Here is a 56,674-nt window from a genome sequence, read left to right as displayed (position 1 = left end):
CTTCGAAAACGCGATGGCTTCCGACGACGTGTTGCCGCCCACATGCGAGAGATCGACCATGATGCCCACGCGGTTCATTTCGGTGATTACTTCGCGGCCGAAGTCCGAGAGGCCGCCGTCGCGCTCGTAGCAGCCGGTTCCGACGAGGTTCTGCGTGTTGTAGCAGAGCTGCACGACGCGCACGCCCATGTCGGCGAACGCTTCGATATAGCCCAGGTTGTCCTCGAACGCGTGGGCGTTCTGGAAGCCGAGAATGATGCCCGTGCGGTTTTCCCGCTTCGCGCGGGCGATGTCATCGGTAGTGCGAACAAGCGTGATCAATTCGCTATTGTCGCGAATCATCTGCTTCATCGCGGCGATGTTGTCCACCGTCTTCGCGAAGCTCTCCCACACGGAAACCGTGCAGTTCGCCGCGGTCACCCCGCCCTTTCTCATGTCTTCGAACACGGGCCGTTCGAACTTGGAGATGTTCAGGCCGTCGATAACGATACTGCTCTCATGCAGGTTGCTCATGCTTGACTCCGTCTTCATTCGTGTTGTCGTTCGCGCGGTTTCGACGCGCGATCAGTAGATCGGGAAACGCTCGCAGAGCGCGAAGATCTCGCGGCGCACGCGCTGTTCGGTCGCCGCGTCGCCTTCCGGTTGCGCGCGCAACGCTTCGAACACCTCCAGAATCAGGCGGCCGATCTCGCGGAACTCCGTCACGCCGAAGCCGCGCGTCGTACCCGCCGGCGTGCCGAGGCGTATGCCGGAAGTCACGGTCGGCTTCTCGGGGTCGAACGGAATGCCGTTCTTGTTGCAGGTGATGCCCGCGCGCTCGAGCGCCTGCTCGACCTGATTGCCCTTGAGCCCCTTCGGGCGCAGGTCGACAAGCAGCAGATGATTGTCGGTGCCGCCCGTCACGAGATCCACGCCGCCTGCCGTCAGCACCTCGCCCAGCGCTTTCGCATTGGCGAGCACGGCATCGATATAGGTCTTGAAGCTGTCCTGCAGCGCCTCGCCGAACGCCACGGCCTTGCCGGCAATCACGTGCATGAGCGGGCCGCCCTGCAGGCCGGGGAACACCGCCGAGTTGATCTTCTTCGCGATTTCTTCGTCGTTGGTCAGCACGAAGCCGCCGCGTGGGCCGCGCAGCGTCTTGTGCGTGGTCGAGGTGACGACGTGTGCGTGCGCAACCGGATTCGCGTGGCGGCCGGCCGCGATCACGCCCGCGATATGCGCCATGTCGACCATAAGCCGCGCGCCCACGCTGTCTGCGATGGCGCGAAAGCGCGCGAAGTCCAGCTCGCGCGGATAGGCCGAGAAGCCCGCGATGATGAGCGACGGCTTGTGGTCGTGCGCGAGGCGCTCCACCTGCTCGTAGTCGATGCGCTGCGTTTCGCGGTCCACGCCGTACTGCACGGCGTTGAACCATTTGCCCGAGAGCGCGGCCTTCGCGCCGTGCGTGAGGTGTCCGCCCGCGTCGAGCGACATGCCGAGCACCGTGTCGCCCGGCTTCGCGAGCGCCAGCATCACGGCGCCGTTGGCCTGCGCACCCGAATGCGGCTGCACGTTGGCGAACCCCGCGCCGAACAACTGCTTGATGCGCGAGAGCGCGAGCGCCTCGATCTCGTCGGCGAATTCGCAGCCGCCGTAGTAACGCTTGCCCGGATAGCCCTCAGCATACTTGTTCGTCAGCACGCTGCCCTGCGCCTCCAGCACCGCGCGCGACACGATGTTTTCCGAAGCGATCATCTCTACCTGGGATTGCTGACGTTCCAGCTCCTTGAGGAGGGAGTGGCGCACCGCGCCGTCGCGCTCGGCAAGGGACTGCGCGAAGAAGGGATTGGCGTTCGACATGGGGGGTTCCGTTGGCGTCCGTTAGTAATGGGAAGCAGTGCTGCCGTGGCTGTGCCGGATGCGCGCTTCGCCAGACTGGCCTCGTGTTTCACCACCTCACCGACGGCTCTATTCTTGTCTTTCGCCGCAGCGGTCAATTTACGAATTCAGACGCGTTCTTTTCCATTTCCGCCATGCGCGTCCAATTTCGACAAGTGGACGCGGCTACGCACGGTTTGCGGGCAATCGGCGCACGACCGTGCGCAGTTGCACGGCCGCAGTGCATCAATTCCGCATAAGGGGCCGGGAGCGGCGAGCCCGTCTGGGTTGAGCCAGGGTTTGGCCGTATGGCACGCTTGTTGCACCCACGCGCAGAATTTGAGACTGCAGTCGTGCATGCCCATGCTCGTACTGCCTCCCCCACATCGAGCAGAAGGACCTCCCGCATCATGTCGCCGGCTCGCGCGTCCTCGTTGGCGCACTTTGCGTTCATGCCGTTGCCGAACTTCACGATGATCGCGTTCACGAACGCCATCGAAGTGCTGCGCATGGCCAACTATCTGAGCGGCGAAACGCTCTACCGCTGGTCGGTCGTGAGCCCCACCGGCGGGCCCGTCGTCGCGAGCAACGGGCTTTCGGTGGACACGGGCCCCGTGGAATGCGTGGGGCGGCCCGATATCGTGTTCGTATGCGGCGGCATCAACGTGCAGCGCGAAACGCAGCCGGCACACCTCGCCGCATTGCGCCAGTTCGCGCGCACCGACATACCGCTCGGCAGCCTCTGCACGGGCACCTATGCGCTGGCGAAGGCGGGCTTGCTGGCCGGCTATGCCTGTGCGATCCACTGGGAAAACATGTCGGCGCTGAAGGAGGAGTTCCCCGATACGCGCTTTCTGAAAGAGCTCTTCGTCGTCGACCGGGACCGCGTCACCTGCACGGGCGGCGTCGCGCCGCTCGACATGATGCTGCACCTCATCGTGCCGCGCGTGGGCACGGCGCGCGTCACGCAGATCGCCGAGCAGTTCATCATCGAGCACGTGCGCGACACGAGCGCCCAGCAGCGCATGCCGCTCGTCGCGCGCCTGGGCTCCGCGAACAAGTCGCTGTTCGAAGTGATCTCGCTGATGGAAAACAATATCGAGGAGCCGCTTTCGCGCGAAGAGCTCGCGCGGCTCGCGAACATGTCGCAACGCCAGTTGCAGCGGCTCTTTCGCGAACACCTGGGCATGACCCCGACGCACTACTACCTGACCTTGCGCCTGCGCCGCGCGCGCGAACTGCTGCTGCAAACCGACATGTCGATCATGCACATCACGATGGCATGCGGCTTTCAATCGGCCTGCCATTTCAGCAAGAGCTATCGCGACGCGTTCGGCACCGCTCCCACGCAGGAGCGGCGCATGCAGGTGGCGCCCATGGCGCATGCGGTCAAGCCCGTTGCTGTCAGCAACCTTACATTGCACTCCTGATCGAGAGGTTCGAGGGGCGCGACGCCCCTCGCTTCATACGCGCTTCAGACCTGCGTCATGCCGCCTTCAGGAGTCCGTGCGGATCGATGACGAATTTGCGCGGCGCGCCGCCGTCGAACTTGCGGTAGCCTTCCGGCGCCTCGTCCAGCGACACGACGGTCACGTTGACGATGTCGGCAATCGGCAGCCGGTCCCACAGGATCGCCTGCATGAGGTTGCGGTTGTACTTCATCACCGGCGTCTGGCCTGTGTGCAGCGAGTGCGACTTCGCCCAGCCCAGCCCGAAGCGGATGCTCAGGCTGCCCTTGCGGGCGGCCGCGTCGACCGAGCCGGGATCGTCGGTCACATACAGGCCCGGAATGCCGATCGCGCCGGCCACGCGCGTAATGTCCATGAGCGAGTTGAGCACGGTGGCAGGCGCTTCTTCATGATGGCCGTGGCTGCCGTGGCCGTGCGCCTCGAAGCCCACGCAGTCCACCGCGCAATCCACCTCGGGCTTGCCGAGGATCGCGGCGATCTGCTCGCCGAGCGTCGCATCGCGCGAAAGATCGACGGTCTCGAAGCCCACGGCACGCGCATGCGCCAGCCGTTCGGCGTTCATGTCGCCGACGATCGTGCAGGCAGCGCCGAGCAGGCGTGCCGAGGCCGCTGCCGCCATGCCCACAGGGCCGGCGCCCGCAATATAGACCGTGGCGCCGGGCTTCACGCCCGCCATCACGGCGCCGTGATAGCCCGTAGGCAAAATGTCGGAAAGACACGTGAGATCGCGGATCTTTTCCATCGCGCGGTCACGGTCGGGAAACTTCAGCAGATTGAAATCGGCGTACGGCACCATCACGTACTCCGCCTGCCCGCCTATCCAGCCGCCCATGTCGACGTAGCCGTATGCGCCGCCCGCGCGCGCGGGATTGACGTTCAGGCACACCCCCGTATGCTGCTCCTTGCACGTCGGGCAGCGGCCGCAGGCGACATTGAACGGCACCGAAACCAGGTCGCCGACACTCAGCGTTTCCACGTCGCGCCCCACTTCGATCACTTCGCCCGTGATCTCGTGGCCCAGCACGAGCCCGACCTCGGCGGTCGTGCGCCCGCGCACCATGTGCTGATCCGAGCCGCAGATGTTGGTCGACACCACCTTCAGGATCACGCCGTGGCCGATAGGCCGGCCGCGCGGATCGACCATCTTCGGATAGTCGATCGGCCGCACTTCCACCTTGCCCTGCCCCACATATACGACACCGCGATTGCTGCTCATCGTTTCGTCTCCATGTCCATTGACGTTGCATTCGACACGCCTTGCCACCCTGCGTCCCGTCGCGGCCTGCCCTGCGGCAAACGCATTCAGGCCGACATGGCGAGGGTAGCCCGCCGCCCGCCCAGCCGAATGTGCAAAACGCGACGCCGGTTTGCCCGTATGCGACACGACCGGGTTTCCCTCTTCGAAAGCGATTTTTTGTTGATTGAACGTTCAATAAAAAACCGCTAATCTGGCCGCTCTCACCCAGGGGACACACCATGCCGAAAGTCGGGATGCGCGAGTTGCGCCGCGCCCAGCTGATCGACGCGACGCTGCTGACCATCGACGAAGCGGGCCTTTCCGGCACGACGCTCGCCCTCGTGGCGCAGCGCGCCAATATTTCGACCGGCATCGTGAGCCACTACTTCGGCGACAAGGACGGCCTTCTCGAAGCGACCATGCGGCACATCCTGCGCGACCTGTGGGCCGCCACCACGCGGCGGCGCCGGGCCGCGAAGGCGGAACCGCGCGCGCGGCTGCGCGCGGTCGTCGCCGCGAACTTCGACGTCTCGCAGGTCAGCGGGCCCGTGATGAAAACCTGGCTCGCGTTCTGGTCGCAGAGCATGCACGAGCCCACACTAAGCCGCCTGCAGCGCCTCAACCGCCGGCGGCTCTACTCGAATCTCTGCGCGGAATTCGCCAAGGCGCTGCCGCGCGCCCGCGCACGCCGCGCGGCAAGCGGCCTTGCCGCGATGATCGACGGCCTGTGGCTGCGCGGCGCACTGACCGGCGGCCCGTTCGACACGCGAGCCGCCCTGCGCCTCGCCAACGAATACATCGACCTGCTGCTTGGCGGCAGGGACTGATACCCGCGACACCAGACATAAGGATTCCTGACGATGACCTCCTACGGCCTGCAACGGCTCTACATTGGCGGAAACTACGTCGACGCCACCAGCGGCGAGACCTTCAAGACGATCGATCCCGCCACGGGCGAGACGCTCGCGGTTTGCCAGCAGGCGGGCGAAGCCGACGTCGACCGCGCCGTGCGCGCCGCGCGCGAGGGCCAGCGAGTCTGGGCCGCGCTCGACGCGATGGAGCGCTCGCGCATTCTGCGCCGCGCCGTCGAACTGCTGCGCGCGCGTAACGACGAACTGGCCTGGCTCGAAACCCTCGACACGGGCAAGCCGCTCGCCGAAACGCGCACGGTGGATGTCGTCACGGGCGCCGATGTGATCGAGTACTACGCGGGCCTCGCTCCCGCCATTGAAGGCCAGCAGATCCCGCTGCGCGCCGACTCGTTCGTCTACACGCGCCGCGAACCGCTGGGCGTGACGGCAGGCATCGGCGCCTGGAACTATCCGCTGCAGATTGCCTGCTGGAAGTCCGCGCCCGCGCTCGCCGCGGGCAACGCCATGGTCTTCAAGCCGAGCGAGGTCACGCCGCTCACCGCTACGAAGCTCGCGGAGATCTATCGGGAAGCGGGCGTACCGCCCGGCGTCTTCAACGTCGTGCACGGCGACGGGCGCGTGGGCGCGATGCTCGGCGCGCATCCGGGCATCGCCAAGCTCTCCTTCACAGGCAGCGTGGAAACGGGCCGCAAGGTCATGGCGCTCGCGGGCGGCTCCTCGCTCAAGGACGTGACGATGGAATTGGGCGGCAAGTCGCCGCTCATCGTGTTCGACGACGCCGACCTCGATCGCGCCGCCGACATCGCCGTGACCGCCAACTTCTTCAGCTCGGGCCAGGTCTGCACGAACGGCACGCGCGTATTCGTGCAGCGCCCGGTTCAGGCGGCGTTCGAAGCCCGCGTTATCGAGCGCGTCAAGCGCATACGCGTGGGCCAGCCCACCGATCCCGCCACGAACTTCGGCCCGCTGGCGAGCGCCGCGCAACTCGACAAGGTGCTCGGCTACATCGAAAGCGGCCTGCACGAAGGCGCGCGGCTCGTCACGGGCGGCGAGCGCCTTGCCGGCGACTTCGCGCGCGGCCTCTATGTGCAGCCAACCGTGTTCGCCGACTGTCGCGACGACATGAAGATCGTGCGCGACGAAATTTTCGGGCCGGTCATGAGCCTCCTGACGTTCGACGACGAAGACGAGGTCATCGCGCGCGCGAACGACACGCACTACGGGCTCGCCGCAGGCGTCGTCACGGAACGGCTCGCACGCGCGCATCGCGTGATCCATCGGCTCGAGGCAGGCATCTGCTGGATCAATACATGGGGCGAGTCCCCCGCGCAAATGCCCGTGGGCGGCTACAAGCAATCGGGTATCGGCCGCGAGAACGGCATTGCCACCCTGCTGCACTACACGCAGCTCAAGTCGGTTCAGGTGGAGCTGGGGCCGTACCGGCCGGCGTTCTGAGCGCCCACGTGCGGACGGTGCCGGCGCCGTGAAGGAGCAAGGCATGGCAAGCGAAGACTACAACACCATCATCATCGGCGCGGCGGGCCGCACGGGCCCGGGCGCCGCCGATGTCCTGAAGGAGCGCGGCATGGTCGCCAAAGAGTACGACTACATCATCATCGGCGCGGGTTCGGCCGGCAACGTGCTGGCGACGCGGCTCACCGAAGACCCCGATGTCTCGGTGCTGCTGCTCGAAGCGGGCGGCCCCGACTATCGCTTCGACTTTCGCACGCAAATGCCCGCCGCACTCGCCTACCCGCTGCAGGGCCGGCGCTACAACTGGGCCTACGAGACCGAACCCGAGCCGCACATGAACAACCGCCGCATGGAATGCGGGCGCGGCAAGGGGCTGGGCGGCTCGTCGCTCATCAACGGCATGTGCTATATCCGCGGCAATGCGCTCGATTACGATCACTGGGCGCAGCGTTCCGGCCTCGAAAACTGGGCCTATCGCGATTGCCTGCCCTACTTCCGCAAGGCCGAAACGCGCGATGCAGGGCCGAACGACTATCACGGCGGCGACGGCCCGGTGCATGTCACCACCAGCAAACCCGGCGTGAATCCGCTTTTCGAGGCCATGGTCGAAGCCGGCGTGCAGGCGGGCTACGCGCGCACGGACGACCTGAACGGCTATCGCCAGGAAGGCTTCGGCCCGATGGATCGCACCGTCACCGCCAGGGGGCGGCGCGCCAGCACCGCGCGCGGCTACCTGGACCAGGCGCGCAGCCGGCCCGGCCTCACCATCGTCACGCACGCGCTAACCGAGCGCATCCTCTTCAGCGGCAAGCGCGCGAACGGCGTAGCGTATCTACACGGCGACTCGAACACCACGGTCACGGCTCACGCACGCCGCGAAGTGCTGCTCTGCGGCGGCGCCATCGCTTCGCCGCAGATCCTCCAGCGCTCGGGCGTCGGGCCCGGCGCCTGGCTGCGCGAGCTCGGCATCCCGGTCGTGCTCGATCTGCCGGGTGTCGGGCAAAATCTTCAGGACCACCTGGAGATGTACATGCAGTATGCGTGCAAAGAGCCCGTTTCGCTGTATCCCGCATTGCTGCTGCACAATCAGCCGGCCATCGGCCTCGAATGGCTGCTCAGGGGCACAGGCATCGGCGCGAGCAATCATTTCGAAGCCGGCGGCTTCATCCGCACGCGCGACGACGACCTGTGGCCCAACATCCAGTATCACTTCCTGCCGGTTGCCATCAATTACAACGGCACCAACGCGATCCGCATGCACGGCTTTCAGGCGCACGTCGGGTCCATGCGCTCGCCTAGCCGCGGCCGCGTGAAGGTGCGCTCGCGCGATCCGCGCCAGCATCCGTCGATTCTCTTCAACTACATGGCCGAAGCGCTCGACTGGCGCGAGTTCCGCGACGCGATCCGCCTCACGCGCGAAATCATGCGCCAGCCCGCGCTGGACCGCTTCCGCGGCGAGGAGCTGAACCCCGGCGCGCAGTGCAGGACCGACGCCGAACTGGACGCGTTCGTGCGAGGCCGGGCCGAAACGGCCTACCATCCTTCGTGCTCCTGTGCGATGGGATACGACGACATGGCCGTGGTCGACGCCGAAGGGCGCGTGCACGGCATCGAGGGACTGCGGGTGGTCGACGCGTCCATCATGCCGCAGATCACGACAGGCAACCTCAATGCGCCGACCATCATGATCGCCGAGAAGATCGCCGACCGCATTCGCAACCGCCCGGCGCTCGCGCGCTCCCATGCCGCGTATTACGTGGCGAACGGCGCGCCGGCCCGCGGCGGCGCGGCGCGAGAAACGGCTAATGCCGATGCCGGCCGAGCCGTGAGCGCCGAAGCCGTTCCGGCCCGCTAGAGTGCTCCGTGGACCCGCGTGGCGGCGTTGCACGCGTCGAACAGCCAGCGGCGAAACGGCGGTACGGCGGGCGCCTCGGGCCGGGCCAGCGGCCGGACGAGGAAGTAGCCGCGCGCCGTCCTGATCGGCGTATCGATCAGTTGTACCAACTGCCTGGTTGCGATCAGACCGTCGACAAGCGGTGTCCAGCCTAACGCCACGCCCTGGCCCATGACGGCTGCCTCGATCACCAGCGAGTAGCTGTTGAACGTGATCCCATGCCCGTCGGCGGGCGCCGGCAGATCGTGCGCGACGAACCAGTCGCGCCATGACATCCAGCGCGCCGGCTCGGTGGGCTGAACGTGCAGCAGCGGCAGCTTCACCAGATCGGCCGCCCCGCTCTCCCCACTCGCCGGCCAATAGCGCTCGGCAAAGCCCGGCGAACACACCGGCGTCACCTGCTCCTGGAACAGACGCGAAGACGTGCAGGGAGCCCAGTCACCGTCGCCAAACGCAATCGCAACGTCGGCACGATCGCGGCGCGGGTCGAAGCCCTGTTGCGACGTGACGATCCTGACATCGACATCGGGCATGAGACGCCGCAGATCGGCGAGGCGCGGCATGAGCCAATAGGTCGCGAAGCCCGCGTCGGTGAGGATCGTCAGTGCGCCACAGGCGCGCCGCGCGCGGATTTCGACGGTGGCCTCGCGAATCGTCGCCAGGCCCTCGCGCACGGCCTCATAGAGCCGCTCCCCATGCGGCGTCAGCACGACGCCGCGATGCCCGCGCTCAAAGAGCGGAACGCCCAGATCGGCCTCCAGTTGTACGATGCGCTGGCTGACCGCCGGCTGCGTCGACCCGAGCTCGCGGGCCGCAGCGGAAAAACTTGCATGCCGTGCCGCCGACTCGAACACGGCCAAAGCTTGCATGGGAGGCAAACGATCCTCTCCGGACATAACACACCCTTATACGGATATAAGCTGCCGAGGTCTTCACGTGCGCATTATGACCCGACATATTGGCGTCGTACACGCCTCGCCTGTCGAGCCGCCAGTCAACATGAATCCCGCTCTCTCCATGAACCGTCCGAACAAACCGAATCTCCTTGTTCTCATGGCCGACCAGATGACGCCGTCGTCGCTGCGCGCTTACGGCAACCCGGTCTCGAAGACGCCTCGCATCGACGCGCTCGCGCGCGAAGGCGTGGTTTTCGACTCCGCCTATTGCCCGAGCCCGCTTTGCGCGCCGTCCCGCTTCTCGCTGATGGCGGGCAAGCTGCCGTCGAAGATCGGCGCCTACGATAACGCCGCCGAATTTCCGGCGCAAACGCTGACTTTCGCCCACTATCTGCGCGCCGCCGGCTATCGCACCGTCCTCTCCGGCAAGATGCACTTTTGCGGCCCGGACCAGCTGCATGGCTTCGAAGAGCGCCTCACGACCGACATTTATCCGGCCGACTTCGGCTGGGTGCCGGATTGGGATCGGCCCGAGGTTCGGCCAAGCTGGTATCACAACATGAGCTCGGTGCTCGACGCCGGAACCTGCGTGCGCACCAACCAGCTCGACTTCGACGACGAAGTGACGTTCACGACACGCCAGAAGCTGTTCGACATCGCGCGCGAACGCCAGGCAGGCAACGACGTCCGGCCCTTCTGCGTGGTCGCGTCGCTGACGCATCCTCACGACCCGTACGCCATTCCAGAGGAGTACTGGAATCTGTACCGCGACGAAGACATTGACTTACCGCGCACCACGCTGAGCTACGAGGAGAGCGATCCGCATTCGCAGCGCCTGCGCCGCGTCTGCGAAAACGACCGTACGCCGCCGACGGTGCAGCAGGTTCGCAACGCCCGGCGCGCCTATTACGGCGCGCTTTCGTATGTCGACACCCAGTTCGGCGCGATTCTCGACGCCCTGAACGCCAGCGGTCTTGCGAACGACACGATCGTGATCGTCACCTCCGACCACGGCGACATGCTGGGCGAACGGGGGCTCTGGTACAAGATGACGTTCTTCGAAAACGCGAGCCGCGTACCGCTGATCGTGCACGCGCCGAAGCACTTCGACGCACATCGCGTGGCGGGTTCGGTTTCGACGATCGACCTGCTGCCCACTCTCGTCGAACTGGCGACCGGCGAACGCGAACCCGCCTGGCCCGATCCCGTGGATGGGCACAGTCTCGTGCCGCACCTGCTCGACGACGGGGGCCACGACGAGGTGTTCGGAGAATATCTCGCCGAAGGCGCGATCGCGCCGATCGTGATGATCCGCCGCGGCGGCTTCAAGTTCATCCACACACCCGTCGACCCGGATCAGCTATTCGATCTCGTCACGGACCCGCAGGAACGCACCAATCTGGCGCAGGATCCGACACATGCACAGACGGTGCAGGCGTTTCGCGACGAGGTTGCCGGGCGCTGGAACCTGGCAGTCCTGCACGAAGCGGTGCTGGCAAGCCAGCGGCGCCGGCGCTTCCATTATGCGGCGACCACGCAAGGGCGAATCCAGTCGTGGGACTGGCAACCCTTCGCCGACGCGAGCCAGCGCTATATGCGCAACCACATCGAACTCGACACGCTCGAAGCCATGGCGCGCTTTCCGCGTGTGACGCACGAGTAAGTTCACCAGACGATCCAGATACCGCCACGCACGGCGCAAACCATAGACGGAGGAAAGCATGAAGCCAATCGGGTCTGCCAGGCTCAGGTCCATCGCACTCACAGCGCTCCTTGGAGCAACGCTTGCCGCGCCGCCAGCCGCGCAAGCTCAGGAGCCGCAGGCGTGCAGGCAGGTCCGCATGGCGGCGCCCGGCTGGACCGACATCGATGCGACCAATGCCGTTACCGGCGTGGTGCTCAAGGCGCTCGGCTACCAGCAAAACATCATGAACCTGTCCGTGCCGATCACCTATGAAGGACTCAAGAAGGGGCAACTGGACGTGTTCCTCGGCAACTGGATGCCGGCACAGGCACCGCTGATCAAGCCGTTCGTGGACAGCCATTCGATCGTCGTGCTGCATGCCAACCTGAGCAATGCGAAGTTCACGCTCGCCGTGCCCGACTACGTCGCGGCGGCCGGCGTGCATTCGTTTGCCGACCTCGCGAAAAACGCGGACAAGTTCGACGAAAAAATCTACGGCATCGAGCCCGGCGCGCCTGCGAACCAGAACATCGCGAAGATGATAGGCGACAAGGCATCGGGGCTCGGCGACTGGCACCTGGTCGAATCGAGCGAGACGGGCATGCTCACGCAGGTAGACCGTGCCGTAAAGCAGAAAAAGTGGATCGTGTTCCTCGCCTGGGAGCCTCACCTCATGAACACGAAATTCCACCTCACCTACCTCTCTGGCGGGGACGCCTATTTCGGCCCCAACTACGGCGGCGCCACCGTCAACACGGTGACGCGCGTGGGCTTTGCCGATCAGTGCGCCAATCTCGGCAAGCTGTTCCGCCAGATTACCTTCAACGTCGACCTCGAGAATCAACTGATCGCGAGCGTCCTGCAAGACAAGGTCGATATGGACACGGCCGCCCGAAACGCCTTGAAAGCGCATGGGGATTTGCTCAAGACCTGGCTCGAAGGCGTGACGACTGTTGACGGTGCGAATGGCCTGGAAGCCGTGAATGCGGCGATCGGGGCGCACTAGCGCCGCACATTGAACGGGTGAGCGGGGATATCCCCGCTCACTCCATTCATTATATGTAGCAATCCGAACTAAAAAACGTCAACGCAAGAGGAAGAAATGATCGAACTTCGTCACAGGCCGTCGCTTCCCAACAGGTGCCGCGCCATCCCAGCCCTGATATTCAGCGCGTCCGCATGGATTCCAGCGGCGAGTTACGCACAGAACAGCGTCACGCTATACGGCGTGCTCGACACTTCAATAGGCTACGTCACGAACGCCGGAGGAACGAGCGCCGCCCACCGGGTCGGCTTCGTCAACAGCAATATCCAGTCGAGCGGCTTCGGCGTGAAAGGCAAGGAGGACCTGGGCGGCGGGCTGTCCGCCATCTTCGACCTGCAAAGTATCATCGTGCCGACCTCCGGCGCACTCGCCGAAAAGAACACGCTTTTCAGCCTGCAATCCTGGGTCGGTCTCGCATCCGACCAATACGGGACGCTGACGTTCGGCCGGCAGTACGATCCGATCACCGACCTGCTCGAACCCTTGACCGCGGATATCGACTTCGGCGCGCTTTTTGCCACGGTGGGCAATGTCGATAACTACGACGCGCTGCTCCATATTAACGATTCGATCAAGTACGTTAGCCCGACCCTCGCAGGCTTCACGTTCGAAGCCATGGCTTCGTTGAACGGCGTCGCCGGATCCGTTTCCGCAGGTAGTGTTTACTCCGCTGCCGTTTCCTATACCAACGGTGCGCTCTCGCTGGCCGGCGGCTATATGATCAACCGCGTCGACAACCAGACAGTGCTCACCGGCGGCACCCCGAGCGTTACGGCGTCAACCAGCGCGGACGGACTCAACTACGACAACCCGATTGTCCAGTTCGCCAATATCCGCTCCAACGAAATCGGCCGCCTGGGTGGTCAGTATTCCTTCGGGCCATTGGCAGTCGGCGCGGCTTACAGCAACTCCCGCTTCCATCAGTTCGACAGCAACGCCACGCTCAACTTCAATAGCGGATCGGCGTTCCTGCATTACATGCCGGGCCCGCTGCTGGGGCTCGCCGCCGGCTACAGCTTCACGCGGGCAACCGGCGGCGGCGCGGGGGCGAACTACAACCAGGTTTCGCTCGGGTCGGATTATTTTCTTTCGAAGCGAACGGATATTTATGTGTCGGCGGTCTACCAGCATGCAAGCGGCGACACATTGAGCAACGCCGATGCGCTGGTTCCCGCCACGGCTTCGGTGGGGGACGAAGGGTTTTACGGTACGGGCCGGTCGCAGTTTCTGAGCGTGGTGGGTATGCGGCATCGGTTCTAGCGGGCTGGTGAACAAGCTGTCCGCCAGCGCCTTATCCCGGCAACTGCCCTTTCGGCTCGTCGAACATCGTATGTCGTACGAGCCCAGTTTGCGCGGGAATCGCTCCATATGTACGTGGTGCCCGAGGTAAGCCTTTGACCTCGGCGTGAATCGTCCGAATCGGTTTCAGCAACTGCACATCGATGAGCTGCTGACAGTCGGGCAAACCACCTCCTTCCAGGCACGATAGCCACTCGTGCCCATTCATTGCCCGTCCTTGCGTCCTTGTCTAGGTGCGCGGCTGCTTCCTTAAATTCCACCGTGTATGTCCGGTTCGGCATTCTTAACATCTATTGCTTCCTTCCTTTGACTCGATCTTACACACGACCTGTCACATTGCGAAATGTCATGGGAAGATAAAGTTGGCTCTTGTCAGACACCAAGGCTGCCGGCGAATATTCATAGCTCATATGCATTTCTGACTAACGCCGTATCGCCTTACCGGGGAAATTGTCTATCAGAAAAACATCAATTAATTGTGCTCTGAAGTTTCTTTCTCATTTATTTTCCATGGAGATTTCACAATGGCAGTTCCTTTGTATCTGTGGCTGAAAGACGAAGGCGGCGCAAATATTCGCGGTTCGAGCAACGTTCTAGGTCGCGAAGGAAGCATCGAAGTTCTAAGCTTGAGCCACGGCTTGCACTCCCCCGCGGACGGCAATACAGGGCGACTGATGGGAACGCGGACGCATCGTACGCTGGCTATCGAAAAGGAAATTGATCGTTCGTCGGTGCTTCTCTATCAGGCCGTTGCATGTGGTCTGACATTGCAGTCGGGAGAACTCAGATTCTATCGAATGACCGAAGCAGGACGGGAAGAGACTTATTTCACGATACTCATGAAGAACGTGAAAGTCGTTGGTATATCGCCGCGCGCGCCGAATATCAAAGAATTTTCTAGCCAGTACAGAAATCACTTTGAAGTCGTTGAATTCCGCTACGAAGAAATAACCTGGACGTATTCGGACGGAAACATAATTTTTAAAGACAGTTGGAACTACCTCTAAAGGGAATGTTATGCCTATACGATGCACATTTTCTCTAAACGGTAAAATGACCTCTTCATTGTATTGTTCTGGTTTTGGTTCAGTGGCAGCTTATTCCGGCACGAGTTGGGGACGGGACAATCCGCAAGCAACTGCGACTGAAAGCATTGGCCCACTTCCGGCAGGAACGTACTACATCGTCGATCGGCAGTCGGGTGGGATATTAGGCTGGGCGCGCGATTTCTGGTCAGAGTATGGTTATGGAACAACGGATCGAACGAAGTGGTTCGCACTATGGAATCCGAACACGGGAGACTCGACGATGATTGACGGTATCAGGCGCGGAAACTTTCGTATCCACCCCGAAGGACCCGCACACCTTAGCGAAGGCTGCATTACCGTTGTCAATCCATTTGCCTTTGAACAGCTACGGCGGTACATCCGCGCCTATAAGCCCGACTTGCCCGTTCCCGGTAGCACGTTGCGCGCTTACGGTACGGTTGAAGTGCGATGACGACGACCCTGCTGCGCAGTGCGCGCGTCCTCGGGTTTGTCACGGTATCGTGCGGAGGCGGTTGGTTGTTGGGAGCATTTATCTCCCGGTCATCGCTATGGATGCCGGATTGGCTCTGGAGCGCGATGCGCGCCACAGTTCGGGCAAGCGGCATTTATACCTTGTACAACGAAGACGATGTTGAAACGCTGTGTCTCCTTTGCCTGACGATCGTGTCGTGCGTAACCGTTGCACTCACACTAGGCGTCGCAGGGTTCATCGTTGCCCGCTATGCCCGAAAGCGGCGATCGGCAAGTACTTAGCCGGCCGAGCATCTTTTGTGTTCTTTGACACGCCCGCTTGCGCGCCTCCACAAGCAGCGCCTCCAACACAACCGCACTCATCCCCGCAGCCACACGCTGCACATAGTCGTGATGGCGCCCATCGAGCGGCGCATCCAGATACTGCGCCTGCAGATAGCGCAGCAATGCAATGCGCCGCTGCCCGCGCGCCATGCTCTGCTCGAGCAGCGCGAGCGCGGCCTGTGCGTCGCCTTCCGCATAGGCGCGTTCGGTCAGTTCAACGGTCTGCGCCCGCGCCATGACCGCGAACCTCGCCACACGGCACAGCCTGGCCCGCGCGGCGCGCCTCGTAATCAGCGCGCGTCCAGTCGAGCTCGATTCCCAAACGCCGCGTGCCCTCGCGTATCTTCGGCTTGTGGAGCGAGAGCGTAAGCGCGTCGAGCGCCGGCCATTCGGAGAACGATAGTTCCGCGATCTCCATGGCCAGCGTTTCGAGCAGCCGCGTATGAGGTTTCACGGTAAGGAACGCGCAAATGCGATTGCAGTACTGCTCGTAATCGATCAGCGTATCGACACCCGCTTCAGAAGGATCGCACCGGTACACGAGGCTCGCGTCCATCACGAGCGGCTGCGGCGCAAGGTGTTCGTGCGCGTGAATGCCCACGCGCGCAGCGATCGCGAGTTCGTCGACAAACACGCGCCAGCCCCGCCCCGGTCCGCTGGTCCCGGGCGATGCAAGGATGGCGCGCGGGTCGTCGAAGGGCTTCATGCGACGAGCGGTGCGGCCGCGTCGAGCAGGATCCGCACGAAGTAGTCGGCGAAGCTGCGCCGCACGATCACCTCGTAAGCCTCGCCGCTCACGGGCACGAGAACGATCGAGGCCTTGAAATAATGACTCTGCGCGCATTGGCCCGGCGCGAGCAAGCGCGGATGCAGGTCGAGCGGGCAGCCGCGCGCCAGCACGTCGCGCACCTGGGTGCCGGTCAGTTCGAGCACGGTAAGCCCGCTGCCCACGTCGACAACCGAGGCAAACTGGCCAGCGAGCGCGGTCGCCAGCGCCGCTTCGAACCTCGCCGGCTGCGGCTCGCAAGAGCGCACGAGCCACTCGTCGGGGCCGAGCCAAAGCACGTCGCAAGCCTCGCCGCGCGCGGTCGTATTGGGCTGCACCGGCAACCCGCAGCCGGTCACATGCTGAACGGCTTCGACAAACGCACCATCGGCAGCGTCGCCGCGCAGGTTCACGAGATCGCAGAAGGGTCGCTCGCTCAGGCGAAACGCCTTCGATTTGCCCGCGTGATGGGCCTTGAGCAGGTTGGCCACGCCAACGAGCGGCGACTCCTGCCACGCCTTCCCCGCCGTGCGCTGCACGACGTCCGGGAGCACCGCCGCCTCGTTGCTTCTCGCTTCATTCCACATGTTGACGCACTCCTTCGGTATCGTAGAAGACCGGGCTCGCGATCTTCGCGATGGCCTGCCTGCCGTTCGCGAGCGGTATCGTGACCTGCTCGCCCATCTTGCCAAGACCGCCCTTGACCACCGCCATTGCAATCGAGCGCTTCAGGATCGGGCTGTAATAGCTCGACGTCACGTGCCCGAGCATCGGCGCCGTGTCGCCCGTGACGGGCCCCGCGGTGATCTGGCTGCCTTCGGGCAGCACGAGCTTTGCGTCTTCGGTCAGGAGGCCCACCAGTTGCTTGCGTCCCGGCTTCGCCGTATCGGAACGGAAGAGCGAGCGCCGGCCGAGGAAGTCCTTCGACTTCGCCACCAGCCCGTCCATGCCGAGGTCGATGGGCGTCATGGATCCATCGGTATCCTGACCGACGATGATGTAACCCTTCTCCGCGCGCAGCACGTGCATGGTTTCGGTGCCGTACGGCGTGATGCCGAATTCGTCGCCGGCGGCCATCAGCGCTTCCCACACCGCGCGCCCCATGTTCGCCGGCACATTCACCTCGTAGGCCAGTTCGCCCGAGAAGCTGATGCGCATCACGCGCGCGGCCACCCCCGCCACCGTGCCCGTGCGGTAAGTCATGAACGGAAATGCCTCGCCGGCGAAGTCGATGTCACCGCATACCTTCTGCAGAACCTTGCGGCTCTTCGGTCCCACCACGGCGAACGTCGCCCAGTGATCCGTGACGGAGGCGAGCCGCACCTTCATGTCCGGCCACTCGGTCTGCAGCCAGCGCTCGAGCCACGTGAGCACGCGCGCGGCGCCGCCCGTGGTGGTGGTCATCAGATAGTGCTGATCGGCCAGGCGCACCGTGACGCCGTCGTCGAACACCATGCCGTTCTCGTCGAGCATGAGCCCATAGCGGCACTTGCCCACTTCGAGCTTGCTCCACGGATTCGTGTACACCCAGTTCAGCAGCTTCGCGGCATCGGGGCCCTGGATGTCGATCTTGCCGAGCGTGGACGCATCGAGCATGCCGACGCCGTTACGCACTGCCAGGCACTCGCGCGCAACGGCCGCATGCAGGTCTTCGCCCGCGCGCGGGTAATACCAGGGCCGCTTCCAGTTGCCCACGTCCTCGAAGGCCGCGCCATGCTCCACGTGCCACTCGTGGATGCAGGTCTTGCGGATGGGGTCGAGGAAATCGCCCAGCTCGCGGCCCGCGAACGTGCCGAACGAAACAGGCGTGTAGTTCGGACGGAACGTGGTCGTGCCGGTTTCGGGTATCGTCTTGCCGAGCGCGGCGGCGAGAATGGCCATGCCGTTGATGTTGCCGAGCTTGCCCTGGTCGGTGCCGAAACCCATTGCCGTATAGCGCTTCACGTGCTCGACGGACTCGAAGCCTTCGCGCGCCGCCAGCAGAATATCGGAGGCAGCCACGTCGTTCTGGAAGTCGACGAACTGTTTCGGGCCGCGCGGCGCTGCTTCGCGGCTGCCGACGAGCCACACGGGCTGCAACGGCGTCTCGCCCGGCTCCGCCACCTTGGGCACGGGCGGCCGCGTCAACGAGAAGCCGAGCGATTGCACGGCGTCGAGGCCCGCGTCCACGGCGAGTCGCAGCCCGCGCGCGAGGCCGAACTCGCCCACTGCCGCGCCCACGCTCACTTCGGGCTGCACGCGCTTGCCCGGCATGAAGCAGGCTTTCTCGTCGTTCCAGTGCGCCTTGCCGCCCGATTGCGCGAACAGATGCAGCACGGGACTGAAGCCGCCCGACATCGCCACGAGATCGCAGCCCAGCGTGGCGAGTTTCGCGCCCGTCTGCCCGTTCGCATACGCGACCACGTCGACGGAACTCACGCGCAGCTTGCCATGTGCGGCCATGACGGCCGCGTTGTACATGACCTTCACGCCCTGGCGGCGCGCGACGGCCTGCAACGCGCCTTCGCCTTGCGCGCGCGCATCCACGACCGTCACGCTCGCGCCGCAGGACTTGAGGTCCAGCGCGCAGCGATAGCCCGAGTCGTTGTTCGTGAACACCACCGCATTGCGGCCGGCAATCACGCCGTAGCGATGGATATAGGTGGAAACCGCCGAGGCCAGCATGATGCCCGGCAAGTCGTTGTTGCCGAATACGATGGGACGCTCGTGCGCACCCGTCGCGAGAATCACGCGCTTCGCGCGGATTTTCCAGAGCAGCTCGCGCGTGCCCTGGCGCGTGGAGACGGGCAGGTGATCGGTCAACCGCTGCGTGACCGTAACGAGATTGTGGTCCTGGTAACCGAAGGCCGTGCTGCGCGTGAGAATCTTCACGTCCGGCATCTTCGCGAGTTCCGCCTCCATCCTTTCGACCCAATGGATCGCGGGGCGCCCTTCGATCTCCGCCTTGCACCCCAGCAGGCTGCCGCCGGGTTCGCGCTGGTCGTCCACGAGCATCACGCGCGCGCCCGCAAGGCCGGCAGTGTGCGCCGCCGCCAGCCCCGCCGGTCCGCCGCCGATCACGAGCACGTCGCAATGCGCGTAGCACTTGTCGTAGCGGTCGGCGTCGCGCACCTCGGGCGCCTTGCCAAGACCGGCCGCGTCGCGAATCTTCTCTTCGTATTTCGGCCACCATTTGCGCGGCCACATGAACGTCTTGTAGTAGAAACCCGCCGGCAAGAAGCGCGAAAACTTCTGGTTGATCGCCATGCGATCGTTTTCGAGGTTCGGCTCGGCATTCACGCTCGTCGCGACGAGCCCCTGATACAGCTCGACTTCCGTCGCGCGCGCGTTCGGCACCGTATGCGCGCCGCGTTCGAGCTGCACGACGGCATTCGGCTCGGCCACGTCCGCCGTCACGATACCGCGTGGCCGGTGGTACTTGAAGCTGCGCGCGACGAAGTGCACGTCGTTGGCGAGCAGCGCCGAAGCGAGCGTGTCGCCCTGGTAGCCCTGATACGTGCGGCCGTTGAACGTGAAGCTCAGCGGAATCGCACGGTTGATGCGTCCACCCGCACCGAGTCGGTTCTTCTGGCTCATCGCGTCTTGCCCCCTTGCGTGTGTTCGTGCTGTTTTTGCGTCTCGTCCGGGGCGGCCGCGGCGCCCAGGCCGAAGGTTTCGTAGCCGTGAATCGCGTAAGTCACGGTGTCGCGCGTGACCTTGAACCAGCGGCGGCAGCCCTGCGCATGCAGCCATTGCTCGCGATGTTCGCCGCGCGGGTTCAGGCGCATGAACAGGTAGTCGCCCCATTCCTCGTCGGTGAGCTTGTCGGTTTCGAGCGGGCGCGCGATATCCGCCTCGCCGCCGCAGGTGAATTCCGATTCGGCGCGCGGTCCGCACCACGGGCATTCGATCAGCAACATGGTTTTCTCCCTTGTCGGTTCACAGCGTTCAATGCGCCACGGCGGCCGCGCCATGCTCGTCGATCAGATGGCCCGTGTAAAAGCGGTCCAGCGAGAATGGCGCATTGAGCGGGTGCGGCTCGTCCTTCGCGATGGTGTGCGCGAAGACCCAGCCCGATCCCGGTGTCGCCTTGAAGCCGCCCGTGCCCCAGCCGCAGTTGAAGTACAGGCCCTTCACGCCGGTCTTGCTGATGATCGGGCACGCGTCGGGCGAGACATCGACAATGCCGCCCCATTGCCGGTTCATGCGCACGCGCGAGAACACGGGGAACATCTCCACGATCGCCTGCAACGTGCCCTCGATGATGTTGAAGCTGCCGCGCTGGCCGAAACCCGTGTACTGGTCGATGCCCGCGCCGATCACGAGGTCGCCCTTGTCGGACTGGCTGATGTACGCATGCACCGCGTTCGACATCACCACCGTGTTCACCACGGGCTTGATGGGCTCGGAAACGAGCGCCTGCAACGGATGGCTTTCGAGCGGCAGCCGCACGCCGGCCATGTCGGCGAGCGTCGTGGTGTTGCCGGCCGCGACCACGGCCACCTTCTTCGCCTTGATGAAGCCCTTCACGGTATCGACGCCCGTCACGGCGCCACCGTTGCGGCGGATGCCGGTTACCTGGCAGTTCTGGATAATGTCCACGCCGCGCTGGTCGGCGCCGCGCGCGAAGCCCCACGCCACCGCGTCGTGGCGGGCCACGCCGCCGCGGCGCTGGATCGAGGCGCCGAGCACGGGATAGCGGCTGTTCAGATTGATGGTCGGCTCTATGGCCTGGATCTGCTCGGGCGTGAGGAACTCCGCGTCCACGCCGTTCAGGCGGTTCGCATTGACGCGCCGCTGCGTATCGCGCACGTCCTGCAGCGTATGGGCGAGGTTCATCACGCCGCGCTGGCTGAACATCACGTTGTAGTTGAGGTCCTGGGCGAGCCCTTCCCAGAGCTTCATCGCCTTCTCGTACAGCGCGGCCGATTCGTCCCACAGGTAGTTCGAGCGCACGATCGTCGTGTTGCGCGCGGTGTTGCCGCCGCCTATCCAGCCTTTCTCGAGCACCGCGACGTTCTTCACGCCGTGCTCTTTCGCGAGGTAATACGCTGTGGCAAGACCGTGCCCGCCGCCGCCGACGATCACCACGTCGTACTCCTTCTTCGGCTCCGGACTGCGCCACTGCCGCTCCCAGTTCTCGTGATACGACAATCCGTTGCGAAACAGACTGAAAATCGAATAGCGGCTCATCGGCTGCTCCCTCGTTCGTTGCTCATGTGTGCTTTCTTAATGCGGTCTCTCATTGCGGCCTCCCATTGCGACCTCTCGGGCCCTAGCATTCGATGACGTTCACGGCAAGCCCGCCGCGCGACGTCTCTTTGTATTTCGTTTTCATGTCGGCGCCGGTTTCGCGCATGGTCTTGATCACGCTGTCGAGCGACACGTAGTGCTTGCCGTCGCCCTTGAGCGCCATGCGCGAAGCGTTGAGCGCCTTGATCGCACCCATGGCGTTGCGCTCGATGCACGGAATCTGCACGAGGCCGCCCACGGGATCGCAGGTCATGCCGAGGTTGTGCTCCATGCCGATCTCCGCTGCGTTCTCCACCTGTGTGGGCGTGCCGCCCATCACGGCCGCGAGCGCGGCGGCAGCCATCGAGCAGGCCACGCCCACCTCGCCCTGGCAGCCCACCTCGGCGCCCGAGATCGACGCCGTTTCCTTGTAGATGATCCCGATCGCGGCGGCAGTCAGCAGGAAGTCGATGATGCCGTCCTCGTTCGAGCCCGGCACGAACTTCACGTAGTAGTGCAGAACAGCGGGAATCACGCCTGCCGCGCCGTTGGTGGGCGCGGTGACGACACGCCCGCCCGCGGCGTTTTCCTCGTTGACCGCCATGGCATAGAGGTTCACCCAGTCGAGCATCGAAAGCGGGTCGCGCAGCGACTCCTCGGAACGCGCGCGCAGTTGCACCGCGAGGTCGGCCGCGCGCCGCTTCACGCGCATCGGGCCCGGCAGCTCGCCGTGCAGGCGGCAGCCGCGCTCGACGCAGGCCGCCATGGTGCGCCAGATCGCGAGGAGGCCGTCGCGCACGTCTTGTTCGCTGCGCGAGACGCACTCGTTGCGCAGCGCGACTTCGGCGATCGAAAGCCCGCTCTCGCGGCATACGCGCATGAGGTCGTCGCCGGTGCGAAACGGGTAGGGCACGTCGCCGGCGGGACGCAGCCCGTTGATGCGGTCGCCGTCGCGATTGACCACGAAACCGCCGCCGACGGAGTAATACTCCTTCTCCACGAGCAGCTGGCCGTTCTCGTCGAACGCCTGGAAGCGCATGCCGTTAGGATGCGCCACGCCATGCGTGCCGCTCATGAGCCGGCGATAGAACGCAAGATGCTCGCGCAGGTCGAACGGCACGGCATGCTTGCCGAGCAGCACGAGGCGCTTGTCCTTGCGAATGGCTTCGAGACGCGGCTCGACCAGGTCGGGGTCGATCAGGTCGGGCAGATGGCCCTCGAGGCCCATCAGCACCGCCTTGTCGGTGCCGTGGCCCTTGCCGGTCGCGCCGAGCGAGCCATATAGCTCGACCTTCAGCTGCCGCACGAAGCCGAGCAGGTTGGCGTCCTCCACGTGGGAGGCGAACCGGCACGCGGCGATCATCGGGCCGACCGTATGGGAACTGGAAGGGCCGATGCCGATCTTGAACAGGTCGAAAACGCTGACGTTCATGAAATGCCTGATAAAAATGACGCCGGAAGTGGGCGGATCGTGTCGATCCGGCATGGCGTCACTTCACCAAAGCGAAAAAAACGCCGATAGAACAAAAACGGCATGCCCGTGGGACAACCCCGCCACGACAGGTGCGGCCGCCGCGGCATTTCGTTTATGCGAAGATAGATGGCGCAAAAACACAAGTGCCGCGAGGTCCGATCAGCGACGCTTGAGTGGCCGGCCCCGCAGCCCGCGGGGCGCACGCTTTGGCCCGCATGGGCCTTTTCCGCTTCGCTTTCTCGCCATGCCCGATCCGCTGCCGGTCACGTCCGTCGACGCCTTGCCCAAGGAGCACATCCGCTTCGGCATCGTGCTGCTGCCCAATTTCACGTTGACGGCCTTCTCGGGCTTCGTCGACATGCTGCGGCTTTCCGCCGACGAAGGCGACTACAGCAAGCCCGTGCGCTGCTCGTGGCGTGTGATCGGCGAATCGCTCGCGCCCGTGCGCGCGAGCTGCGGCATCCAGGTCACGCCGTGGGAGACCTTCGAGGACGCGCCGCCGGTGGACTACCTTGTCGTGGTGGGCGGCCTGCTGCATTCGGGTCCGCAGGCCAGCGAGGAAACCTTGAAGTACGTGCGCCGCGCGGCGCAGGCGGGCACCACGCTCGTCGGCATCTGCACGGGCGTGTTCGCGCTCATGCGCGCGGGCGTGCTGGACGGGCACCGCATCTGCGTGAGCTGGTTCCACTACTGGGATTTCGTCGAGCGCTTCCCGGCCGTCAATGCCGACGCCCTCGTGGCCGACCGCCTGTTCGTGATCGACCGGCGCCGTATCACCTGCTCGGGCGGGCGGGCCGCCATCGACGTGGCCGCCGCCATTCTGCTGCGCCACTTCGATCACGCCACGGTGCAAAAGGCGCTGCGCATCCTGCTCGTGGGCGAGCTGCAGCAAGGCAACGCCCCGCAGCCTCAGCCGCCGGGGCTGGAACCGGCCACGCATCCCAAGGTGAAGCGCGCCATTCTTCTGATGGAACAGCAGGTCGGGCGAACGGTCCCGCTAGAGGAACTGGCCTGCAAACTGAACCTTTCGCCGCGGCAACTGGAGCGCCTGTTCAAGGCGGAGACCGGCAGGAGCCCGCGCGCGTTCGCCAACCAGGTCCGCCTGCGCACGGCCGCGTGGCTGCTTACGAGCTCGGACCGAACCGTCGCCGACATCGCATCGAGCTGCGGCTTCTCGGATGCCTCGCACCTCGGCCGTGAGTTCCGCAAACAATTCGGTGTGCCACCGGTCGTGTACCGGAACAACGAAACGGCGCGCCCCGCGGAGACCCCGCCGCTCGACGCGGTTCTTTGACGTCTCGGGGCTGTCCATAACGCTTGCCATACGGACAGAGAGAAGCGGTTCAACTCGCTTCCGCTTTCGGCTAATCTCATCTTGCCTACCTGAATCTTCTCGCCTGTCCGGTCCCGGCTTCCGGTGGCAAACGACATTCGCCGCGGATACGACTGCGCAACCTCGATCACCACGACTGGTGCGCCGGTGGACGAGACTGTGACAGGACGGTTACGTGAAACGCGCATCGACACACCGCACCCATCAATTGCGAAGGACACCGTACCGAACTTCGAAAAGGAGTCCGGCATCCACGTTCGCCATGACGTCTACGAAGGCGGCGCGCCCCGCCTTCGATCGCGCTCATCGGTCCGCGGACTTCCCCCAGACGAACGATTCCGGGTGACGCTCGACATATTCGGAAAGCGCATTCACTCCCGCCGATGCGCGCCGAAGTTCGATCAATGCGCGGTCGACGTCGCGCGGCAACGGCGCCGCCTGGCCAAGCGTATCGTTTGCCGAGCGAAACGCCTCCCGAGCGGACGCGAGCATAGCGGTCGCGGCCGGCACGAGTTCCCCGTCGATGTGCTCGAACAAGTCATTCGAATGCGCCAGCGAAGCGTTCAGATTGCTTCCGATCGCTTGCAGCGGCATACGGTCGAGTTTGCGAACGATGTTCGACAACTGGTCCTGGAGTTCTTCAAGGGTATTCGGCACCGACGGCAGTTCGAGAGGAGTCCGGCTCATATCGATCCGGGCCGCGGGGGCGCGCGGAAAGAGATCGAGCGCCACATACTTCTGTCCGGTCAGCGGGCTTCCCATCCGCAACTGCCCGCGCAGCCCCCGTGCAACGAGTTGCTGCAGGAGGTCCTTTGCGGCTGCCCCGGTGCCGTCTCCGAGCGCGTTGCGATAGCTTCGGCCGAGTCGCGACGGATACAACTGCAGGGTGACCAGCATGTCGAAACGATCGCGTTCGGGATTCAGGTCGATATCCACCGCGATCACCGTGCCCAACTCGACGCCGTGAAATTCGACGGGCGCGCCAACCGACAGCCCTCTCACCGACTGCGCGAAGCGCATTCGCACCACGGCGGGCGGCCCGTCGTCGTTGCGCATGGCGTCCTCGCGGTTATCCGCGAGCGCGAAGGTCTGTCCGTTCGCGGCTGCCGCCGCAGACACGTCACCGTGCGGTTCGAATGCCACCCCGCCCGCCACAACGGCCGCGATCGACTCCGCTTGCACGCGCGCGCCGCCGGACCCAAGCCGCAGCTCGATCCCGCTCGCCTGCCACCATCGTGTGCCGGGCGTGACGAAGCGGTCAAAAGGCGCGTTGACGAAAACATCGACGAGGACGTTGCGCGAACCCGCCGCAAGTGAATATCCCAGCACCTCTCCCACTGGCACACCGCGAAAATCGACCGGCGAGCCCGAACTCAACGAACCCAACGAGGCCGCGCGCAGCACGAAATGCGTGCCGCGCTGGTCGCTCGTCACGACCGGCGGCGCTTCCAGTCCAACGAATGCGCCGCAGACCTGATGCGAATTCAGGTCAACGTCGACATCGAGATAGGCCCCGGAGATCACGGAAAGGAGTCCCGAGAAATTCCTTGGCCCAAGACGCGGGCGCACGATCCAGAAGCGCGCCCCGCATGTGGCGATAGCGCGCCCGGCGGCATCGAGCTGCAGCACCGCGTAGACGTGTCGGGCATCGGCCGACACGCGCAAGCTCTCCAGCCTTCCCACCTCGACATTGCGATAGCGTACTTTCGTTTTCCCCGCCACCAGGCCCGCTCCGGACAAAAAGCTCACCGTCACGCGAGGCCCGGATCGCATCAGCCCATGGGCAATCACGAGGGTGCCGATCATCGCGGCGGCAACGAGGACGAACCAGCCTGCGAACGGTTGTCGAAGACACTTCATTCACAGGCTTCCCACCATGACGCCCGCGTGCCGGCCGGCGGTCAGCGCAACTGCTCGACAAGCGCTTCGGCTCCTTTGTCGATGCCCGTCTTCGCCGCGCTCAGCGAGCCGAATGCCGCCGGCAAATTCATCGCGTTCGGATATTGCTTCGTCACGTAGGCGCGAAGGAGTCGTCCCGTCGCGCTGTCGTAGACCTCCACCGCGTAGGATACCGAACCGCTGAATGCGCCCTTCCCGCCCCGGATCGCCTGAACACCGTTGTAGAGATTGCCCGCAATGTCGAAGTGCATGGCCTGGCCGATCACGGCGGTTGTCGTCTCCGCGCCGGTCAATGTGAGCTTCACGCGCAGCGTCGCGGCGGACGGTTGGTCCGTCAGGTCGAAGCGCCTGGAAAGCGCCTCGGAAAACGCCTTGTTCATGTACGCGGCCAGCTCGGACTTGTCGGCGTCGGAGAGGTCGCCGAACTGGTTGTCGGCGCCGCGATACACCGCCACGGGATCGACGATCACCTCCGCGTAGCGCGACCACACCACGGGCGCGACATAGCGGAACGGCGTTTTGGCGGCATCGTCGCCCCGGTTCGCTTTCAGCTGCGATGCCGACGCGAGATCGGTATAGGCAACCGGCTTCACGCTCGCGCAGGCCGATAACATCAGGAGTGCTATGCAAGCTGCCGGCATGGAGAAAGGACGGATCTGGAACACGAAGGCTTCCTTTTGAAATGGGGCCAAATTGTTTGACGGGATGCAGCGGTGTGCGGCCACAACGAGGACGAAGCGTAGCACCAGTCTCCCCGAATGTAAACCGTCTGCCCGGTTTGTTTTTTACCGATCCGATAAGCGCGTACAATATGGCGCTTCGCAAATCACGCCGGCTCGCTCTGCGCATTAACAATGGATAACCAGACACGTTCGGAGATTTCGCGCAGAAAGGCGATTGACGCAGCGCTCTCGATCTTGACCCGCGACGGCGTTGGCGGACTGACGTTCGATTCGCTCGCGCGCGAAAGCGGCATCAGCAAGGGCGGACTGCTCCACCAGTTTCGCAACAAGCACGGCGTGTTGCGCGGGCTCCTCGATCGCCAGCGCGAGCAGTTCGAGCAGATTGCACACGAACACCTGGCGGCTGGCGGAACGACGCGGCCCGAGCCCGTTCTCTCCGCCCAGATCGCCATCTTCAGGGAGTCCGTCAACCAGCCGAATTCGGTCGCACGCGCGGTGCTCGCGGCCTTGATCGAAAGCCCTGCCCTGCTCGACGACCTCAAGCCCCAGGACGTCGCCAAGATGGCGCAGATGCAGGCCGAGGCGAAAGATCTCGAGCTCTCGCTGCTTCGCTACTTCGCCGCCGCCGGGATCGCCTTCAACTCGCTTCTCGGTCTCTCCAGCATGTCCGGGGACTTGCGCGACCGGCTTTTCGACCGCCTTCTCGACGATACGAAGTGGTGAGAGGCACGCTGCCCGGATTGGAACGACGTCAAAGAGGCTTCGCGCGGCCCGGGTTCCGGTATATGAAGCGAGTATAATTGTAGTTTGTATACATTCAATCTCGCCTCGGACACTTTGGGGAAACGCTAATGAGCCAGTCAACCGGGCAGCCGACGCAACCGGCCAAGATCGGATTGCAACACTCCCAACTCTCGGAAATCGTGACCGCGGAGTTGCGCAAGGACATCATCGACGGCCGATACAAGCCCGGTGATCGGCTGGTGGAAGGCAGGCTCGCCGAATCGATGGGCGTGTCCCGCATTCCGGTTCGCGAAGCGCTTCGCGGCCTCGCGAACGAAGGTCTGGTGGAAATCCGCCCGAGGCATGGCGCGGTCGTCGCGACCTTGTCGCCTGACGCGGCGCGCGAAATGATCGAGGTGCGCGCCGCCCTCGAAGGGCTGAACGCGAAGCTCGCCGCACGCCGGCACGCCCCTGAAACGATAGCCGGCATTCAGCGCGTGCTGAAGGAAGCGCAGGAAAAGCTGGCCGAGGGCAACATCGAAGATCTGATTGCCCTCAACAGCCGCTTTCACGACGTGCTTTACGACGCCGGCAACAACACGGTGCTGAAGGAGCTCATGCGTTCCCTGCGCGAGCGAACCCGCGTGTTCTTCTGGCAGTCCACGCCCGAGGACATTCGCAAGACGTGGGAAGAGCACGAAGCCATTCTGCGTGCCGTGGCGGCCGGCGACTCCGAACTGGCCGCAATGCTGGCGGAACGTCACGTTCTGCACGCGGGCACCAATTATCTGGAAGCCGCTTCGCGTTGATTCGGGCTGCTACATGAAACGGAGCGTGCCCGGATCCACCGGACACGCTCCGCGGTAACACCGCGATGCACGCAGAAAACCTCAGGCTTCGCCGGGCACGGTCGCGCCGTCGCGCGCATGGCTGAAATCGAAGCTGTCGGTGTAGAGATAGCGCAAATTGCCGCCATGCTCGATGAACGCGGACTTCATGCCGCGTATCATCACCGGCGCCCCGCACAGATAAACCGCGTATTCGGCCAGATCCCCCAGGTCTTCCACCATGGCCTGCTGCACGTACCCGCGGCGCCCGGTCCAGCCCGCATCCGCTTCCGATAACACCGGCACGTACACGAAGTCGGCAAAACGCTCGCCGAGTTCGCGGATTTGCGTGTCCACGTAGAGATCCGCCGCACCCTTGCAGCCCCAGTAGAGCCATATCGGCGGGCAGGCCGGGTCGTCGGCCAGCGCTTCCAGCATGCTCTTCAACGGCGCGATCCCCGTGCCGGTCGCCCCCAGCACGATCGGCCGGAAATCTTCCTCGTGGTAGCCGAAGCCGCCAAGCGGAAGCGTCACGTCGAGCCCGTCGCCAGCGCGCAGACGGCCAAGCAGCGTGTCCGTGAAGTAGCCTCCCGGAATCCGCCTGATGTGCAGCTCGATCACGTTGCCGTGCGGCTTCGAAGCCATCGAAAAACACCGGCCGCCGCCATCGTCCACCCGCACCTCCACATACTGTCCGGGGCGGTAGCGCACTGCTTCCAGGGCCGGGATGCGCAGGCTCAGCGCGCAAACGTCGTGACTGAGCATGCCGATGGATGCCACCTCGGCGCGATGCTGCGCCGGCTCCACGGGGGCCGGCAGCGAGCGCTCGGTGCTCAGCACGAGATGGCTCGTCGGACGTGCCTGGCAGGCCAAAGCATAGCCCTGCGCCGCTTCGTCCGGCGTGAGCCCCCCAACGGGTTCGAGATACGTCACCGTGCCCTCGACCAGTTTGACGCGGCAGGTTCCGCAGCCGCCGAACCGGCACTCCGAAGGCAGCGGCACGCCGCAGCGCAATGCCCCGTCGAGCACCGATTCGCCGGGTTCCACGTCGAACCGGCACCCCTCTTCGATCCAGCTCACCTGAAATGACATAGCGGCACTCACGGGTTGTTTCACAACTTGATGTCGCGCTGCACGGTGACCTCGTGGCCGCGCTGCATCAGCAAGTCATGCAGCGCGCGCAACCCGGCGAGCGCCGCTTCGGTGTCCTGCTCGCCGTTGCCGCCGCTGAGTCCGATTCCGCCCGCCACGGCCCCATCCACCACGATCGGAAAGCCGCCCACGAACGCGGCGAACTTCCCTTCGAAACTCAGCTGGATGCCGAATGCTTCGTTGCCGGGCAACGCGGGGCCATTGGGGGGGCGTGGTGAAGAGATGGGTCGAGCGGCGATGTCCCGCGGCGGTGAAGGCCTTGTTCCACGCGATCTGCGGGCCGGTCACCCGCGCGCCGTCCATGCGCTCCAGCACGAGCGGAAAGCCGCCCTCGTCCACCACGCACACGGTTTCGAGCACGTCGATTTCGCGCGACCGTGCGATTGCGGCCGCAACGATCTGCCGCGCCTCGCTCAATTCGAGCCTCATGAACTGCTTCATTTTCTACTCCAGAATAAATTCGACGACGGCTTTCAATGCCGGCTTTGTGTACCGCTCAATAGCCGCGATAGACCGTCTTGGTTTGCAGATAGAATTCGAGTCCCACACGCCCCGACTCGCGGAACGTCGACGTGCTGGATCGCTTCAGACCGCCAAACGGCGCGTTGATCAGGTTGCCCGTGGTGGTGCGGTTGATCTTCACGGTGCCCGCCTCGATATCGTTGGCAAAACGATGCATCAGTGCGGGATCGTCGGTCACGATCGCCGCGGCGAGGCCGTATTCGCTGTCGTTCGCCACCGCAATCGCCTGCTCGTAGTTCTCCACGTCGATCACGGAGATCACCGGTCCGAAGATTTCCTCGCGAGCAATCCGCGCCTCTGGGCGAACGTCGACGAAGACCGTGGGCGTGACGAAGTAGCCGTGTTCCCAGCCGCCGCCTTCAAGACGCTCCCCGCCGGCGGCGAGCGTGGCCTCGCGCCGCCCCGTCTCGATGTACTCCATCACCGTGCGCAGCTGATCGGCCGTGGCGAGCGGACCGATCTCGACGCCTTCCTCCAGGCCGTTGCCCACGCGCAGGCTGCGCACCTTGTCGAGCAGCGCGAGAACGAACGGCCCCCTTGCGGCCGGCGTCACCAGCACGCGGCTCGTGCCGGTGCAGGCTTGCCCGGTGAGCGAGAAGCCGCCCTTGACGGTCAGATCCACGGCCCGCGCGATATTCGAATCGTCCAGCACGATCAAGGGATTCTTGCCGCCCAGCTCCATTTGCGTGCGCGTATTGAACGACACCGCACGGTGTATCTGCTCGCCCGCCGTGGTCGAGCCCGTGAACGAGACCGCGCGTATGGCCGGCGCGCCCAGAATCGTGGGCGCGACTTCGGAAGCGCGGCCCGTAATCAGATTCAGCACGCCCGGGGGAATGCCCGCCTTGCTGAACGCCTCGACCAGACGCAAGCCGCTCAACGGGGCGTCCGACGACGGCTTGAAGACGACCGTGTTGCCGCATATCAGCGCGGGTGCGATCTTGCGCGCGGGAATGGAGACCGGGAAATTCCACGGCGAGATGACGGTGACGACGCCGAGCGGCTCGCGCAGCGTGTAGACCGACATCTGCGGGTCGTCGCACGGAAACGTCTCGCCGCCATACGACTGCGCCTCAACGGCATAAAAGCGCAGCGTCTGTGCCGAGCGCAGGAACTCCTCGCGGGCCAGGCCGACGAGCTTGCCTTCCTCGCGCGTCAGCTCGCGCGCGAACGTATCGGCGTTCGCTTCGAGGTAGTCGGCGGCGCGTTGCAGAATCTTCGCGCGCGCGGCGACCGAAAGCTTCCGCCAGGCAGGGAATGCCTGCGATGCGGCCTGCACCGCGGCGTGCGCGTCGTCGGCCGTGGAAGCCTGGAAGCGGCCGACGAGGTCGCGCGTGTCGGCCGGATTGCGGTTCTCGAACGTTCCGCCTCCTTGACTTTCGCACCACTCGCCGCCGATATAGTTCAGAAAAACCTGGGAGCCCATATTGGTCATAGTTGCTCGAACCGATCCTGATGTTTCGTTCGACCGACGCGCAGCCAGGAGCGGCGCGCCGGCCCATTGCATGCCTGCCAGCGGCAACGGTTACGCCGCGACGAGGTCGAGTTCCTCCAGCGGCAACTCGTCCGCGACATAGTCGTAATAAAGCGCCGTGGTGTAGAGCAGCCGCATCTGCGCGCCGATTTCGCAGATCTTCAGGCAGCGCTGCTGCAGTTCCGGCGTGTTCGCATGCTCCAGAACGATCTGGTAGCCGCGTTCGCCGTGGATCTCGTCCGAAACGATATGCAGGTCGAAGAATTCGACCTCTTCATCCGTGAACTTGTACTGCTCGCGCAGCGTCGGCGTCTGCTTGCGGTAGATGGAGGGCACCTGCGATTCGAGGCCGACCACGAGCGCGGCCACGGCGACGATCGGGTCTTCGCGCATCGCCACCGTGTAGCACCAGCCCTGCAGGCCGCGCGTGGTCGGCGACATGTTGTCGGGATCGACCACGCGCTCGCGCGTCGTACCGCATGCCTCGGCAAAACGGATCAGCAGGTCCGTATGGCGGTCGCCGCCAATCTCCTCCTCGTACATGTTGGCGAGCAGAAAGTCCTTCGCCTCGGTGAGGTGATCGGGAAAGCGCGCATACAGATACCCGAGGTAATCGGCAAACGGCCCCACGTAGTGGTAGTGGTTCTCGGCCCAACGCGCGAGGTGCGCGCGGCTCAGTTTTCCGCTCGCCCATGCCACGCTGAAGGGGGCTTTGTTCGCGCTCTTGCCCTTGATCGCGTTTTCCAGCGCGAGGCGAAATTCGTTACGGTCCATGAGTTCAGCCATGACTGCTCCTGTTCGGTGGTGAAATACAAATTTGACTACTGTTTACTGTATACCGTTTTATGACGATTGCCAACGACGGGACAAGAAAATTCCGGGCTACCAGACCAGAATGGCAACCAGCGTGGAGATCAACAAACCCGCGACAACCGGAATCAGCAGGCAGCGCACGACCTGAAGCACCGGCACACGTGCGAAGCTCGCCACGGCGGCAAGCGCCGACCACGCCGTGAGTGTCTTCCCGGTCCATACCGAGCCCATCTGACCCACCGCCGCAAGCGTCGAGACGTCCACGCCCAGCGCCCGGCCCAGCGCGCCCGAGAGTGCTCCGGTGAGAGGCAGGCCGGCGAATCCCGAGCCGTCGATGCCGGTGATCATGCCCGCCAGCATGATCCCGTATGACGCGAACACCGTGTTATGCGGGATATACACCTCGCCGGCCCTGACGAGATCCGCCAGCAATCCGGGCGCAGGCACCCCTGCTTTCAACGAGAGAATGGGGGCCGCGGTGCTCGCCACGCCGATGAAGAAGAACCCCGCAATCGGCAGCACCGAGCTCATGGCGCGAAAGGAGAACACGAATCCTTCGGTAATATGCTCGGCCACGTTTTTGCAGACCGCGCGGTAATCGCGTGCCACCACCACCGCCAGCAACAAGAGCCCCGCCACGCCGCCCACCAGCGCCGCTGCCGCGTTGCCGCTTGCGCCCTGCATACCCGCAATGAGGTGCGGCAGCACCATGTAGACCACGATACCGAGAAAAGCCAGCGGCGTAAGGACTGCGAAGCACTTCGACCACCACTCCTGCGCCGGCGTCAGCAGGTCCCGCGCCGAAGGCGGCGCGCTGCTCGCGCTGGCCGCACCCGCCGACTGGCCGCCCAGCCCCGGCGTGGCGTGCTGCGGCGTCCCGCGCCGAACGCGTGCGCGATGTTGCGGCCCGCCCGCGATCACGGAGGTCGCCGTCACCTGGGTAGCCTCCCAACGCTCGAGGTGCTCCACATCCGGCGTCCCGATCTGCTTGCGGATCAGTCCGTAAGCGATCAGCAGCGCCACACCGCCGGTAATCAGTGAGAGGAGCAGCGCCTTGTCCGCCACGTCGGGCATGGCCACCGCCGCCGCTCTCGCGCTGATGCCCGGCGCGACCTTCAGGATGTAGTCGGACGAGAGCGCCGTACCCAGCCCCGCAATGCCGATGCACATGGCGGCGCCGAGCGGCGGCACGCCCGAATAGATCGCGGCCGGCAGCAGAATGCCGGCGATGAGCGGCACCGACGGCGTAGGCCAGAAAAACAAGGACAGCACGTAGCTGACGAGCGCCAGCACAAAAAAGCCGACGTGACCGTTCACCATGACGGAGCGGAACGGCTGAACCATGCGCACATCCGCATTGATGCGTTTGAGCGCGTTGAGCAGTGCGGTCATCAGGGAAATCACGAGGAAGATATTGAACAGCTCGCGCGCCGCCGTAAGGGGTGCGAAGAATACCGCCTCGATGGAGGTCGAAACGTGGCCGGTGGCGGCCAGCGCCGTTGCAAAAGTCGCGAGAATGGCGGGCGCCACGACGTTCGCGCGTAGAACCAGTGCGATGATGACCGCTGCGACGCCGCACAGATAGACCCAGTGCGCCGGAGTGAGGACGACATGCGTTTCCATTTGCTCTCCAATAGATTTATGCCGGTCAGCGCGACACCGATGCGAAGAAGTGCAGAATCTCGCGACCCAGATAGTCCTCGCCGGAATTGAAATGCGCCACGATCGACGTATGGTTGTGCCCCCGCATCTGGATGAAACGCGGCGGCACCCCGCGATGCCTGAGGGCTTCGAGGAAGAACATGGCACCGTATTCGTCGAGATAGGGATTCTCGTATTCCGCCACCGCAATCATTAGCGGCACCCCGGAGCAAGCGACGTGCGAGAGCGGAGACCGCTGCGCGTAAAGCGAGGTATCGTCGCCGAAATAGGCCCGCACCGGTCCGGCGTTCGGATTGCCCGGCCTGACGTCGGCGACGAGTCTGCCGCTGATCAGAACGAGGCCGGCCACGGGCGGGCCGTCCGCGCGGCTCGCGACGGCGGGGTCGAGCAGACACGCCGCTGCGTGCGAGCCGCCCGCCGAATGCCCGATCAGAAACACTCGCGCGGGGTCGAAACCGAGGACGGCGGCTTGCCGATGGATCGAAGCGAGCGCGTCGCGCACATCCTCCGCCCCGCCCGGATACGGTCCCTCCCCTGCCAGCCGATATTCCACGTTGAACGCGACGAGGCCCTGGCGCGCAAACCAGTAGCAGACGTTGTCATAGATTTCGCCGTTGACGCTCTTTTGCCCGCGCACGAACGCGCCCCCGTGCACGAACACCACGGCGTCGCGCCCCGCGCTGCCCGGCGGTGAATCGACGCTCTCGGGGCCCGGCAGGAAAATGTCCATCACGTGCCGGGGGTGTGGGCCGTAGCTCACGTCGCGCTGCACGCTCACGTGGCCCTTCGACGCCCTGGCGAGCACCGGGGTATAGAAGTCGACCACCTTCTGGCGATTTCCGTTGATGTCGTCGCCCCAGCGCGGGCCGCATTCGGCGAGCACCTTGCGCTGCTCGGGCGCAAGCGCGCCGAGCGGTGCTTCGTAGTGCGGTTCGTCGTTCACCATGACACGCTCACGTCGCCGCTCACGAACGTCTGGCAGGCCATCCGGTAGCCCTCGCGCAGATCCTCCTCGCTCAGGTGGCGGCGCTCTTTCATCTTGACCGTATCGGTATGTTCGATGCCGTGCTCGATTTTGCACCTGCAGGTGCCGCACAGGCCGCCGCCGCATTTAAAGGGGATCCCGCCCTGCTCGCGGATCGAAACGCGCAGGAGATTGCTGTTGGGAGATGCATCGACGGATTTTCCGCCGTTGCTGAGAAACGTGATCTGAACCATAGGAATGCTCAATACTTCATCGTGTTGAAATGACTGTCGTGTCCTGGCGGCGAACCAGTTGCGCGTGCGAGCGGCCACCCTGCGCGAGTTCCCTCAGCGCCTTTGCTGCGGCCGCCGCCGTCTCGAACTTCTCGAGCAGCCGCGTGGGAACCCGGTTCACGGCCGAGGGCGTCGATTCGTCGACGATCTCCACCCTGGTCTCGCGCTCGAACGAAGCGATCACGAAAGTCGCAACAAGACGCCCCGAGTCCAGATAGTCGTAGACCTCGATTGGGGTCATGTCCGCGCCCGGATAGGTGCGGTACTGCGTCGGCTTGCTGGTCAAAATCACATACATGCAAAAACTCCAGTCGGTTGCCCGTTCCGGCGCTGCGCCATTACGCGGGAACGTCGTCCTGCCTGAGCTCGATGTCGTGGCTGAGCCAGAGCTGGCAGGCCAGCCGATACCCCTCCGAAAGGCGTTCGCCCAGTTGGCGCTTTTCTTTCCAGTTCGGCTCCGGCAGATGTTCGCCACCGGCAATCACGAGGCAAGCGCATTTGGAGCACTTGCCCATGCCGCATTCGTAACGCAGGTGCGGATACGGAAACTGCCTGATACCCGCCTGGACCACGAGATTCGTATCGGCGCCCACCTCGGCGCGGTACACGTTGTCGTCTTTATGAAAAATCACCTGCGGCATGCCTCCTCCCCTTGTGCTGCGTGCCATCGATCCCTGTAACCGTCAGTGGATCATTCAATTTTAGTATATCGTATACCGTTAAAAGCGGTGTAACTCTGTCAGTACGCTGACCCGCCCGCGCGTTCTGAATGCCGACATTGCCCCGCTCAATGCGCGCGCTTCGCGTCGTCGAACGACTTGATGCGAATGAGCGGCAAGGCGAACACCAGCGCACAGGCTCCGATCATCATGACAAGCATTCCGAACAATGTCCCGCTAACGGCATGGCGCAGGCTCGTGCGCGCCAAAGCGACGACAGGCGCGGCGGCCGGCACCATCGAAGCGCCCCGCAACAGCGGCTCCGGGCTGCGCAGCAATGCGTCCCAGGGCCCTGGCGGAATGCGGGCGGCGGCAACCGCGTGCGCCAGATCCACGCGATAGAGGGCGGCGATCGCCGCGCCGGATACGGCCGTGCCGATCATGCCGCCCACCATGCGGGCCGACTGGATCATCGCGGTCGCAATGCCCAGATGGAGCTTGCCTGCCACCTGCTGCGCGAATACGGTCAAATTGGGCATCACGAGACCGATGCCGACTCCGCCCGCGAGCATCGCGCCCACCAGTGCCGCGTGCCGCACATGTGTCGCCGCAAACGCGATCGAGCCACAGGAAATGGCGAGCAACGCGAACCCCGCATAGAGCAAACGGTTGGGATTGCGCAGGCGCGTGACGATGCGCGTATTGAGCACCGTTCCAATCGTGATGCAGGCCACGAGCGGCGTAATCGTTATGCCCGCCTGCTCCGCGCCCATTCCGAAGCCCACTTGCAGCAGCAAGGGGACGTAGAGCAGCAGGGAGAACATCGCCATGCCCATCAGCAATGAAAGGAGCAGCAGCACGACAATCGCCCGATCGCCCAGCACCGCGCGGGGCAATAGCGGCTGCAAGGCGCGTCTTTCCACGCGCACGAGCAGCGCGACGGCGAGCGCCACGGCACCTGCCAGTGCGAGCGGCCGCCACACCGCTCCCGCATGGCCGAGCGATTCCACCAGGGCCTGCGCGCCGCCGAGCGTCAACGCAACGAGGAGCGCGCCTTGCCAGTCGAGAGCAAGCTTGCCGCTGCGCGGATAACGGACATGAGGCAAATGCGCGGCCGTGAAATAAAGACTCGCGATACCGACGGGAACGTTGACGTAGAACGCGTAGCGCCAGCCGTAATGCTGGCTGAGCCATCCGCCAAGCGATGGGCCCACGGCGTTCGCCACGCCGAACGCGCTGGAAAACAGCACTTGCCAGCGCAGGCGCACGACCGGGTCCGGGAACAGGTCGGGAATGGACGCAAAGCAGGTTCCCACCAGCATGCCGCCGCCGACGCCTTGAAGGGCACGGAAAACGACCAGCTGAAACATGCTGGCGGACATGCCGCAGAGCGCCGATGCCGCGCTGAACAGCACGATCGCGACGACGATCAGCGGTTTGCGTCCATACCGGTCGCCCAGCCCGCCGAAGATGGGAACCGTGATCAACGAGGCGAGCAGATAGGCGGTGGCCACCCACGCATAAAGATGGTAGTCCTTCAGATCGGCGATGATTGAAGGCAATGCGGTGCCCACGACCGTTTGATCGATGGCCACCATCATCACGACCGTCGAGAGGCCGAGCATCGCGTACAGCGATTGCCTGAACGTGCGCGGATGACCGTGCACTTGCGCGCGCGGCGAATCGCCTTCGTTTGCCTCGGCCTGGCGCATGTTCATGAGACGGCGAGTCCGGTTGTCGCGCGCCGCGCAACATGATTGCGGTAGGCGATCTGCGCCACGGCAATGTCCTGCAGGCCTATCCCCACCGCCTTGTACAAGACAATATCGTCGGCACGGTCACGGCCGGTCCTGCGGCCGCCGAGCACGTCGCCAAGCTCGACTACGTCGGCCCAGTCGAACGTCCCCGGCGCGGCCTGAACGAGATCGCCCGCCTCTTGCGCGGCTTGCTCGCGCAACTCCACGACGACGCGGTTCGCGCGGGCCACCGTTGTGTCGTCCAGCTCGCGGGTATAGGGGAGACTCGATCCGATGGCCGCCACCAGTGCGCCAGGCGCGAGTGCGTTCCCGTCGAAGAGGGGCTCCGTGGCGCGCGTGGCGGTCACGACGATGTCCGCACCGCGCAAAGCATCGCTGCCCTGCATCGCCAGCGCTTCGACACCGCGATGCGCGAAGCGGTGATTGAGTTCGTCGACGAGCGGGTCGCCGCCTTCGGCTCCGACAATGCGAATCGTCCGAACTTCGGTGTGCCCGGCGAGCGCGAAGGCATGCGCCCTCCCCTGGACACCCGTGCCGAACACCGTGGCCACCCGTGCCCCGGGACGCGCCAGCGCCCGCACCGCGAGCACGGTCGTTGCGGCCGTGCGAATGCGGGTCAGCACGTTGCTGTCGAGCGTGGCGAGCAGCGAGCCGTCCCGCGTCGAAAACAGAACGACGGCAAAGCTGAAGCGACCCTTGATGGTCGTGTAGACCTTCGCTCCGGCCACGTCCTGCTCTGGCAATACCGCGCCGAGGGTGGACAGCTTCACCGCGCCGGCTTCCGTGCGAACCCGCGGCTGGACGGCGGCGCGGCCATCCGAAAGCGCCTTGAAAGCGCTATCCAGCGCGGGAATCGCTTCGTCAATCTCGACTAGCCGCTCGATTTCGGTATCCGTCAGATAAATCATGAATTCCTCCTTTACAGTATATCGTATACCAAAAATCCGGCTTTGCGGCGTTCGAAATCGAGGTTCTAGAAGTCCGTGCGCATCCCGCCGCCCGCGGTATAGCCGGACGAGAGCCGCGTAGCATGGTCGTCCAGCACGGCAACATAGACGTCGGTGCGCTTCGACAGCGAATAGTCGTAGCCCACGGCCCAGGTGTTGCGGGTCATGCTTTCCCCGCCCCCGTTGCTGCGCGAAAACGCGTCGGACGCAAGGATCTTGCCGCCGCCCAGCGGAATCGACACGCCAAGCTCGCCCGTGTTGATGCCCACGTTGCCCGTGGTCACCGAATCCCAGACATGCATGTACTGGGCGTAGGCTTTCACGACGCCCATGTCGTACATGAGATTGGCCGAGGCGGCGGATTGCGTGGTCAGGCCGTCGATGACGTTGTTGAGGTCTCCCGGCGTGATGTCGAACTTGATCTGCTGCCAGACCGCCGTTGCCGAGAGCCCTCCCTTGTAATAACTGAGCTGGCCGCTCCACTTGTTTTCGCCGGCGTGCCCTGCCTCATTGCCGAACGCATACATCGCCTTGCCCGTAAAGCCATCTGTGGACGGCGCGGTATACAACACGCTATTGGACCATTCGCCGCCGTCGGCCACGCCCTGCTGACCCATCTTGCCCTCATAGGTATGAAGCACCATGGGCGAGAAGGTGAACGAATTGAAGAAGGGGTTGAACTGAATGGTGGCGAAGTACAACGGCGGCGCGATCTGACCGGCCTCCAGCGAGCCCCAGTTGCCACGCAGCCCCACCCACGCGTTGCGGGAAAAGAGCGTGTCGCCGGCGAACCGGCCGTCTGCCCCGGTATTGGTCTTGAAGTAGCTTTCGAGCTTGAACATGACGTAGTTGCCGCCGCCGAGATCTTCTTCGCCGCGCAAGCCCCAGTACGGCGAGGTCAAGCCGCCGCTGCCCACCATTGCGGCAGTCTTGCCGCCCAGCGCCTTTTCGGCTCCTGCCCAGGCGTCGATCACGCCATACAGGTCTACGCTCGACTGGGCCCTGGCCGCGCCGCTCGCCAGCAATCCCAATGCGGCTGCACACATTACTGTTCGCCGAACACCGAACTTCATAACTTGTCTCCTCCTGGTTGGACTTACATGAACAAACTTGTTGCTCCTGGCTCTGTTGCCGGCCGCGCCCGTCCTGACCCGCTGGATGGCAATGCCTGCGCCTGGCTTTCAGTTTTTTGTATCCTGTATACTGTCTGAAGCCAAATTTTGCTTGTCAAGAGGAAAGAAAAGGGGGTTCACGGCAAACGGCCATACCGATCTGGAGTTGTGCAAACGCGCGCTGTTCTCGGGAGCGGCGTGCGTTCGTGTGCCCATTCTTGTGCCCGTTTTTTCGCCCGTTCGTGCGTGCATTCGCGCGCCCATTTGCACCCGCAAATACCCGCATATCGACCGATTGGCCTGTAGCACGCGTGCTACGATCAAGGCCTCGATTTCCCCCCCATTCCGGAATCTTCAGCATGTCCAGCACTTCCGCCCCTTCAGGCAACCTGAATATTCAGGAGGCGCTCAGCAAGGCCTACGCGCACTGGAACGCAGGTCAGGCCGACCAGGCCGAGGTGTGGGCACAGCGCGTGCTGGCGGTGTGGCCGGGCCAGCCGGATGCACTGCATCTGCTCGGCCTCATGGCGCACGCCTATGGAAACCTGGATCTGGCGATCGCGCATCTGCGCCAGGCTTGCCTCGCGCCCCGTGCGCCCGCCGTGTACTCCAGCAACCTCGGGGAAATGTACCGGCAGAAAGGGCTGCTGCCGGAAGGCGAGGAAGCCGCGCAGCGCGCCGTGGCCATGGATCCCAACCTCGTGGCCGGCTGGAACAACCTCGGCATCCTGCAGCAGGAGGCCGGCAAGCTCGAGCAAAGCCGGGCGAGTCTCGAACGGGTGGTGGCACTTTCGCCGGATTCGGCGGAGGCGCACAACAATCTGGGCAACACCTGGCGTCGGCTCGGACGCATGGACGAAGCGCAGGTGTGCTACCGCAGGGCACTCGATCTCAATCCGTCTTACGCCGAGGCGCACAGCAATCTTTCGTTCCTGCTCTCGTCGCAAGGCATTTATGACGAAGCGGCCGAGCACGCGCGGCGCGCCATCGACCTGAGCCCGCGGCTCGTCGACGCCTATCTGAACCTGGCCGAAGTCGAAGCCGCCCGGCAGCGGCACGACGCTGCACTGCGCGTGCTCGACATGCTGAACCCTTTCGCGCCCGAGCATCCTTCCGCGCTGATCGCTCGCGCAAAGGCGCTCAAGCAGCTCAGCCATCTGGAAGAAGCGCTCGCCATCGCACGGCGCGTCGTCACGCTCGTGCCGCGCAATGCCGAAGCCCGTCAGACGCTGGCGATGACGCTCCAGGAGCTGGGGCAGACCGAAGAGGCTCTGCTGGCGTTCGAGCAGGCCGCCGCGCTGCCCGGGACCGCGGCGGAATCCGCGATGATCGGCCGCGCCACCCTGCTGATGGAGGCAGGCTGCCGCGAAGCGGCGATCGCCGCCTTCGAGCAGGTCCTGGAGCGTTTTCCCGGCTCCGTGCCGGCGCTCGCGGCCCGTGCGGACCTGCGCACCTTTACCGCGGACGACCCCGACATCGCGACGATGGAAGCCCAGCTCGCGCAAGGCGAGCGTCTTTCGCTGAGCGACCGGTCGTCGGCGCATTTTGCGCTGGGCAAGGCGTACCTCGATATCAAGGACTCCGAACGTGCGTTTGCCCATCTCGAGGCCGGCAATCGCCAGAAGCGTTCGACGTTCGATTACCGCAGCGAAGACGTTACCCGGTGGATGGAGCGTATCCGCGCGACATTCACGCCCGAACGCTATCAGCGCCTGACGGATCTCGGCGATCCTTCGAAGCTGCCGGTTTTTATCGTCGGCATGCCTCGTTCCGGGACCACGCTGATCGAGCAGATCATTTCCTCGCATCCGCTCGTGACCGGCGCGGGTGAACTCTCGGCCTTGCGCCAGGCGATCGAGGAGATCGGCGCGTTTCCCAACTGGGTAGAAGCGCTCGACGGCAACGATGCCGAGGCGACCTTGCGCCGCTGCGCGCAGGGCTATCTCAAGCGCGTGAAGCCGCTCGCCCAGGGGCGTGCGCACCTGGTCGACAAGATGCCGGGCAACTTCCTCTACGCGGGGCTGATTCCGCTCATTCTGCCGAACGCGCGCGTCATTCACTCGCGGCGCAACGCCGTGGATACCTGCCTCTCGTGCTATACGAAGCTGTTCGGCGGACAGCAGCCGTTTGCCTACGACCAGACCGAGCTCGGTCGTTTTTATCGCGACTACGAGCAGTTGATGGCGTTTTGGCGCGAGCTCCTGCCGGCCGAAACGTTCATCGAAATCGATTACGAAGCCGTGGTCGATGATCTCGAAGGAGAAGCGCGCCGGCTGATCGCGTTCCTGGGCTTGCCGTGGGACGATGCGTGCCTGAACTTCCACGAGAATCGTCGCGTGGTGCGCACGGCCAGCGTGAATCAGGTCCGCCAGCCGATCTACAAAACGTCCAAGGGCCGCTGGCAACCTTATGCGCGTTATCTGGGCCCGTTACTCGAAACGCTGGGTGTCGAGGCCCCATGATGGCTGGCGCAGGTCACGACCTCAACGCACTTCAAAGTCGGGTTCGCTCGCTCCTCGCTGCCAGGCAGTACGAAGAAGCCGAAGCGCTCGTGCGCCCGTACCTTGCCTCGGGCAGCGGGCCGCACATCCTCTGGAAGCTGCTCGCCGCGGCGCTACGCCCGCAGGGCCGCTTCGCCGAGACGCGCGCGATCCAGGAGATGCTGGTCGCCCACATGCCGGGCGATTACCCCATGCGCTTCGATCTCTCGGAAACGCTGCTGCTGCTGGGCGAATTCGAGCGCGGGTGGCGCGAGTACCACTATCGGTACAGTCTCGCGCACACCACCGGCATCGAACGCAAGGTGCAACGCCCGCGCTGGGACGGCCGGCCGATGGCCGGCAAGACCTTGCTGATCCACGACGAGCAGGGCTACGGCGACACCTTCCAGTTCATGCGGCTCGTGCCGAGGGCCAAGGCGCGCAGCGGCGCGCGGGTGGTCCTCGAAATCAATGCGGAAACGCTGCCGCTCGCGCAGCGCAGCGCGGGCTTTGACGAGATCGTCTCGCGTGGAACGTTGCCGCCCGCGTTCGATATGCATTGCGAAATGATGAGCCTGCCGATGGCATTGGGCCTGAAGCTCGAAGACCTGCCGGGAACGATGCCCTACCTCAGCGCCGACCCGCTGCGCCTCGATCACTGGCGCAAGCGTCTGGCCGATCTGCCGCGTCCGCTGGTCGCGCTGGTCTGGGCGGGACGGCCCACGCATTTCAACGACGCCAACCGCTCGATGAGTCTCGCGCAACTCGCGCCGCTGGCGCATACGGGCGCCACGTTCGTGTCGATCCAGAAGGGGCCGGCGCATGTCCAGGCGGCCACGCCGCCCGAAGGCATGTCGCTGGTGTCGCTCAGCGACGAGATCGCCGATTTCGAGGACACCGCGGCGATCTTGTGTGTCGCCGACCTGCTGATCTCGGTCGATTCGTCGCCCGTTCACCTTGCCGGCGCACTGGGACGGCCCGCCTGGGTCATGTTGCCGAAGATTCCGGACTGGCGCTGGCTGCTGGAACGCGAGGACACGCCCTGGTATCCGCAGACGCGGCTGTTTCGTCAGACCGAGCAGGCGGACTGGACAGACGTGGTCTCCCGGATCGCGTCTGAGTTCGCGCGGTTCAAGTCATCGTGAGACAGGCATCCGCGACCTCGGAACAACAGATGAAAGCGCTTCCCTGCACGATCTGGCTGACCGGTCTTAGCGCGGCGGGCAAGACGACGCTCGCGGATGCGCTCGCCGCCGCCATCGCTTCGAAGGGGCTACGGTGCGAAGTGCTCGATGGCGATGTACTTCGGCGGACGCTCTGCAAGGATCTGGGCTTTTCCGCGCGGGATCGCAGTGAAAATGTCCGGCGCGCCGCGAGCCGCTGTCGTCAATTGAACGACGCCGGGGCGATCGTCATCGCAGCGCTCGTGTCGCCCTACCTTCGGGATCGCGAGAAGGCGCGACAGACCATCGGCACGGAGCGGTTCGTCGAGGTGCACGTATCGACGCCGCTTGCCGTGTGCGAAGCGAGAGACCCCAAAGGCCTGTACAAAAAGGCCCGCGCCGGACTGATCCGCGACCTGACGGGAATTGGCGACGTGTATGAGGAGCCGGTCCATCCGGAGCTGTCGTTCGATACCAGTCGACAGCCAACCGGCGCATCGGTCAATGAGACATTGCGGTTGCTGGGACTCGAGAAAACCCATCAGCCGGTGAGCCACGCTTAGGCGTGGCTCGAATCGTCTAGGTGCGGGGCAACACGATCCGATTGCGCAGAATCTTGCGCGTCGTGGTGCGCGGAAAGTCGTCGACGTAGAACAGCTTGTCCGGGCAAAGCGATCCCAGTTTCGCCTGGGCCCACGCTTGCAGTACTTCGATCGGCGGCGCCGGGTCAGCCGCGAGTATGGCGGCGGCCAATAAACTGCGCTTGCCAGGACTGCTAACCAAAAAAGCGGCGACTTCGCGGATAGCCGGGTGCGATTGCATGACCGCTTCGATCTCGCGCAAATAGACCTTTTTCCCGTCGATATTGACGACGTCGTCTTCCCGCCCTTCGATATAGAGCAGCCCCTGCTCATCGAGCCGTGCGCTATCCCTGGGATAGAACCAGCCGTCGCGAAAACGCTCCGCGGTCAGCGCCGGATCGCGATAGTACTCGGTGAACATACCGTCCCATTTCATCCGCAAGCGGCCCACTTGCCCGGCCGGAACCGGCCGATCGTTGTCGTCGACGATTTCCAGATTGACCCAGGCGCAAGGGCGGCCGGCGCTTTCCGGGATTTGCCGCAGTAGTTCCGGCGTGGTCAGCGCAACGGGCCCGACCTCCGACGTGCTGTAGGTCACGTAGACATGCGGCGTAAACCGCGCGAAAAGCGCATCCAGCAGGCGCTTGCCGGGCGCGGCGCCGAGTATCTGCAAGTAGACGAGGGACGGGAAATGGACATCGTCGTCCTCGAGCAGGGGCAGAATATCTTCCGCCATCGACGGCGACAGCAGCCAATGCGTCACGCTATGCGAGCGCACCATGTAGGCCTGACTGGCGGGCTCGTTCGCGGGCGGCAACACGATCGCGCCGCCGCCGATCAGCATCCGCATCGCATGCCCGAAACCGCCGTAATTGAAGTCCGTCGCCAGCAGGCGCGATTGCGGGGTACAGGCGTAGGGAGACTTGTCGACCCGATCGAGGAAATAGCCGTGCGTGCACATCACCCCTTTGGGATCGCCGCTGGTGCCGGAGGAAAGGACCAGTCTGCAAAGGTCGCCCGGTTGGGTCGTACTGGGCGGCAGAGGAGGCACGGCAGCGGTGAGGTCGATCGGCTTGAGCAAAATGAAAGGAATGCCTTCCAGTTGCTGGTCGGACCGGCCGGATACGATCGCGGAAACCGCAAAGCGCCGGGCCGCCAGATAACGCCGCTCCGCCGGCAGCGCGGCGTGCACCGGCACGGATACCGCACCGATCAGGGCGATCGCCAGAAGCGTCACCAGATGATGCGGCGTTTGCAGCATCGATACCCCGAGCACCTGGCCCGGCCGCACACCCTGGTTCAGCAATTCCCATGCGTTGGCATGGATGGCCGCCATCATCTCGCGGTAACTGATTACGCGGTCCGACAGGATAAGAGCGGGAGCGGCAGGATGGCGTCCGGCTTGCCGCGCGATCGCCGCGGTGATATTCGAGACTTTATCGGCGCGATCCGGTCCCAATGCGTCAAATTCTTCCGACATGCTTCTCTCGCTCATTTCCGGATTACAGATTGTGCACCGGGCCGGAACCGGGTCCGAAGCCGGCCGAGGCTCGCACCGGCCGACTCGCGGGAGTCGCCTAGAACAACTGGCGCAAGCGCAAACTGCCGGTCTGTGACACAAAACCGCCGCCCGCCTGCAGCTCGTAGCGCAGGGTCACACTCAGGTTGCTGGCGCGCAGCAAGGTGACGCCGACGGACACATCGGCCACGTCCGAAACAGGCGTTGCCCCGACCATGGTGAATGCCGTCTGGCTCGGATCGACCGCATAGCCGGCGCCGGTCACCTGTTGCGTATGGTCGTATTCGTGGATCCATTGCAATTGCAGATCCGGCACCAGGTCGCCGTATCGGGTCGCAAAGCCCTGCTCCAGCTTGAAGCCCAATCCGCTCTTGACCGACGCCGAATGCGTCGCGTCGACCGACAGCGCGGCGCCGTTGCCGCCGCTCTCCGTATAGCCTTCCTGGTGCAGGTTGGTGTACATCAGGCTCGCCAGAGGCGTGAACGTCATCGACCCCAGCGCCAGCGGATAACCGCCTTCCACTCGCGCAACGTACTGCTGACCGCTGAAATGCCCGGTTGCGTTGCTGCCGAAGCCCGTGAAGTCGACCAGCCGGCTGGTGTCGTACACCTGCTGCACCACGCCGCCGGACAGATTGACGTACCACGGCTGGCCGGAATAGCTCGCATAGCCGATCAACCCGTAGGCGTTGACCCGTGTGCTGTCGCCTGCAGCGTCGTCGGTATCGTCGACCAGCGTATTGCTGTAAGAGAACACGCCGCCGACGCGCCATTTCTCGTTGATCGCCTTGTCGATGCCCAGCAGCAGACCGCCGTAGTTCGCGCTGTAGCCCGGCACATTGTCGCGCTCGCTCTGGCTGGCATGGCCGCCGAAGGCCTGGCCCCACATCGCCCAGGCCGGCGCGCCCTCGCCCGTCGAGATTCCGCTTCCGTTGCCGCCGTCGCCTTCGGCTTGAGCCAGGCGCAGACTGTCCGCGTGCGCCGCCACCACGTTCAATACGTCCAGCGTCGGCGCGGCCGCAGCCGTCGCGGCGCTCGCCTGCTGGACAGGGCTCAATTGCGTGCCGGCCTTGTTCGCGGACCCGGCCGAACCCGTCGCATTCAGCGCAATGGCGGCGTCGAACAGGTTCAGCAGTGCCGGATTGACGCCGGTGTAGTGGGTCAGCCCGGTCAGCGAGGAGATCGCGTTCGGCGCGGTCGCCGGAATCGCGGGGGCGGGTGTCGGCGTTGGCGTTGGCGTCGGTGTTGGCGACGGCGTCGGGGTGGGTGTCGGCGTTGGCGTCGGGGTAGGCGTCGGCGATGGACTTGGAGTGGGCGTGGGCGTGGGCGTCGGCGACGGAGTCGGGGTGGGCGTCGGCGCCGCCGCCAAGGTCAGGACCAGGTCTTTGTTGCTGCCGTCCGTCACGCTCGTTCCCGTGATCGAACCGGTGAAACCGCTCGCCGCGTAGTTCAGGCTGGCCTGGTTGTAGTTGGTGCCGCTGCCCCCTGCCTGCACCACCACGAAACGCTGGCCCACGGCGAATGCATAGGTGCTCAGCGCCTTCAGGCTCACCGAGGAACCCGCTGCGATCGTTGCGTCGCCGGACACCACCAGGCGGCCGTAGCCGCTGTCGGTGCTGCTCGAACCGGTCGTCACCGCGCCATTCGCCACGCCGATCAACAGATTGGCCGCGGCGCTCTGGTTATAGTTGCCGGTGATGTGGATCGTATTGTTGACCTGCAGCGACGCACCGATATTGTTCACGGTATTGCTGCCGACGTTGATCTTGTCGTTCAGCAACAGGTTGCCGGAGCCGAACGTCAAGTTCGACTGAGTATTGGTGATCGTGGCGATATTGCTTGCCCCGATGCCGCCGAAGCCATCGTTGTAAGCGGAGCCGGTCAGCGTACCGAAGGTCGAGCCGGTGCCGCCGTTTATCACCCAATCCCGGCTGGACAGATTGACGATATTGCCGGCAATCACGCCCGAGTTGGAGAGGGTGCCCAGCGTGCCGGTCGTCTCGTTGAAAATGGCCCACGTTCCGGCAATGGTGCCGGCATTGGCCACCGAGCCGATCACACCGGCATTGTCGATGCTCATGTCGCCGACGATGGTGCCGGTGCTGGTGTTGGTCAGCACGCCGATGGATCCGATGCTGCTATTGCTGATCGCGGTCCCCAGCGTGCTCTGGATATGGCCGCTGTTGGTCAAGGTGCCGATCGTGCCGCTATTGGCAATGGCCGGACCGCTTGCCCCGATGGTGCCGACATTGGTCAGGACCCCGATATGTCCGCTATTGACAATGGCCGTGTCGCCGCCCAGGAGCGAAGCATTATTGTCGAGGACACTGATCGTACCGCTGTTATTGACGCCGATACTGCCGCCGTAGATCCAGCCTATGTTGGTGAGGGTGCCGATACTGCCGCTATTGGCAATGGCCACACCGCCACTGACGTTCGTGCCGCCGGTGATGCTCCCGCCGCTGTTGTTGGTCAGCGTGCCGATCGAGCCCAGCGTATTGTCGATACCGAATGAGCCGCCGCTGATGCTGCCGCTATTGGCCAGAACACCGATCGTACCGCCCTGGTTCACGATCCCGGAGTTATTTCCCTCGATCACCCCGCCGCTATTGTTGGTCAGCGTACCGATATAGCCGCTATTGACGATACCGGCGAAAAACGCATAACCGATGCCGCCGACGCCACCGTTGATGTTGCCGCTATTGGTGAGCGTGCCGATACTTCCGGAGTTGCGTATCCCCGTGCTGCCGCTGCTGATCGTGCCGCCGGAATTATTGGTCAGGGAGACGATGGTGGCGCCGCCGGCGTTATTCAGCGCGGCGGAACCCGGGTATTGGCTCCGCGCGAAGATCGAACCGCCATCGTTATTGGTTATCGACGCGATGGTGCCGGAATTGTAGAGCCCAAACGTGTAACCGCCGATGGTGCCGTTGTTGGTCAAGGTGCCGACGCTGCCGGACGCGACCAGGCCCGAGTTGGCATTGTTATAGATATTCTCGCCGGAAATAATCGAGCAGTCGCCCGCGCTCCAGGCCCAGTTCGCGCCGATGTCGATGGAGGTGACCGAGCAACTGGCCGCGGCATGCAGCGACACCATGCTGGCTATCGCTGCGCCCAGGGCGAGGACGAGCGCTTTTTGCCTGGGGTATTGATTCGGAGAAGCCATCTTCGTCATCTTTCGCCTGGAGTCTTTGTCTTTAACTTCTCGTCTTCCAACACGGCACGTTCGTTAGTTATCCAAACCGGTGACCACGGCCTGGCACTACGTTTCGTATGATGTTTGGTCGAGGCGGATTGCGCCGCCTGGGAAACGGCCGACCTGCTCATCAGGAACACCCGTGCGGTCTTTGTGATATCGGCGGATGCCGGGATAACTTGAGTTCAGCGATGCGCGTGGGAAGGCGAATCGCGTTGATGCCGGCCTTCGAGAAGATCCGGTGCAGGCGGTAGCCTGCTCACCCAACAGAGCTGGTTGTTTCCTATCATCAGAAAACCCCCTCTTGAAATCCGGTCAATCGCTCATATCGTAGAATTACGATATACACTTCGTTCAGCTACGATGTTCCCCCCATGAAGAAACCCGCATCCGCCCCTGTCACGCTCGACGTCGACGCCATCCACAAGGCTCTCGCCAACCCCATGCGGCGCGAGATCCTGGCGTGGCTGCGCGAGCCGCAGGCGTATTTCGCGGATCAGGAACTGCCGCTCGACCAGGGCGTGTGCGCCGGCAAGATCGACGCGCGCTGCGGGCTGTCGCAATCCACCGTCTCCGCTCACCTCGCGGTGCTCCAGAAAGCGGGGCTCGTGTCGTCGAAGCGGATCGGCCAGTGGGTCTTTTTCAAGCGCAACGAAGCGGTCATCGAGGCGTTTCTCGCTCACGTGAACGCACAGTTGTAACGGGGCCATCGTCCTTTCGTTCGTAGTCCATCCCGTTCGCGGGCCATGCCCGCCCAAGGTGAAACATGGCAACCCTTTTCGACCCCATTCAGATCGGCGCGCTCACGCTCCCCAATCGCATCGTCATGGCACCGCTCACGCGCCAGCGCGCGGGCGAAGCTCGCGTGCCCAATACGCTCATGGCGAAGTACTACGCCGAGCGCGCATCGGCCGGCCTCATCATCAGCGAAGCGACTTCGGTGACGCCGCAGGGCATCGGCTACGCCGAAACGCCGGGCATCTGGTCGCAGGAACAGGTGGCGGGCTGGAAGCTCGTGACCGACGCCGTGCACGCGGCCGGCGGCCGCATCTTCCTGCAGCTCTGGCATGTGGGCCGCGTGTCGGACCCCATCTTCCTCGACGGCGAGCTGCCGGTTGCCCCCAGCGCAATCGCGGCGCAGGGCCACGTGAGTCTCGTGCGTCCGCAGCGCGCCTATGTGACGCCGCGCGCGCTCGAAACCGATGAAATCCCCGGCATCGTCGCCGCGTTCCGCCTGGGCGCCGAAAACGCGAAGGCGGCGGGCTTCGACGGCGTCGAGGTGCACGGCGCGAACGGCTACCTGATCGATCAGTTCCTGCAGGACAGCACGAACCATCGCACGGACGCCTATGGCGGTTCGATCGAAAACCGCGCGCGTCTGCTGCTCGAAATCACCGACGCCTGCATCGACGTCTGGGGCGCAGGGCGCGTGGCCGTGCATCTCGCGCCGCGCGGCGATGCGCACACGATGGGCGACTCGAATCCCGCCGCGACCTTCGGCTACGTCGCGCGCGAACTCGGCAAGCGCAAGATCGCGTTCATCTGCGCGCGCGAGTCGCTGGGCGACAATCGCCTCGGCCCGCAACTGAAGGCCGAATTCGGCGGCCCCTTCATCGCCAACGAAAAGTTCACGCTGGAATCGGCCCAGGCCGTGCTCGCCGCCGGCGAAGCCGACGCCGTGGCCTGGGGCCAGCCCTTCATCGCCAACCCGGACCTGCCGCGCCGCTTCGAGCTGAACGCGGAGCTCAACACGCCGAATCCGTCCACCTACTACGCACGCGGCGAAACGGGTTACACCGACTATCCCGCGCTCGAAAACGTGGCGTGATCCGAGGTGTCCTGACGTAAGCCGACGGGGGCGGTCGCATCGCGGCCGCCCCTTGCCGCACGGGGCACACCCGCCGCTGCGCGCGACACTGCGGCCCATCATGCCGGCAAGGCATCCCGCACTTCATTTCCTCAGGGCTTCTTTCATAGGCGGTTTCAATTGGCATCCGGCGCAACCGTGTCCTCTAATGGAAGCCTTCCGCTTTGCCCCGCTGACTGGAGATTCCCCATGCCTCAAGCCGATGCCACGCAAATCGTCCACACTATCGCCACGGAAACCAATACGCCGGAGGAAACCGTCGCGCGCCTCTACGCCGACACGCTCGACAGTTACCGCGCCGAAGCCAATATTCAGGACTATCTGCCGCTGTTCGCCGCACGCAAGGTAAGAGCGACGCTGCGCGAAAAGAACAGTAAGCCGCACTAAGCCCCACTGAGCGCCGAAAAGCACCCGAGGCGCGCTCCTCTCTCCCACTATCTGGATTTCACGCGCTGCGCGCCCGGCCAGCGCGGGACTTCGCGCGCCCATCCTCCGCGCGCGTTTGCGTCCTTGTTTGCGCCCCTTCTTTGCGTCCTTTTGTTCGTCGTCAGTCGCACGCGCTCTTAAGACTCGTTTAATTCTTCGCTGTAACCATACGATCACCCCTGTTGAGCCGCCGGAACATCGGCGGCGTTTTTTTGTACGGCGCCGCAGCTTGCCGCGCGGCGGCGCTACCTGGCAAGTCAAGTAGAACGAAGGAGCCAGTTCATGGTTGAAGACGACGTGCTGATGCACCTGCAAACGCTGCTGGACGACGGCGCGCGGGCGAACGTCGCGAGCTGCCGGGTTTCGGGACCCCTCCCGCAACCGTGGGGCCGGCCTTGCCTGCTTGTCGAATGGACCACGCCGCTTGACGACGGCGCGCGCCGCCAGGTCGTGCCCGCCGAAAGCTCGGCGCTCGACATCGCCCGCCTCGTGGCCGCGCACGTGCCCGGCCGCCGCATCGTACTGAACGGCGAACCCGCCGAACCCGAGCGCGGCCGCGGGCGCCGGCGCGCGCGCTCGGGCACCTCCTCAGGCACTCGCTCGAATACGCGCGCCGCGCGCTGAACGCGCGGCAGCGCGCTCGTCCGAGCCTTTCCGGCTGCCGGCTACGGGTTCGCACCCGTTCCGGCGCGCGCGAATTACGCCGCCACTACGCCACCCTCGTCCCCAATTCGGCTTCGAGCGCCGCGCTCGCGCGCGTCATGGGCGCGCGCAGTTCGTTGCGGATCAGCCCGCAACGCGCGAGCGCCGCCTTCACGGGCGCGGGATTCGGCTCCGCAAACGCCGCGCGAACGATCGGCACGAGGGAATGCCACAGCGAGCGCGCTTCGGCCAGCCGCCCCTCGCTCACCATGCCCGCCAACGCCACGAAGCGCTCCGTGCACAGATGCGCCGACGCCGCGATGGCGCCGCTGCCGCCGGCACACAGGACACCGAACATCTCGATGTCCTCACCGCAGAGCACCCGCAGACGCCCATCCAGAATCAGCGAAAGCGTCTTGTCGAGCGAACCGCCACAATCCTTCACCGCTACGATGCGTTCGTGATTGGCGAGCTCGAGCAGCGTCGGCAATTCGAGCTGCACCCCCGTGCGTGCGGGAATGTCGTAGAGAATCACCGGCTTGCGGCTCGCATCGGCGATGGCCGCGAAATGGCCCAGCACACCTGCCTGCGACGGCCGGATGTAGTACGGCGCAGCCGCCAGCACGCCCGCGATGGGCTGGGTGTTCAGCTCGGCGACGCGCTCGCATACCGAGGCCGTATGGTTCCCGCTCACGCCGGCGACTACCGGCACGCCGTCCGCCGCGGCCAGCACCGTGGCGAGCACGGCGTCCTGTTCGCGCGCGTCGAGCGCGGCAGGCTCGCCCGTTGTGCCCAGCGCCACGAAACCGGCCACGCCGGCCCGCGTGTAATGGCGCACGAGCGCGTCGAGCGCGGCGTGATCGACCTCGCCGGCGTTGAAAGGCGTAATGAGCGGAATCCAGATACCCGAAAAAATGGACATGACTTTCCCTTGAACCGACCGTATCGAAAGGTCCGTCGAGCCATGCGCAGAAGGGAAGCGAGCCGGGGATAACGCGGTAGGCGGGGCTGGCTGTTCCGTCGCACATCTGACGACGGAACAGCAGGCTCCGGTCAGATGAGCAGCTGTTTTTTGGCTTTGGCGTTCACGCAAGCCGACGAAGCACGCACGAACGCAAGCGTCGCGCGCGAAGCGGCGACGGCAGACGAACAGAGGCGGCAGGAGGCGGTGCGTGACATGCGCGACAGTGTAACCGGGATTGTCCGCGCACGCACGCGCCTGCACGGACACGGCGGCGGGCACAGCGCCTCAGGCGGGTGTCTCGTCCCACGGCTGCGGCTGCTCCATGCGCCCGTGAGGCAAGGGCGCATGAAGCAGCAAATCCGGCGCGGCGGCGTCGCGTTTGGTCAGCTTGCCCTCCACGGTCGCGCCGCACTCCATCTGCAGCTGGAGGTAGCGAATATTGCCCGTGACATGCGCGTTCGCCTTGAGTTCGACGAAGTGATCCGCGATCACGTCGCCGACGATATGCCCGTTCACCACGATGTCGTAGCCGTGCACGTTGCCTTCTATCGTGCAGCACTCGCTCAGCACGAGCAGGGACTCCGTCCCCGGCTTTCCGGTGACGTTGCCGCGAATCGTGCCGTCGAGCCGCAACCCGTCGCTGAATTCGATATCGCCTGCGATGCTGACGTCCTGCGCGATCAGCGTCGCAAGTTTGGTGTGCTGAATGCCTGCCTGTGCTTTTTTCTTGCCGAACATGAATGACCACCGTTGAATATGCTTTGCCGCACGAGCCGCCTTCAGCGGCCGCCGTGGCTGCGCAGGAACAAGAGTTCCCCCTGCAGCTTCGCGACGTCGGCCTGCGCGGCATCGGCCGACTTCTGCAGCGCCGCGCGAGCGGCGCGCTCCTGCTCCAGTCCGAACTGCGCGTTCGCCAGCGCCTCGTGCAAGCTGTCCGGCGTGCCGGACGGACAGCGCGCCGGGGCGCCGCGCTCCAGCGACCACGCCATCAGGGCCGCGCTGGCCACGGCCGTTACGACCGTCCATGCCAGCACCGCGGTCAGGCGCGCGGCGCGCGAGCGGACCGGCTGCAGTTCGTAAGCGCGGGCCGCGTTCGCGCGGACCCGTGCGAGGCGTCGTTCAACCATTGGCGCGGGCTCCGAATAGCGCGAGATAGTCGGCCGGATTGACGGGTGCGCCGTCCACGAGCACCTCGAAATGCAGGTGCGGCCCTGTCGAGCGGCCCGTCGAGCCCACGTCGGCGATATGTTCGAGCGGCAGCACGATCTGGCCGACCTGCACGTCGATCTTCGACGCATGCCCATAGCGCGTGTGAAAGCCGTTGCCGTGATCGATCTCCACCGCATTGCCATAGCCGGCCTTTGGCCCCGCGTAGATCACGCGGCCACCGGCGGCCGCGAGGATGGGCGTGCCGGTCGGCGCGACGAGATCGACGCCCGGATGGAAGCTCAGGCGATGCGTGAACGGGTCGATGCGGTTGCCGAAGGGCGAGCCGAAGCGGCCGTCCACGAGCGGCTTCCTTCCCGGGAACGCGCTGAAGGCCGCCTCGTGTAGCGCGACCGCGTGCTCCAGCGCCGAAACGGTCGCGGACAGGCAGTCGAGCTCGCCGCGCGTCGTCTGCTCGTTCGCGCGCGCGGCCGCCGGCGCCGAAGCCGCGCCGGCGCAATGGCGCGGCGCGAGCAGCGGCCCGCCCTCGCCGCCTTCGTCGCTGTCGCCGGACCCTGCCGGGGTCGGCGCCGGCGTAGCAATGACGCCGCGAGGCGGCTGCGCACGCAGGCGCTGATCGAACGCATGCAGTTCGGCAAGCTGGCTGGCAAGGCGTTCGATGCGCGGATCGAGCAGCTCGATCGACGCGTTCATCCGCCCCAGCTCGTCCACGACGTAGCGATGCTGGTCCGGCCCGTCCGCCGCCGCGGCGGCATTCGCAACCGGCGACGGCGCCAGCGCCAGGTAGCGGCCGACCGCGACACCGCCCGCGAGGGCGAGCGCGGCCGTCGTCAGCGCGGCGGCGACGGCGGTGCGTCGGGCGGTGCGCTGGGTGACGAAACGCGTGTCGCGGCCCGCGAGATCGTCGACCGAATCAGACCAAAGCGCAGACCAAAACGCAGACCAAGGCGACTTCACGAGCGGCCCCCGCGACGCGATACGGCACGCGCGGCCGTATCGAGGTAACAAGAAAACGAAAGGAGAACGGACATCGAGGAGGCGGTGACGGGTAGCGACCCGCCAGGACGAACACAAAGGCGCGATTATCGCGGCGTCGCAAAATCCGGCATCTCAATATCAGGAGCGCGGCGGCAACCTGCTTGCCGGAAGCTCGGATCGCATACCGCCCGAGAAAAGCGCTTGACTTCTGACGGCGCCGAACTAATATACGCACCGCGTACATCAACCCGACTCAGAGGTGCCTGCATGAGCGTTCCGCAACAAGCCTTCCTCCGCGACGCCATGCGGCGTCTGAACATGACCCGCGACGCGTTCGCGAGCCGCATCGGCGTGTCGCGCCGGGCGCTCGACACCTGGCTCCTGCCCGAAGAATCGCAGGAATCGCGGGCCATGCCGGAGATCGTCGAGCGCTTCGTTTCGGAAATCGTCGGCAACGGCGAGCCGCGCGAAGGCTATACGCAAAGCGTAGACCCGCATTCGCTCGCCAGCCAGATGCAGTTCGAAGGCAAACCGCAGCTGCTCTCCGTGGACCAGTTCTCGCGGGATGCCGTCGAGGCTCTGTTCCGCGTGGCCGACATCATGCAGCCCATCGCGCGCCGCCGCAAAATCTCGCGCGTGCTCGAAGGCGCGGTGCTGGGCAACCTGTTCTTCGAAGCGAGCACGCGCACGCGCGTGAGCTTCGGCGCGGCGTTCTGCCGTCTGGGCGGTTCGGTGTGCGACACGACGGGCTTCACGTTCTCGTCGATGGCGAAGGGCGAATCGATCTACGATACGAGCCGCGTGATGGCGGGTTACGTCGACGCGATGGTGATTCGGCATCCTGATCAAGGCTCGGTGGCCGAATTCGCGCGTGCCGTGAACATCCCCGTGATCAACGGCGGCGACGGCCCCGGCGAGCACCCGAGCCAGGCCCTGCTCGACCTCTACACGATCCAGCGCGAGTTCTCGCGCCTCGGCAAGATCGTGGACGGCGCCCATATCGCGCTCGTGGGCGACCTCAAGTACGGCCGCACGGTGCACTCGCTCGTGAAGCTGCTCGCGCTCTATCGCGGCATCAAGTTCACGCTGATCTCGCCGCCCATGCTCGAAATGCCCGCATACATCGTCGACAAGATCTCGACCAACGGCCACGCGGTCGAGCAAACGCACGACCTGCGGGAGGGCCTGCGCGGCGCGGACGTGGTGTACGCCACGCGAATCCAGAAGGAGCGCTTCACCGACGAGTCGTTCGAAGGCTATACGCCCGACTTCCAGATCAATCAGGCGCTGATGGACGAATGCTGCAGCCCCGAAACGCTGGTCATGCACCCGCTGCCGCGCGACAGCCGCCCGGGCGCGAACGATCTTTCGACGGATCTGAACCACGATCCGCGCCTCGCGATCTTCCGTCAAACCGATAACGGCATTCCGGTGCGCATGGCGATCTTCGCGACGCTGCTGGGCGTCGAGAACCTCGTGCAGCACTCGATGCGCGACGCCGCGTGGCGCCCGCCCGCGTATCTCGGCCCGGACGACGCCGTGTTCCACGGTATCGACTGAGGTTTCTTTTCCCGTCCCGCCGGGCATGCCCGGCGCGACGTTCGGCTCACGCTTCGCCCGCCGCTTCCCCCACCACGATGCAGCGCAGTCCCTCCGCAGCAGCAGCCGCGTCGATGGCGGTTTCGAGCTGCCCGAGCGGATAGCGCTCCACCTCCACCGCATCGAGCGTCAATTGCCCCGACGCCGCCAGCGCGATCAGCGTCCGATAATCCGCGCCGCTGTACATGAAGTGGCCGATCAGCTCCCAGTTGTTCAGGAGCATCTCCCGGTAGCTGACAGGTAGTTCGCAC

The 56,674-nt window shown here is 64.6% G+C and carries 50 protein-coding genes and 2 pseudogenes (2 of these 52 only partly in view); 20 read left to right on the top strand and 32 right to left on the bottom strand.

All coding sequences use genetic code 11. From position 1 onward, the window contains the following. Both BAC01S_RS13165 and BAC01S_RS13160 read right to left on the bottom strand, forming a co-directional pair. Positions 1-513, bottom strand: partial view of a dipeptidase gene (locus BAC01S_RS13165; protein ID WP_027795183.1) — the 5' portion only. It extends 459 nt beyond the left edge of the window; 513 of the gene's 972 nt are visible here — the first part of the coding sequence; its start codon is at positions 511-513; its stop codon lies beyond the left edge, outside the window. A 51-nt stretch (positions 514-564) separates the two neighbouring features. Beyond that, positions 565-1,839 (bottom strand): serine hydroxymethyltransferase, encoded by a 1,275-nt coding sequence (locus BAC01S_RS13160; RefSeq protein ID WP_027795182.1) that lies wholly within the window; start codon positions 1,837-1,839, stop codon positions 565-567. A gap of 428 nt (positions 1,840-2,267) precedes the next feature. On the opposite strand from BAC01S_RS13160, the gene BAC01S_RS13155 reads away from it, so the two are divergent. Continuing rightward, on the top strand, positions 2,268-3,287 hold the full coding sequence (locus BAC01S_RS13155; protein WP_027795181.1) for a GlxA family transcriptional regulator: 1,020 nt from the start codon (positions 2,268-2,270) through the stop codon (positions 3,285-3,287). 55 nt (positions 3,288-3,342) lie between these two features. On the opposite strand, the gene fdhA is transcribed toward BAC01S_RS13155, so the two are convergent. Next, positions 3,343-4,542 carry a formaldehyde dehydrogenase, glutathione-independent gene (gene fdhA, locus BAC01S_RS13150; RefSeq protein ID WP_027795180.1) on the bottom strand — a complete coding sequence of 400 codons (1,200 nt, stop codon included), beginning with the start codon at positions 4,540-4,542 and terminating at the stop codon, positions 3,343-3,345. A gap of 260 nt (positions 4,543-4,802) precedes the next feature. Here fdhA and betI point away from each other — a divergent pair, with 260 nt between their 5' ends. The 3 genes from betI to betA all read left to right on the top strand — a co-directional run bounded on the left by betI (position 4,803) and on the right by betA (position 8,763). Then, positions 4,803-5,390, top strand: a complete 588-nt coding sequence (betI, locus tag BAC01S_RS13145) for a transcriptional regulator BetI (protein WP_027795179.1) — start codon at positions 4,803-4,805, stop codon at positions 5,388-5,390. Between the two features lie 33 nt (positions 5,391-5,423). Continuing rightward, positions 5,424-6,890 carry a betaine-aldehyde dehydrogenase gene (gene betB, locus BAC01S_RS13140; protein ID WP_027795178.1) on the top strand — a complete coding sequence of 489 codons (1,467 nt, stop codon included), beginning with the start codon at positions 5,424-5,426 and terminating at the stop codon, positions 6,888-6,890. A 130-nt stretch (positions 6,891-7,020) separates the two neighbouring features. Then, positions 7,021-8,763, top strand: coding sequence for a choline dehydrogenase (gene betA / locus BAC01S_RS13135; RefSeq protein ID WP_027795177.1), 1,743 nt, complete (start codon positions 7,021-7,023; stop codon positions 8,761-8,763). Here betA and BAC01S_RS13130 read toward each other — a convergent pair. Continuing rightward, on the bottom strand, positions 8,760-9,698 hold the full coding sequence (locus BAC01S_RS13130) for a choline sulfate utilization transcriptional regulator (RefSeq protein ID WP_027795176.1): 939 nt from the start codon (positions 9,696-9,698) through the stop codon (positions 8,760-8,762). The two genes, betA and BAC01S_RS13130, sit on opposite strands and share 4 nt — an antisense overlap. Before the next feature lie 121 nt (positions 9,699-9,819). Here BAC01S_RS13130 and betC point away from each other — a divergent pair, with 121 nt between their 5' ends. The 5 genes from betC (at position 9,820) to BAC01S_RS33815 (ending at position 15,226) form a co-directional block, all read left to right on the top strand. Next, the gene (betC, locus tag BAC01S_RS13125) at positions 9,820-11,361 is read left to right on the top strand and encodes a choline-sulfatase (RefSeq protein WP_027795175.1); all 1,542 of its coding nucleotides are present in this window, start codon (positions 9,820-9,822) and stop codon (positions 11,359-11,361) included. A 58-nt stretch (positions 11,362-11,419) separates the two neighbouring features. Further along, positions 11,420-12,388 carry a choline ABC transporter substrate-binding protein gene (gene choX / locus BAC01S_RS13120; protein WP_043202119.1) on the top strand — a complete coding sequence of 323 codons (969 nt, stop codon included), beginning with the start codon at positions 11,420-11,422 and terminating at the stop codon, positions 12,386-12,388. Positions 12,389-12,484: 96 nt separating this feature from the next. After that, on the top strand, positions 12,485-13,687 hold the full coding sequence (locus BAC01S_RS13115) for a porin (RefSeq protein WP_084168569.1): 1,203 nt from the start codon (positions 12,485-12,487) through the stop codon (positions 13,685-13,687). A 563-nt stretch (positions 13,688-14,250) separates the two neighbouring features. Further along, positions 14,251-14,733 (top strand): Hcp family type VI secretion system effector, encoded by a 483-nt coding sequence (locus BAC01S_RS13110; RefSeq protein ID WP_027795172.1) that lies wholly within the window; start codon positions 14,251-14,253, stop codon positions 14,731-14,733. 10 nt (positions 14,734-14,743) lie between these two features. Beyond that, a complete protein-coding gene (locus BAC01S_RS33815; RefSeq protein WP_084168568.1) occupies positions 14,744-15,226 on the top strand; it encodes a DUF2778 domain-containing protein in 483 nt (160 codons plus the stop codon). A 239-nt stretch (positions 15,227-15,465) separates the two neighbouring features. Here BAC01S_RS33815 and BAC01S_RS35570 read toward each other — a convergent pair whose 3' ends face one another. From BAC01S_RS35570 to BAC01S_RS13075, 7 genes are all read right to left on the bottom strand, one after another. Continuing rightward, positions 15,466-15,807, bottom strand: coding sequence for a hypothetical protein (locus BAC01S_RS35570; protein WP_245616584.1), 342 nt, complete (start codon positions 15,805-15,807; stop codon positions 15,466-15,468). Next, positions 15,785-16,276, bottom strand: a complete 492-nt coding sequence (locus tag BAC01S_RS31250) for a dihydroneopterin aldolase (RefSeq protein WP_043202118.1) — start codon at positions 16,274-16,276, stop codon at positions 15,785-15,787. The genes BAC01S_RS35570 and BAC01S_RS31250 overlap by 23 nt, the downstream gene beginning before the upstream one ends. Beyond that, positions 16,273-16,923: a sarcosine oxidase subunit gamma gene (locus BAC01S_RS13095; RefSeq protein WP_027795171.1), complete on the bottom strand. Its 651-nt coding sequence runs from the start codon at positions 16,921-16,923 to the stop codon at positions 16,273-16,275. Before BAC01S_RS13095 ends, BAC01S_RS31250 begins: the two co-directional genes overlap by 4 nt. Then, positions 16,913-19,912, bottom strand: a complete 3,000-nt coding sequence (locus tag BAC01S_RS13090) for a sarcosine oxidase subunit alpha family protein (protein ID WP_027795170.1) — start codon at positions 19,910-19,912, stop codon at positions 16,913-16,915. Before BAC01S_RS13090 ends, BAC01S_RS13095 begins: the two co-directional genes overlap by 11 nt. Continuing rightward, a complete protein-coding gene (locus BAC01S_RS13085) occupies positions 19,909-20,235 on the bottom strand; it encodes a sarcosine oxidase subunit delta (protein ID WP_043202116.1) in 327 nt (108 codons plus the stop codon). The genes BAC01S_RS13090 and BAC01S_RS13085 overlap by 4 nt, the downstream gene beginning before the upstream one ends. Positions 20,236-20,263: 28 nt before the next feature. After that, a complete protein-coding gene (locus BAC01S_RS13080) occupies positions 20,264-21,508 on the bottom strand; it encodes a sarcosine oxidase subunit beta family protein (protein ID WP_027795168.1) in 1,245 nt (414 codons plus the stop codon). Between the two features lie 82 nt (positions 21,509-21,590). Further along, positions 21,591-22,979: an L-serine ammonia-lyase gene (locus tag BAC01S_RS13075; protein WP_027795167.1), complete on the bottom strand. Its 1,389-nt coding sequence runs from the start codon at positions 22,977-22,979 to the stop codon at positions 21,591-21,593. A 286-nt stretch (positions 22,980-23,265) separates the two neighbouring features. On the opposite strand from BAC01S_RS13075, the gene BAC01S_RS31245 reads away from it, so the two are divergent. Next, entirely contained in the window at positions 23,266-24,315 is a 1,050-nt protein-coding gene (locus tag BAC01S_RS31245) for a GlxA family transcriptional regulator (RefSeq protein ID WP_043202114.1), read from the top strand. 342 nt (positions 24,316-24,657) lie between these two features. Here BAC01S_RS31245 and BAC01S_RS13065 read toward each other — a convergent pair whose 3' ends face one another. Further along, the gene (locus BAC01S_RS13065; RefSeq protein ID WP_027795166.1) at positions 24,658-26,214 is read right to left on the bottom strand and encodes a PqiB family protein; all 1,557 of its coding nucleotides are present in this window, start codon (positions 26,212-26,214) and stop codon (positions 24,658-24,660) included. A 41-nt stretch (positions 26,215-26,255) separates the two neighbouring features. Next, positions 26,256-26,867, bottom strand: coding sequence for a DUF3313 domain-containing protein (locus tag BAC01S_RS13060; protein ID WP_174442448.1), 612 nt, complete (start codon positions 26,865-26,867; stop codon positions 26,256-26,258). A 240-nt stretch (positions 26,868-27,107) separates the two neighbouring features. Here BAC01S_RS13060 and BAC01S_RS13055 point away from each other — a divergent pair, with 240 nt between their 5' ends. Together BAC01S_RS13055 and BAC01S_RS31240 are read left to right on the top strand one after the other, a co-directional pair. Further along, the gene (locus BAC01S_RS13055) at positions 27,108-27,659 is read left to right on the top strand and encodes a TetR/AcrR family transcriptional regulator (RefSeq protein ID WP_027795164.1); all 552 of its coding nucleotides are present in this window, start codon (positions 27,108-27,110) and stop codon (positions 27,657-27,659) included. A gap of 128 nt (positions 27,660-27,787) precedes the next feature. After that, positions 27,788-28,468 (top strand): GntR family transcriptional regulator, encoded by a 681-nt coding sequence (locus BAC01S_RS31240; RefSeq protein WP_043202110.1) that lies wholly within the window; start codon positions 27,788-27,790, stop codon positions 28,466-28,468. 81 nt (positions 28,469-28,549) lie between these two features. Here BAC01S_RS31240 and BAC01S_RS13045 read toward each other — a convergent pair whose 3' ends face one another. The 12 genes and pseudogenes from BAC01S_RS13045 to BAC01S_RS12990 all read right to left on the bottom strand — a co-directional run bounded on the left by BAC01S_RS13045 (position 28,550) and on the right by BAC01S_RS12990 (position 39,775). Beyond that, positions 28,550-29,578 carry a 2Fe-2S iron-sulfur cluster-binding protein gene (locus BAC01S_RS13045; protein WP_027795163.1) on the bottom strand — a complete coding sequence of 343 codons (1,029 nt, stop codon included), beginning with the start codon at positions 29,576-29,578 and terminating at the stop codon, positions 28,550-28,552. A 20-nt stretch (positions 29,579-29,598) separates the two neighbouring features. Continuing rightward, positions 29,599-30,079 (bottom strand): annotated as a pseudogene (locus BAC01S_RS31235) (GlcG/HbpS family heme-binding protein). Positions 30,080-30,134: 55 nt separating this feature from the next. Further along, positions 30,135-31,595, bottom strand: coding sequence for an aldehyde dehydrogenase family protein (locus tag BAC01S_RS13035; protein WP_027795162.1), 1,461 nt, complete (start codon positions 31,593-31,595; stop codon positions 30,135-30,137). A 90-nt stretch (positions 31,596-31,685) separates the two neighbouring features. After that, positions 31,686-32,420, bottom strand: a complete 735-nt coding sequence (locus tag BAC01S_RS13030; RefSeq protein ID WP_027795161.1) for a TenA family transcriptional regulator — start codon at positions 32,418-32,420, stop codon at positions 31,686-31,688. 96 nt (positions 32,421-32,516) lie between these two features. Next, positions 32,517-34,070 carry a hypothetical protein gene (locus BAC01S_RS13025; protein WP_027795160.1) on the bottom strand — a complete coding sequence of 518 codons (1,554 nt, stop codon included), beginning with the start codon at positions 34,068-34,070 and terminating at the stop codon, positions 32,517-32,519. 25 nt (positions 34,071-34,095) lie between these two features. Further along, positions 34,096-35,055: an alpha/beta hydrolase gene (locus tag BAC01S_RS13020; RefSeq protein WP_027795159.1), complete on the bottom strand. Its 960-nt coding sequence runs from the start codon at positions 35,053-35,055 to the stop codon at positions 34,096-34,098. Beyond that, on the bottom strand, positions 35,049-35,327 hold the full coding sequence (locus tag BAC01S_RS13015) for a 2Fe-2S iron-sulfur cluster-binding protein (RefSeq protein WP_027795158.1): 279 nt from the start codon (positions 35,325-35,327) through the stop codon (positions 35,049-35,051). The genes BAC01S_RS13020 and BAC01S_RS13015 overlap by 7 nt, the downstream gene beginning before the upstream one ends. 16 nt (positions 35,328-35,343) lie before the next feature. Continuing rightward, positions 35,344-35,664 (bottom strand): hypothetical protein, encoded by a 321-nt coding sequence (locus BAC01S_RS13010; RefSeq protein ID WP_027795157.1) that lies wholly within the window; start codon positions 35,662-35,664, stop codon positions 35,344-35,346. A gap of 40 nt (positions 35,665-35,704) precedes the next feature. Further along, positions 35,705-36,007 (bottom strand): 2Fe-2S iron-sulfur cluster-binding protein, encoded by a 303-nt coding sequence (locus tag BAC01S_RS13005; RefSeq protein WP_027795156.1) that lies wholly within the window; start codon positions 36,005-36,007, stop codon positions 35,705-35,707. Positions 36,008-36,153: 146 nt separating this feature from the next. Beyond that, entirely contained in the window at positions 36,154-37,743 is a 1,590-nt protein-coding gene (locus BAC01S_RS13000) for an MFS transporter (RefSeq protein ID WP_407667923.1), read from the bottom strand. Further along, a complete protein-coding gene (locus BAC01S_RS12995; RefSeq protein WP_027795154.1) occupies positions 37,740-38,690 on the bottom strand; it encodes an ornithine cyclodeaminase family protein in 951 nt (316 codons plus the stop codon). Before BAC01S_RS12995 ends, BAC01S_RS13000 begins: the two co-directional genes overlap by 4 nt. Positions 38,691-38,755: 65 nt before the next feature. Continuing rightward, the gene (locus BAC01S_RS12990) at positions 38,756-39,775 is read right to left on the bottom strand and encodes a porin (RefSeq protein ID WP_052408746.1); all 1,020 of its coding nucleotides are present in this window, start codon (positions 39,773-39,775) and stop codon (positions 38,756-38,758) included. Positions 39,776-40,200: 425 nt separating this feature from the next. Between BAC01S_RS12990 and BAC01S_RS12985 the strand changes: the two genes are divergently transcribed. From BAC01S_RS12985 to cysC, 3 genes are read left to right on the top strand one after another with little or no spacing between them, the layout of a single operon-like run. Then, positions 40,201-42,303, top strand: coding sequence for a tetratricopeptide repeat-containing sulfotransferase family protein (locus BAC01S_RS12985; protein WP_027795152.1), 2,103 nt, complete (start codon positions 40,201-40,203; stop codon positions 42,301-42,303). Further along, positions 42,300-43,466, top strand: a complete 1,167-nt coding sequence (locus tag BAC01S_RS12980; protein WP_027795151.1) for a tetratricopeptide repeat-containing glycosyltransferase family protein — start codon at positions 42,300-42,302, stop codon at positions 43,464-43,466. Before BAC01S_RS12985 ends, BAC01S_RS12980 begins: the two co-directional genes overlap by 4 nt. Beyond that, positions 43,463-44,047 (top strand): adenylyl-sulfate kinase, encoded by a 585-nt coding sequence (cysC, locus tag BAC01S_RS12975; protein WP_281175901.1) that lies wholly within the window; start codon positions 43,463-43,465, stop codon positions 44,045-44,047. Before BAC01S_RS12980 ends, cysC begins: the two co-directional genes overlap by 4 nt. Positions 44,048-44,063: 16 nt before the next feature. Here the strand turns inward: cysC and BAC01S_RS12970 are convergent, their stop codons facing one another. Then, a complete protein-coding gene (locus tag BAC01S_RS12970) occupies positions 44,064-45,545 on the bottom strand; it encodes a class I adenylate-forming enzyme family protein (protein ID WP_027795149.1) in 1,482 nt (493 codons plus the stop codon). 97 nt (positions 45,546-45,642) lie between these two features. Then, positions 45,643-48,759 (bottom strand): autotransporter outer membrane beta-barrel domain-containing protein, encoded by a 3,117-nt coding sequence (locus tag BAC01S_RS12965; RefSeq protein WP_027795148.1) that lies wholly within the window; start codon positions 48,757-48,759, stop codon positions 45,643-45,645. A gap of 395 nt (positions 48,760-49,154) precedes the next feature. On the opposite strand from BAC01S_RS12965, the gene BAC01S_RS12960 reads away from it, so the two are divergent. From BAC01S_RS12960 to BAC01S_RS31230, 4 genes and pseudogenes are all read left to right on the top strand, one after another. Beyond that, a complete protein-coding gene (locus BAC01S_RS12960; protein WP_027795147.1) occupies positions 49,155-49,481 on the top strand; it encodes an ArsR/SmtB family transcription factor in 327 nt (108 codons plus the stop codon). A gap of 65 nt (positions 49,482-49,546) precedes the next feature. Continuing rightward, complete coding sequence (locus BAC01S_RS12955) at positions 49,547-50,608, top strand: alkene reductase (RefSeq protein WP_027795146.1); 1,062 nt, start codon at positions 49,547-49,549, stop codon at positions 50,606-50,608. 228 nt (positions 50,609-50,836) lie between these two features. Then, a complete protein-coding gene (locus BAC01S_RS12950) occupies positions 50,837-51,034 on the top strand; it encodes a DUF3562 domain-containing protein (protein WP_027795145.1) in 198 nt (65 codons plus the stop codon). Between the two features lie 321 nt (positions 51,035-51,355). After that, a pseudogene (locus BAC01S_RS31230) lies at positions 51,356-51,586 on the top strand (DUF2866 domain-containing protein); the annotation flags it as partial. 196 nt (positions 51,587-51,782) lie between these two features. Here the strand turns inward: BAC01S_RS31230 and dapA are convergent. From dapA to BAC01S_RS12925, 4 genes are all read right to left on the bottom strand, one after another. Further along, complete coding sequence (gene dapA, locus BAC01S_RS12940; RefSeq protein WP_027795144.1) at positions 51,783-52,637, bottom strand: 4-hydroxy-tetrahydrodipicolinate synthase; 855 nt, start codon at positions 52,635-52,637, stop codon at positions 51,783-51,785. A 327-nt stretch (positions 52,638-52,964) separates the two neighbouring features. Then, positions 52,965-53,417 (bottom strand): bactofilin family protein, encoded by a 453-nt coding sequence (locus BAC01S_RS31225; RefSeq protein ID WP_043202102.1) that lies wholly within the window; start codon positions 53,415-53,417, stop codon positions 52,965-52,967. A gap of 41 nt (positions 53,418-53,458) precedes the next feature. After that, a complete protein-coding gene (locus tag BAC01S_RS31220; RefSeq protein WP_043202099.1) occupies positions 53,459-53,806 on the bottom strand; it encodes a hypothetical protein in 348 nt (115 codons plus the stop codon). Then, the gene (locus BAC01S_RS12925; RefSeq protein ID WP_027795143.1) at positions 53,799-54,803 is read right to left on the bottom strand and encodes a M23 family metallopeptidase; all 1,005 of its coding nucleotides are present in this window, start codon (positions 54,801-54,803) and stop codon (positions 53,799-53,801) included. The genes BAC01S_RS31220 and BAC01S_RS12925 overlap by 8 nt, the downstream gene beginning before the upstream one ends. A 288-nt stretch (positions 54,804-55,091) precedes the next feature. On the opposite strand from BAC01S_RS12925, the gene BAC01S_RS12920 reads away from it, so the two are divergent. After that, complete coding sequence (locus BAC01S_RS12920) at positions 55,092-56,384, top strand: aspartate carbamoyltransferase (protein ID WP_027795142.1); 1,293 nt, start codon at positions 55,092-55,094, stop codon at positions 56,382-56,384. A gap of 46 nt (positions 56,385-56,430) precedes the next feature. Here BAC01S_RS12920 and BAC01S_RS12915 read toward each other — a convergent pair whose 3' ends face one another. Then, positions 56,431-56,674, bottom strand: partial view of a zinc-binding dehydrogenase gene (locus BAC01S_RS12915; protein ID WP_027795141.1) — the end only. It continues 842 nt past the right edge of the window; only the last 244 of its 1,086 coding nucleotides appear in the window; the start codon falls outside the window, past its right edge — the gene reads right to left on this strand; its stop codon occupies positions 56,431-56,433.

Origin of the sequence: Paraburkholderia acidipaludis NBRC 101816 (assembly GCF_000684975.1) — a bacterium.
Lineage (GTDB): Bacteria > Pseudomonadota > Gammaproteobacteria > Burkholderiales > Burkholderiaceae > Paraburkholderia > Paraburkholderia acidipaludis.
Note: the sequence above shows the minus strand (reverse complement) of the source record. Positions and strands in the feature narration are given on the sequence as shown.

Coding starts and splice junctions, on each gene's coding strand:
- BAC01S_RS12990 (WP_052408746.1), bottom strand. CDS start 39,775: ATGTGTGCAGCCGCATTGGGATTGCTGGCGAGCGGCGCGGCCAGGGCC.
- BAC01S_RS13060 (WP_174442448.1), bottom strand. CDS start 26,867: ATGTTATCGGCCTGCGCGAGCGTGAAGCCGGTTGCCTATACCGATCTC.
- BAC01S_RS13020 (WP_027795159.1), bottom strand. CDS start 35,055: ATGGTGAACGACGAACCGCACTACGAAGCACCGCTCGGCGCGCTTGCG.
- fdhA (WP_027795180.1), bottom strand. CDS start 4,542: ATGAGCAGCAATCGCGGTGTCGTATATGTGGGGCAGGGCAAGGTGGAA.
- BAC01S_RS13065 (WP_027795166.1), bottom strand. CDS start 26,214: ATGAAGTGTCTTCGACAACCGTTCGCAGGCTGGTTCGTCCTCGTTGCC.
- BAC01S_RS13055 (WP_027795164.1), top strand. CDS start 27,108: ATGGATAACCAGACACGTTCGGAGATTTCGCGCAGAAAGGCGATTGAC.
- betC (WP_027795175.1), top strand. CDS start 9,820: ATGAACCGTCCGAACAAACCGAATCTCCTTGTTCTCATGGCCGACCAG.
- BAC01S_RS31245 (WP_043202114.1), top strand. CDS start 23,266: ATGCCCGATCCGCTGCCGGTCACGTCCGTCGACGCCTTGCCCAAGGAG.
- BAC01S_RS13015 (WP_027795158.1), bottom strand. CDS start 35,327: ATGGTTCAGATCACGTTTCTCAGCAACGGCGGAAAATCCGTCGATGCA.
- BAC01S_RS35570 (WP_245616584.1), bottom strand. CDS start 15,807: ATGGCGCGGGCGCAGACCGTTGAACTGACCGAACGCGCCTATGCGGAA.
- BAC01S_RS12995 (WP_027795154.1), bottom strand. CDS start 38,690: ATGATTTATCTGACGGATACCGAAATCGAGCGGCTAGTCGAGATTGAC.
- BAC01S_RS13010 (WP_027795157.1), bottom strand. CDS start 35,664: ATGTATGTGATTTTGACCAGCAAGCCGACGCAGTACCGCACCTATCCG.
- BAC01S_RS13090 (WP_027795170.1), bottom strand. CDS start 19,912: ATGAGCCAGAAGAACCGACTCGGTGCGGGTGGACGCATCAACCGTGCG.
- BAC01S_RS13075 (WP_027795167.1), bottom strand. CDS start 22,979: ATGAACGTCAGCGTTTTCGACCTGTTCAAGATCGGCATCGGCCCTTCC.
- BAC01S_RS33815 (WP_084168568.1), top strand. CDS start 14,744: ATGCCTATACGATGCACATTTTCTCTAAACGGTAAAATGACCTCTTCA.
- BAC01S_RS13005 (WP_027795156.1), bottom strand. CDS start 36,007: ATGCCGCAGGTGATTTTTCATAAAGACGACAACGTGTACCGCGCCGAG.
- BAC01S_RS13160 (WP_027795182.1), bottom strand. CDS start 1,839: ATGTCGAACGCCAATCCCTTCTTCGCGCAGTCCCTTGCCGAGCGCGAC.
- betB (WP_027795178.1), top strand. CDS start 5,424: ATGACCTCCTACGGCCTGCAACGGCTCTACATTGGCGGAAACTACGTC.
- BAC01S_RS13110 (WP_027795172.1), top strand. CDS start 14,251: ATGGCAGTTCCTTTGTATCTGTGGCTGAAAGACGAAGGCGGCGCAAAT.
- BAC01S_RS13080 (WP_027795168.1), bottom strand. CDS start 21,508: ATGAGCCGCTATTCGATTTTCAGTCTGTTTCGCAACGGATTGTCGTAT.
- betA (WP_027795177.1), top strand. CDS start 7,021: ATGGTCGCCAAAGAGTACGACTACATCATCATCGGCGCGGGTTCGGCC.
- choX (WP_043202119.1), top strand. CDS start 11,420: ATGAAGCCAATCGGGTCTGCCAGGCTCAGGTCCATCGCACTCACAGCG.
- BAC01S_RS31240 (WP_043202110.1), top strand. CDS start 27,788: ATGAGCCAGTCAACCGGGCAGCCGACGCAACCGGCCAAGATCGGATTG.
- BAC01S_RS31250 (WP_043202118.1), bottom strand. CDS start 16,276: ATGAAGCCCTTCGACGACCCGCGCGCCATCCTTGCATCGCCCGGGACC.
- BAC01S_RS31220 (WP_043202099.1), bottom strand. CDS start 53,806: ATGGTTGAACGACGCCTCGCACGGGTCCGCGCGAACGCGGCCCGCGCT.
- BAC01S_RS13130 (WP_027795176.1), bottom strand. CDS start 9,698: ATGTCCGGAGAGGATCGTTTGCCTCCCATGCAAGCTTTGGCCGTGTTC.
- BAC01S_RS13045 (WP_027795163.1), bottom strand. CDS start 29,578: ATGTCATTTCAGGTGAGCTGGATCGAAGAGGGGTGCCGGTTCGACGTG.
- BAC01S_RS12970 (WP_027795149.1), bottom strand. CDS start 45,545: ATGTCGGAAGAATTTGACGCATTGGGACCGGATCGCGCCGATAAAGTC.
- dapA (WP_027795144.1), bottom strand. CDS start 52,637: ATGTCCATTTTTTCGGGTATCTGGATTCCGCTCATTACGCCTTTCAAC.
- BAC01S_RS13025 (WP_027795160.1), bottom strand. CDS start 34,070: ATGGAAACGCATGTCGTCCTCACTCCGGCGCACTGGGTCTATCTGTGC.
- BAC01S_RS12955 (WP_027795146.1), top strand. CDS start 49,547: ATGGCAACCCTTTTCGACCCCATTCAGATCGGCGCGCTCACGCTCCCC.
- BAC01S_RS13095 (WP_027795171.1), bottom strand. CDS start 16,923: ATGTGGAATGAAGCGAGAAGCAACGAGGCGGCGGTGCTCCCGGACGTC.
- BAC01S_RS13035 (WP_027795162.1), bottom strand. CDS start 31,595: ATGACCAATATGGGCTCCCAGGTTTTTCTGAACTATATCGGCGGCGAG.
- BAC01S_RS12965 (WP_027795148.1), bottom strand. CDS start 48,759: ATGACGAAGATGGCTTCTCCGAATCAATACCCCAGGCAAAAAGCGCTC.
- BAC01S_RS13155 (WP_027795181.1), top strand. CDS start 2,268: ATGTCGCCGGCTCGCGCGTCCTCGTTGGCGCACTTTGCGTTCATGCCG.
- BAC01S_RS12985 (WP_027795152.1), top strand. CDS start 40,201: ATGTCCAGCACTTCCGCCCCTTCAGGCAACCTGAATATTCAGGAGGCG.
- BAC01S_RS12960 (WP_027795147.1), top strand. CDS start 49,155: ATGAAGAAACCCGCATCCGCCCCTGTCACGCTCGACGTCGACGCCATC.
- BAC01S_RS12920 (WP_027795142.1), top strand. CDS start 55,092: ATGAGCGTTCCGCAACAAGCCTTCCTCCGCGACGCCATGCGGCGTCTG.
- BAC01S_RS13000 (WP_407667923.1), bottom strand. CDS start 37,743: ATGAACATGCGCCAGGCCGAGGCAAACGAAGGCGATTCGCCGCGCGCG.
- BAC01S_RS13030 (WP_027795161.1), bottom strand. CDS start 32,420: ATGGCTGAACTCATGGACCGTAACGAATTTCGCCTCGCGCTGGAAAAC.
- betI (WP_027795179.1), top strand. CDS start 4,803: ATGCCGAAAGTCGGGATGCGCGAGTTGCGCCGCGCCCAGCTGATCGAC.
- BAC01S_RS12980 (WP_027795151.1), top strand. CDS start 42,300: ATGATGGCTGGCGCAGGTCACGACCTCAACGCACTTCAAAGTCGGGTT.
- BAC01S_RS13085 (WP_043202116.1), bottom strand. CDS start 20,235: ATGTTGCTGATCGAATGCCCGTGGTGCGGACCGCGCGCCGAATCGGAA.
- BAC01S_RS12950 (WP_027795145.1), top strand. CDS start 50,837: ATGCCTCAAGCCGATGCCACGCAAATCGTCCACACTATCGCCACGGAA.
- BAC01S_RS31225 (WP_043202102.1), bottom strand. CDS start 53,417: ATGTTCGGCAAGAAAAAAGCACAGGCAGGCATTCAGCACACCAAACTT.
- BAC01S_RS13115 (WP_084168569.1), top strand. CDS start 12,485: ATGATCGAACTTCGTCACAGGCCGTCGCTTCCCAACAGGTGCCGCGCC.